Here is a 55,819-nt window from a genome sequence, read left to right on the forward strand (position 1 = left end):
CATCACCGGCAGCACAGGCCCGAATATCTCCTCCTGCATAATCGGCATCTCCTGTCGAACCCCGGTCAGCAGCGTGGGCTGGAAGAAAAAGCCTTTCTCGCCGGCGCGCCGGCCGCCCAGCACCACGCTGGCACCTGCGGCGACCGCCTCAGCCACCTTCTGCTCAACGCGATCGCGTGCCGCAGCGCTAATCAGCGGCCCCATATCAATATCGCTCTGTTCGGCGGGGTCACCCAGGGTCACCTGCTGAAAAGCCGCCGTGAGCGCGTTGATAAAGCGGTCATAAATCGCCTCCTGCACATAGAGCCGTTCGACGCAGTTACAGACCTGGCCGCTGTTTATCATTCGCGAAGCGACGATGGCGCGCACGGCCAGCTCCAGGTCAGCATCCGCCATGACAATCGCCGGGGCCTTACCGCCCAGCTCCAGGGAGACGCTGGTGACGTTCTGTGCTGCGGCCTGCATTGTGGCGATGCCGGCACCGACGCTACCCGTCAGGCTGACCAGGCCGACTTTCGGGTTTGCCGCCAGCTCCTGGCCCACGTCCTGCCCGAAACCATAGACGATATTGATCACCCCAGCGGGCAGGCCTGTCTGCTGCAGAATATCGGCGAAGATCGCCGCATTGTTTGGCGTCAGCTCACTGGGTTTAATGACGATGGTGTTGCCGGTGATCAGGGCAGGTGCGGCTTTACGGGCGATCAGGAAGAAGGGGAAATTCCACGGCAGTATCCCGGTTGTCACCCCAATCGCCTTTCTGAACAGGAAGATATGCTCACCGGGTCGGTCGCTGTTGATGATTTCGCCTTCATAACGCCGCGCCCACTCCGCCATGTAATCGAGATAGTCGGCGGTAAACAGCACTTCGGTCTTCGCCAGTCCCTGCGTTTTTCCGCCTTCGGCCACAATCGTGGCCGTCAGCTCCGGTTCGCGCTCACGGATGGCCGAGGCGATTTTATGCAGCCAGTGACCACGCTCTACCGCAGGCAGCGCCTCCCAGTCCGGCTGAGCGGCTTCTGCCGCGCGGATGGCAAGACGGGCGTCCTCACGACTTCCCTGCGGGATGCGTGACAGCAACGCCTCGGTGGCCGGGTTGATCACCTCAATCCACTGGTCACCCTGTGAACCGACAAACTGGCCATTAATGTAATGTTGATGATGTGTTGTCATTTACTTAACTCTCCGCTATCGACACGTTGCAGTAATGTGATTGCAGGGTGAAGCAGATGCGGGCGGGTGACCTTATGCTGAGTGCCAGTGTCGGCGTCTGGCTGGCAGCCAGTGACAGATAGTGCGCTGCTCTGCGGCAAAAACGTCAATATGTTGTAGATTTATAGAAGCAACGTAATGAAAAAAGGGGGTGTATCATGGCTAACGGATGGGCGTCAGAAGGCGCAGTACAGGAGCAGATTGACAGCACCGTCAATGATGGCATCGAGCGGGTGAGGCAGTCGCTGGGTCATGGCGAAAGCGCGACCGAATGTGAACTCTGTGGCGAGCCGATTCCTGAAGCCCGCCGCCAGGCGCTGAAAGGGGTACGCTACTGCGTAGCCTGTCAGGAAAAAATCGATAAACAGCAGCAGACCAGCAGTTTGTATAACCGTCGGGGCAGTAAAGACAGTCAGCTGCGCTAGCCTTGACCCGCAGTCGGCCACGCCGGGGGACGGGCAGCGCGCGTCACGCTGCTGCCTTAGCCGTTACGAGCCTGGCATGGCCAGACCGCTGCCGATAAACCACGCCAGAAAGCCGACGCCTGCCACAATGATGGCGATCGGAAACAGGATTCCAATTCTCATATTCTACCTGCTGCAAACAGCACTATGGAGGCGCAATCTTATCATGAGATCTGCAGCACTGCGCGATGGGTTTTCAGCAGCGTAAAGAGCTGAAACTGCGTGGCCTCCGTCTCCTCCCTTAACACCTCTCCCTTCTTATACAGAATATGCTCGATATGCCCCAGCTGACGCCAGACCACAATCGCGGAGGCGATCAGCGCGCAGTGCTGCTCCGCCTGTATACATTCGATGGTGGCGTAGTGGGCTTCATCCATGCCATTCACAAACACCTTTAGCGCCTCAGCAGGCACTATCGCGCGGATGTCATCCAGCATCACCCGGCTGACTGCCTGCGAAAGAAACAGTGTTAACCACTTAGTCGTCATCCTGAACCCTGAACCGATCAATTTTCCCCAGTGTATACGACCTTGCAGGTGGGAATGAAAGGCTTCTTTGCGCCTCTGCCACGCGGATGGCGTGCATGGCAGTGAAGCGGGAATTGTGCTGCGCCACACAGCAGAAAGGGGAAAAACAGTGAATTATAAGTCACTTACCCGTTCAGGCAGCCCGGCCTCTGACGACTGAAGAATTGTGATCCCTGACAGCAGCATCGGGTCAATATTGCCACTCCGCGCGGGCTTCCGGCATTCATCCAAAGGCTGAGGAATCGATGCAAACCGTAGACTGCCTGCTGAGCGGAAGCTGAGCGCTTTCCGACAGACCTCAACCAAACCGGGGAATAACAATGAACAGTGCCATTATTGCGGGAATTTTCTGGCATTTTGTCGGCGCTGCCAGCGCCGCGTGTTTCTACGCGCCGTTTAAGCAGGTAAAAAGATGGTCCTGGGAAACCATGTGGTCGGTGGGGGGCCTGATCTCCTGGCTGATCCTGCCGTGGGCGGTCAGTGCCATTCTGCTGCCCGACTTCCGGGCTTATTACAGCAGCTTCACGCTGTCGCAGCTGACACCCGTGTTTCTCTTCGGCGCGATGTGGGGCATCGGTAATATCAACTACGGGCTGACTATGCGCTATCTCGGCATGTCGATGGGCATCGGCATCGCGATTGGTATTACGCTGGTGGTCGGCACGCTGATGACGCCGCTGCTGCAGGGGCGCTTTGGCGAGTTATTTGCCTCTGCGGGAGGGCGGCTGACCTTACTGGGCGTGCTGGTGGCCCTGGCTGGCGTCGGGATTGTGTCGCGTGCCGGATTGCTGAAGGAGCGGGCGCTGGGGATCAACGCCGAAGAGTTTAATCTCAGGAAGGGTCTGCTGCTGGCGGTAATGTGCGGCATCTTCTCGGCGGGGATGTCCTTTGCGATGGATGCCGCCAAGCCAATGCATCAGGCCGCCGCGAATCTGGGGATCGACCCGCTCTATGTGGCGTTACCCAGCTATGTGATCATCATGGGCGGTGGGGCGCTGGTGAACCTGGGCTTCTGCTTCTGGCGGCTGGCTACCCGACCCGATCTGTCAGTTCGCAGGGACTTTTCCGTCGCCAGGCCGCTGCTTATTGCCAATACCGCGTTCGCCGTGCTTGGCGGCACCATGTGGTATCTGCAGTTTTTCTTTTACGCCTGGGGCCACGCCCGAATCCCGCCGCAGTATGACTATGTCAGCTGGATGCTGCACATGAGCCTGTATGTGCTGTGCGGGGGACTGGTAGGCCTGCTGTTGAAAGAGTGGAAGTCAGCGGGACGCCGCCCGGTCAGTGTGTTATCGATTGGCTGCGTGGTCATTATCATCGCGGCAAACATCGTTGGGCTGGGTATGGCAGCGTAAGCCGCAGGCTTCCTGCGGCGCGGAGGAGAACGGGCCTGTCTGACAGGCCCAATCACCAGGTTTCCATCTGAACGGGCGGATCAGGCCGCGATGCAAAATTCAGGGTACAGGGAACAGGGTCAGAGGAGGAAAGCGTCCCGCGCCAGGGACGGCGCGGGCCGAGCGGCCATGGATGGCTTAAGCGACTTTCCGATCTGACCCTGTTCCCTGTACTGGCTCCCCCTCACAGCGATACGGAACAGATCTTTACGAGCCCGCTCTGCAGAGCCGTGTTATTCCGGTTCGGCGCTTTTCAGCGCTGGCCCGGAGGGGAGAAATCGCTGACGCCAGGCACTGGGTGTCAGGCCGGTTTCACGCGTGAAAACCACGGAAAAATAGTTACTGTCATCGAAGCCGCAGCGGGCCGCCACTTCGCTGATCAGGCACGCCTGCGTTCGCAGCAGATATTTTGCCTGACAGAGCTGTAACTGACGCAGGTAATGGCCGATGGTCATCCCGGTCTGCTGACGGAAAAGCTGTTTCAGCGCCCGTTCGCTCAGCTGGTTTTGCTGGCAGAACGCAGCCAGATCAAACGGCCGGGAAATCGCCCCCTGCAACGCTGACATCAGCAGATCGAGCTGTTCCCCCTCCGGCAGAACCCAGGGGCGATCGGCGGCGTAGCCGTGACGCCGCAGAATCAGCACCAGCTGCAGAAACAGGGCTTCAGAGAGCTGAACCGACAGGGGATCGCTCTTGCGACTTTCACGCTCCAGCTGGCTGATCACACCGCGCGCCAGCCCCATACCGCGCGTGGTCAGACGCCAGCAGCCAGGGGCTTCGGGGCCCTGTGGCGGCAGCAGGCTATCCCAGTCAAGCGCCAGACCAAAGCGGTCGCGGCAGTAGAGGATGTTATCCAGCACCAGGTCGTTAACGCTGTCGTAACTATGGCAGTCGCTGTCGCGGATAAAAAAGAGGTCGCCGCAGGTGATGAGCCAGGGGCGATCGTTGAGGACGTGCAGGCCATTACCGCGCCAGACGATGACGATTTCGCTGAACTCGTGTCGGTGCGGCGGAAAAGAGGGCTGTGGCATCCTTTCGGCAACCGCCACCGGTAAACTGGGGGCGGGAAAATAGTCATCACGACTGAGTATCAACGCCATAGTCGGCTCCTTTACCTCATCTGCTGGCGCTCCGCTCGCGGGGCGCAGCCAAATTCGCGCCTGAACAGGGTAGAGAAATGGTTGCTGTCTCCAAATCCACACTGGAAGGCGATGTCGGTAATACGCAGATCGCTGTGACGCAGCAGGTGACGCGCCTGTAACAGGCGCAGACGGTTAAGATAACGCTGCGGCGTACTGCCGGTCTGCTGCTTCATCTGTCGGTGCAGCGTTCGCAGCGACAGAGAGAAACGATCGGCCAGTTCATCCCAGACAATCTCGTCACTGTAATGATCCGCCAGCCAGTCCAGCAGGCGATGCAGACGCGCCTCCTGATCCTGACGACCGCCATCACGACAGGCTTCACGTAACAGCACCAGCAGCTGTAAAAAGAGCTGCTCCTGCCGCGCCTGCCTGTCCAGTGACCAGGCCTCGTGCTGCTGCATCTGCGCTGCCACACTCAGGGCCTGCGCCATCACCTTCTGATTGATGCGCCAGTGAGAAGGATAATCCCCATCCCGTTCGCACGGCAGCAGCGCCTGCAATCCGGAGAGAAAACGGAACGCGCCGGGGCTGCGATAGAGCACATTGGTCAGGCAGAGGTTATCGGTCTGTTCATAAAGATGACGATCGTGATCGCGGATAAAGCAGACACAGCCGGCGCAGAGCGCTTGTGGCTGACCATTGAACACATGAATCCCGGCACCGTGCTCAACCAGAACGATTTCATGAAAATCATGATGATGCTCCGGAAAGGGGGCCTGGGGGATGCGGGGTTCAATCGCAATCGCGTAATTGCCGTCAGGAAAAAAATCCGCACTGTGCAACAGAGTCATGATCGTCCCTCACTGATTAACAAAACTGCAACGCAGTCTAATCAGGACGCTGTTACCTTACCTTGAATTTTCAGCACGTCTCAGCAGGAATCCTGCTGATTTTTCAAGAAATCCCCGGTAGTTAACAGATTTGCGGCAGGGGTCACATCGTGCTCACTGCTGCCTCTGTGATCTCTCTCACGACATTCTTTGCAGGTCTGCCAGAGCACCCCAGGCGCTGGCACTGCCGGGAAGGTGTTCAGGCGACCCGATTTTTACTCTGTGACCACTTAATCACAGGGAAAAGCCACCATGACCAGGCGAAATATCATTGCTATCGATCTCGGCGCATCCAGCGGCCGGGTCATGCTCGCCCGGTGGGATGACGCGCAGCGCCAGCTGGATCTGCGTGAAATCCGCCGTTTTGAAAACCGGCGTCTGCGTCGTGCCGGCTATGACTGCTGGGATCTGGCGATGCTGGAGCAGGCGATCCGTGCCGGGCTGGAGCAGGCTGTTGAGGAGGGGCTCGTGCCGGACAGTATCGGCATCGACACCTGGGGCGTGGATATGGTGCTGCTGGATGCGCAGGGTGAGCCGGTGGGTGAAGCGGTCAGCTATCGTGATGCACGCACCCACGGCCTGATGGCGCAGGCGCAGCAGGAGCTGGGTCACAGCGCCATCTATGCAAAAACCGGCATTCAGTTTCTGCCTTTCAATACGCTCTATCAGATGCGCGCTCTGCATCAGCAGCAGCCTGACTGGCAGGCGCGTGTGGCACATGCGCTGATGATCCCGGATTACCTGCACTTCCGCCTGACCGGCAACCTCAACTGGGAGTACACCAACGCCACCACCACCCAGATGCTCAATATTCACAGCGGCGAGTGGGATCGCGATTTAATTGGCTGGGCGGGGATTGAGGCAGGCTGGTTCGGTCAGCCGCAGGCGCCGGGCAACACAGTGGGACACTGGCGGAGTCAGCGGGGCGAAGCGGTGCCGGTTATTGCGGTGGCCACCCACGACACCGCCAGCGCAGTGCTGGCTACGCCGCTGCTGCAGGAAGATGCCGCCTATCTCAGCTCCGGCACCTGGTCGCTGATGGGCTTTGAAAGCCTGCAACCCTATGCGAGCGAGGCGGCACTGCGCGCCAATATTACCAACGAAGGCGGCGCAGAAGGTTATCGCGTCCTGAAAAACATCATGGGTTTATGGCTGCTGCAGCGTCTCTGTGCTGAACGGCAGATTGACGACCTCTGTGCGCTGATTGCTGAGACCGCCTGTCAGCCCGCCTGTCTTTCGCTGATTAACCCCAACGATCCGCGCTTTATCAATCCTGACAACATGGTCAGCGAGATTCAGAAAGCCTGCGCAGAGCAGGGCATGCCCGTGCCGCAATCCGCCGCTGCGCTGGCCCGCTGCATTTTTGACAGCCTGGCACTGCTCTACCGTCAGGTCATCAGCGAACTCGCCGCGCTGCGCGGGAAGCCCTTCACCCGGCTGCATGTGGTCGGCGGTGGCAGCCAGAATCGTTTTCTGAATCAGCTCTGTGCGGATGCCTGTGAGATTCCGGTGCTGGCCGGGCCGGTTGAGGCCTCCACGCTGGGTAACGTCGGCTGCCAGCTGATTGCCCTCGGCGAACTGACGGATGTCGCCGATTTCCGCAACTGCATGATGAACACCTTCCCCCTCGAAACATTCGAACCACACATTTCAGACGTCTTCGCGGCCAGTCAGGCCCGCTTCGCGACGCTGAGTCAACCCGCAGAGGAACCCGCTTATGACTAAGCAGACAGAACAGGCCTTTGAACTGGCTAAACAACGCTATGCCGATATTGGGGTTGATGCTGAACAGGCTATTCGCCAGCTCGACACGATCCCGGTTTCCATGCACTGCTGGCAGGGCGACGATGTGCGGGGATTTGAAAACCCGCAGGCCGCACTCACCGGCGGTATTCAGGCGACCGGCAACTATCCGGGACGTGCACGCAACGCCAGCGAATTGCGCGGTGATATCGATAAGGCGATGTCGCTGATCCCCGGCCTCAAGCGTCTGAACCTGCATGCACTCTATCTGGAGAGCGACAGGCCGGTTGAACGGGACGCTATTGAGCCGGCGCATTTCGCGCGCTGGGTCGAATGGGCCAGGGAGCGGGGCGTGGGGCTCGATTTTAACCCCAGCTGCTTTTCACATCCGCTCAGTGCTGACGGGTTTACGCTGTCACACAGCGATCAAACCGTGCGTCAGTTCTGGATCGACCACTGCAAAGCCAGTCGCCGCATCTCGGCCCACTTTGGTGAGCAGCTGGGCACGCCTTCAGTCATGAACATCTGGGTACCGGACGGCATGAAGGATATCACCGTCGATCGGCTGGCGCCGCGTCAGCGTCTGATCAGCGCCCTGGATGAGGTCATTGCGGAAAAACTCAACCCGCAGCACCACATCGATGCGGTAGAGAGCAAGCTGTTCGGTATCGGCGCAGAGAGCTACACCGTGGGATCAAATGAGTTTTATCTCGGCTACGCCGCCAGCCGTCAGACGGCACTGACCCTGGATGCGGGCCATTTCCATCCTACCGAGGTGATCTCCGACAAGATCTCCGCCGCCATGCTCTATGTGCCGCGCCTGCTGCTGCACGTCAGCCGTCCGGTGCGCTGGGACAGCGATCATGTGGTGCTGCTGGATGATGAAACGCAGGCTATTGCCAGTGAGATCGTCCGTCACCGGCTGTTCGACAAAGTGCATATCGGCCTCGATTTCTTTGACGCGTCGATCAACCGGATTGCGGCCTGGGTTATCGGCACCCGCAACACGCATAAGGCGCTGCTGCGCGCCCTGCTGGAGCCGACCGATCGTCTGCGTCAGGCTGAGAATGGCGGAGATTACACCGCGCGGCTGGTCTGGCTGGAAGAGCAGAAATCACTGCCGTGGCAGGCGGTGTGGGAAGCCTGGTGCCTGCGTCATGACGTTCCGGCTGACGCCAGCTGGTTAAGTGATGTGCGCCATTATGAGCAGCAGATTTTGAGCCAACGTTAAGGGATTTCATTATGCAAAGCATTCTTGCTTCAGAGTTTGTAAAGGGAATGGTTAAGGCAACCAGCGACATGTGGCTGAAGGGATGGGATGAACGCAATGGTGGCAACGTCAGCCTGCGGCTGAGTGAGGAGGAGGTGAGCCCCTTCAGGGCTGATTTCTGCCATGAGCCTCGTTGTTTCGAGCTGAGTCAGCCCGCCCCGGCGCTGGCAAACGACTGGTTTCTGGTGACCGGGTCGGGAAAATTTATGCGCAACGTTCAGCTGGACCCCGCGGACTGCCTGGCACTGCTGCAGGTCGACAGCCAGGGGCTCTCCTGCAAAATTCACTGGGGGCTGGTCAATGGCGGGCTGCCGACCTCCGAGCTGGCGTCACATTTTCAGTCGCATGCGGTGCGCAAGGCAGTCAGCGGCGGCAGAGATCGGGTGATTATGCACTGTCATGCCACCCACTTTATGGCCCTGAGTTATGTAGTTGAGATGGAGTCGGCGCGCTTTACCCGCCTGCTGTGGGAGGGGAGCACCGAGTGTCTGGTGGTCTTCCCGGATGGCGTGGGCGTGTTGCCCTGGATGGTGCCCGGCACCGATGAGATCGGCGCCGCGACGGCGGCGCAGATGCAGTCGCACACGCTGGTGATGTGGCCGTTCCACGGCGTCTTTGGCACCGGCCCGACGCTCGATGAGACGTTTGGGCTGATTGACACCGCCGAGAAATCATCTGAAGTGATGGTTAAGGTGCTGTCGATGGGCGGGATACGTCAGAGCATCACCACAGAACAGCTGGTCGCGCTGGGTAAACGTTTTGGTGTCACGCCCTGGCAACCGGCACTGGATGCGGGGCCTGCCCATGTTGCGTAAAGCCTTTGTGATGCAGGTCAATCCGGATTGTCATGCGGAGTATGAGCGTCGTCACTCACCTATCTGGCCCGAACTGGCTGAAACGCTGAAAGCACATGGTGCCCGTAATTATGCCATCTGGCTGGATGAGGAGCGGCATCTGCTCTTTGCCAGCGTGGAGATTGAATCGGAAGCGCGCTGGAACGCGGTGGCGCAAACGGCGGTCTGTCAGCGCTGGTGGGCCTCCATGAAGGATCTGATGCCCTCTCATGCGGACAACAGTCCCGTCAGTCAGCCGCTCCGGCCGGTCTTCTTTCTCAGCTGAACGTGCAACAGGGCGGGAATCCCGCCCTGAATCTTACCGCTGAGCCTGACAGAGTCCTGTCAGGGTAGGCCACATCGCCATCAGCGTATCGATAATACTCTCCAGGTCTGCGCGCTCCGCACCTTCCCGCGCCCGCACCGACATGCCCTGAAGCAGACAGCTCAGATAGCGCGACAGCGCAGCAATGTCCACTGATTCTCCCAGTTCACCACGCTGCTGACGCGAGCAGAGGAAATCCTTTAAAACCTGCTCCTGTGACTGATGCTGCTCTTGCAGCATGGCCGCAATATCCGCGGAAGCCGCCGACAGGGCGCTTGAGGTGCAGATAAAGAAGCAGCCGCCGGGCGAGTCGCGTTCGGTAAAGCAGGCCGCGGTAGCGCGGAAATAGGCCTCAACCGCCTCAGAGACCGCCAGCTTATCATCGCCCAGTGCCGCGTCACGCCAGGCGCTGAATTTCTCAACATAGCGCTCCATCGCGGCGCGGAACAATCCCTCTTTATTGACGAACTCCGCATAGAGCGTCGGCGCTTTAGCACCGGTTGCGGCCACCAGATCGGCGAGCGAGGTGCCTTCGTACCCGTGGGTCCAGAACAGGGTCAGTGCCTTATCGAGCGCAGCTTCACGATCGAACACTTTGGGACGGCCACGGCATTTCCGGGTATCGCAATCCTGAACCTGACTCATACATCCTCTCTGACGGGGAAACACTCTATTAAATTACCGATCATTATAAAAATGTGCAAGTGCGGAGAGGCAGGCCGTCCTCCGGGGTTGCCATTTTGTGCGCCAGCGCGGTTTTATCGCCCCTATGGTTAAGTCAGAAAAGGGGCTGAAGCCCATAATCACGCCACTTCGCGATTAAAATAACGCTCATTAAATAAATATTGACGGCCAGCCTGATCGGGGTCTATCATTTATTTAACGGTCGTTAATTAAATAGCGACAACCGATTTCAGACCCACTGAACACGATCACTGAGAAGAGAGAAGATTATGAAAACCATCAAAACTACCCTGGCTGTTCTGGCACTCACCACACTGACTTTTGGCGCGTCTGCCGCTGACCTGGTTACCAGCGAACCGGCTAATCAGCAGCCTGTTGGCACCATCTCTGTGCTGGGCGGCACCAACCTGAGTTCAGTCGAAGCGCAGCTCAACGCCAAAGCAGATGAAGCCGGTGCGAAATCGTTCCGCATCACCTCAACCAGCGGTCAGAACAAACTGCACGGCACGGCGGTGATTTATCAGTAACCGGGCATCCGGCAGATATGAAGAAGGGGTTCGTTATGAAACGTATCAGCATGATAGTGGCCGCGGCCCTGCTCAGTGGCCTCTCATTCGCCAGCGTGGCGGCGCAGCAGGTAAGCAGCACGCCACTGGATCAGCAACGCGTGGGCGTCATCAGCGCGACGGGCAGCAGCAATCTGACCTCGCTTGAGCAGCAACTGTCAGAAAAGGCCAGCGATGCCGGTGCAAAGTCTTTCCGCATCACTTCGACCTCTGGCAGCAACAACCTGCATGGCACCGCCATTCTCTATAAATAAGAGAAACAGGCTTCAGATAACCAGCTTATCTGAAGCCTTTTTTTATCCTCTCTGCGCCGGTCTTAGCCATTACTGCGAAGCTGAGGATAACGGCGGAAAATATAGACACACCACAGTAACGCCACCAGACCGATCATCCCCCCGACGTTGCCGACTTCCGACATATTCAGATAGAGACTGACCTGGCTTCCCAGCAGCGCGCCTGCGCCTATGCCGATATTGTAGATGCCGGACATGAGTGACATTGCCACATCCGTTGCATCCGGCGCCAGAGACAGCACCCGCACCTGCATACCCAGTCCAATCATCATCATCGCCATGCCCCAGACGATGCACAGGATAGCGATCGCCGTCGGACGAACCGCAGCAAAGATCAGCAGTCCCATGCAGAGGGTGATCAGCGCAATCGCGGCAATCAGCAGCGCGGAAGGGAATTTATTGCCCAGGGTGCTGAACAGCACGCTGCCCAGAATACCCGCAGAGCCAAACAGCAGCAGCAGCAGGGTGGTGAAATTGCCGCTGGATTGCGCCACGCTCTGCATAAAGGGCTCGATGTAGCTGTAGGCCGTGTAGTGCGCGGTCACCACAATGGTCACCAGCAGATACATGCTGACCAGCGCCGGACGACGAAACAGCATCGGCACGCTGCTCAGCGAGCCGGTGTGTTCACTGGGCAGACGCGGCAGTATCCGTACCAGCATGATCATCAGCACCAGTGCCGACAGGCCAATCGCGCCGAAGGTGGTTCGCCAGCCAAGATACTGACCCACCACGCGGCCAATCGGCACCCCCAGCACCATGGCCAGTGCGGTTCCGGTCGCCAGCATACTCAGCGCCTGCGTTTTCTTTCCGGCCGGGGCCACGCGAATAGCCAGTGAAGCCGTGATCGACCAGAACACCGCGTGAGAGAGGGCGATGCCGACGCGTGAGACCATCAGCGACCGAAAGTCCCAGGCGAAAGTCGACAGGACGTGACTGACGATAAAGATCGTAAACAGCACCCCCAGCAGCAGTCGCCGCTCCACGTTGCGCGTCAGCAGCATCAGCGGCAGTGACAGCAGCGCGACTACCCAGGCGTAGATCGTCAGCATGATCCCGACATCCGCCGTCTGCATGGAAAAGTCAGCCGCGATGTCCGAAAGGAGACCCACCGGTACAAATTCGGTGGTATTAAATACAAAAGCCGCGATGGCCAGCAAGACCACGCGTAGCCAGGCAGTTTTACGTGAAACAGTTGTTGGTTGCATGAGGTGTCAAATCTGTCAGTACAGCGAATTCGGATGTGGCAGACATCCAGCGAAAGTGACCTGCGTCACAAATTACAGACCATTGTAGTGAATAAAGCGGGAAGCGAAACCTGATAACCGGCTTTTGAGGCGGAAATTTTTTTATCGCCCCGTTCAGGGGCGACGGGATGAGATTACTGACCGCGACGAGGCGGCATCATGCGCAGCAGGGTATTGTCTTTAAGCAGATAGTGATGAAACAGCGCCGCCGCCGCATGCAGCCCGATCAGCCAGTATCCCAGCGGTGCCAGAGTTTCATGCCAGTCGATCAGCGTATCCGCCAGGTCAAAATTGGGCTCCGGTGCAACCGGCATGCTGATGCCAAACAGCCACCACTCCCGCCCCTTGAGGTAGCGCGACGACAGGCCGAGGATCGGCAGGGTGATAAACAGGGCATAGATCAGGGTGTGCGTCAGATGAGCCACCCCGGTCTGCCAGCGCGGCGCGGCTGGCGTAATGGGTGGCGTGCGATGACGGGTACGCAGAAACAGGCGGGCGATCATCAGCACCAGAACGGTCGCACCTGCGCTGAAGTGGGTGATGATCATGGCGTACCCCTGCCAGGAGCCGCGCTGCACAAAGCCGCGCAGCTCAATGGTGGCGTAGGCTGTCACGACCAGTAAAAAGGTCAGCCAGTGAAGGGCGATCTGAGAACGCGCAAACTTATCCCGCATCGTGCTTTCCATCAAAAAGAGTCAGGAAGAGTAACATAACGGAAAACGGCGCTGATGCTTAACAAATTAGCGCAGCGGTAAGTAAATTTCACGCCGACACCCTCCGACAGCTTAGCGTGACCCCGGCGTATGTTTCTGGGCGACGCTGAGCGGCGTCTCCGGCAGGTGGCTGGCATTAATCGGGCAGCAGTTCTCACAGCCGATAGCCCCCACGTAATATTTTTTTGCCTGAAGAATGGCGGCATTGACGTGATAAAAACTGCCCAGAAACAGTCGGTTTTCCATGTCGGGAAGATGCGGGCAGCCAGCGGCATGCACCACATGATTATCGTTATATCCCGATTGTTTATTGACGTAGTAGTAGAGAGCCACAGGCGTTCCTTGTTGCCGTGTTAAGAGGCAAAGCAGATGAAATGATTCAATAAAACCGATTATAGCGGGAATTGTGGGGTTTTTTCGCGGGGGATTTTCAGGGAAGAGGATGAGCGACAGTCAGCGTGTGGTGCTGCCAGGCCTGGTGAGGCCATCCGGGCCTGGCAGAAGAGGGAAATCAGAGCTTTTTGTGGTGCAGATGCCAGGCCACCAGCAACGCCAGCAGCAGCAGGGTGCTGATAAACAGCGTGATGCCGTGCCAGCCAAAGTTATGCCAGAACAGACCGCCCAGCGTCCCGGCGACGCTGGAACCCACGTAGTAGCTGAACAGATAAAGCGATGAGGCCTGGCCCCGCGCCCGGCGTGCGCGCGGGCCAATCCAGCCACTGGCAACCGCATGGGCGGCAAAGAAACCGGCGGTGAACAGCATCATCCCCGGCAGGATCAGCCAGAGCGAGTTGAACGCCGTGATCAGCAGTCCCAGCAGCATAATGGCGGTCGCACCCAGCATCACCGGTCCCCGTCCCAGCCGGCTGGTCAGCGCACCCGCTTTCGGCGAACTCCACGAGCCGGTGAGATAGACCACCGACAACAACCCGACCACGGCCTGACTCAGATGCCAGGGGGCATCCAGCAGCCGGTAGCCGATGTAGTTAAACAGCGTGACAAAGGCACCCATCAGCAGGAACCCTTCGGCAAATAGCCAGGGCAGGCCGGGATCGCGCCAGTGCAGCCGGAAGTTAATCAGCAGGTTGCGCGGACGCAGCGTGATGGGACGAAAATGACGTGAAGCGGGAAGGATCTTCCAGAACATCAGCGCCGAAGCCAGCGAAAACAGGCCAATCACCGCTACGGCGATCCGCCATGAGAAAAGGTCGGTCAGCACACCGCTCAGCAGACGCCCGCTCATGCCGCCGATAGAGTTTCCGCTGATATAGAGCCCCATAGAGAAGGCGACGACCCGCGCATCCATCTCCTCGCTGAGGTAGGTCATGCCCACCGCCGCCACCCCGCTGAGCGACAGCCCCATCAGCGCCCGCATGATCAGAATGCCGTGCCAGCTGCTCATGGTGGCTGAGATCAGCGTGCAGATGGCGGCCAGCATCAGGGCTGTCACCATCACCGATTTACGGCCGACAGCATCCGAAAGCGGCCCGGTCACCAGCAGGCCCAGCGCCATCAGGCCGGTTGAGATAGAGAGTGACAGGCTGCTGGTCGCCGGTGAGATGCCAAACTGATGCGAGAGCACCGGCAGGATCGGCTGGACACAATAGAGCAGGGCAAAGGTCGCCAGACCGGCGGAGAAGAGCGCCAGCGTCACGCGCATAAACTGCCGCGAACCCCGACGGATATAACCTGACGCAGCCACCGGTTCTGAAGACACACGACCCGCCTCTTCATTTACCGCGGCGGCCTCTGTTGAGTGACTCACACACTTTCCTTTAAGAGTAAAAAAACCTGTCGTCAGCTTAGGCAGGCATCATTATGATGTCTAATATATTAATAATCTTAAATGAGACGTTTCAGATATGAATATTGAGTTGCGTCACCTGCGCTACTTTATTGCGGTGGCCGAGGAGCTCCATTTCGGGCGCGCGGCCCGGCGGCTGAACATCTCCCAGCCGCCACTCAGTCAGCAGATACTGCAACTGGAGGCAGAAACCAGCGCCCGACTCTTTAACCGGACCAACCGCAGCGTTCAGCTGACCGCTGCCGGACAGCAATTGCTGAACGATGCCCGCGCCATCCTGCTGCAGGTTGAGCAGGCGGCCGACCGGGCAGCCCGGCTGCATCGGGGAGAAGAGGGCGGGCTGCGAATCGGGTTCACCTCCTCGGCGCCTTTTACCGCGGTGGTCTCCGACGCGCTGTTTCGCTTTCGCCAGCGCTGGCCGCAGGTGCATATTCAGATGCAGGAAATTAATACTCGCCAGCAGCTGGCCCCGCTGCATGAGGGGCGGCTCGATCTTGGCGTGATGCGCAACACGCCGCTGCCCGCCGATCTCGCGCATCAGCTGCTGATGAGCGAGCCGCTGTGTGCGGTGGTGCACAAAGCGCATCCGCTGGCGGATGCCGGCGCGATCTCCGTCACCGCGCTGGCCGCCGAACCCTTCGTCTTCTTTGATGCGCAGGGCGGAACCGCGCTCTACAGCGATATCCTGGCGCTGCTGCATCGCTATCAGATCCAGCCCTATATCACGCAGGAAGTGGGGGAAGCGATGACCATTCTGGGGCTGGTGGCAACCGGTCTTGGCGTCTCCATTCTGCCCGCCTCCTTCCGCCGGGCGCAGCTGGCCGATCTGGTCTGGCTGCCGCTGACGGAAGAGGATGCCATTTCAGAGCTGTGGCTGGTCTGGTCAGCCAGCCGCGAAATCACCGCACCGATGGCGAATATGATGGCGTTACTGCGGGAAAACCGGCCCGGAAGCGCACCCTGACAGACGCCAATATGTGCGATAAATCACATTTCTAATCAAATATTTGACGCTGTTGCCTGATCTGCCTCACCATGGCGCATGTTTATTTAGAAGCGCGAAAATAACCGGGAGCAGGGTTGTGAATCCGGACAGTCAACCTGGCCATATTGACCAGATCAAGCAGACCAATGCAGGTGTCGTATATCAGCTGATTGACCGTTATGGTCCCATTTCGCGTATCGAACTTTCCCGCCGTGCCCAGCTTGCGCCAGCCAGCATCACAAAAATTGTGCGTGAAATGCTGGACGCGCATCTGGTGCAGGAGACGGAGTTTCAGGAACCCGGCAGTCGGGGCCGTCCGGCCATCGGCCTGATTCTGGACACGGAGGCCTGGCACTATCTGGCCATTCGTCTGCATCGCGGTGCCATGACCTTTACGCTGCGCGATCTCAGCAGTCAGGCGCTGGCCGAAGATAGCCTGCCGCTGCCCGATGAATCCGCTCAGCCGCTGCTGACCGCTCTGATTGAACAGGTGGATGCCTTCTTTATCCGTCATCAGAAAAAGCTGGAGCGTCTGACGGCCATCGCCATCACGCTGCCGGGGCTGATTAACGCCGCGTCAGGTGTGGTGCATCGGCTGCCGGGCTATCAGGTGCGTGATATGCCGCTGGGCGATGCGCTGGAGGCGCACACGGGATTACCGGTGTTTGTGCAGCACGATATCTCCGCCTGGACGCTGGCGGAGTCGCTGTTCGGCGCTTCGCGCGGCGCGCAGGATGTGATTCAGATTGTGATCGATGAAACGGTCGGCGCCGGGGTGATCAGCGGCGGCCAGCTGCTGCATAAGCGGGGGCGGGCGCTGGTCGAGATCGGCCATACGCAAATCGATCCTTATGGTCAGCAGTGCTACTGCGGCAATCACGGCTGTCTGGAGACGGTCGCCAGTACCGGCAGTCTGCTGGCGCTGGCGGCGCAGCGTCTGGCGGCCCAGCCCGACAGCCTGCTTAATCGTCAGGAGCTGACGCTGTCATCGTTGTGTGAGGCCGCCCTGTCGGGCGATCGCCTGGCGCGCGACACCATCGCCAGCGTCGGTCATCACGCAGGCCGGATTCTGGCGATGATGGTTAATATTTTTAATCCACAACATATTCTTATCGGTTCTCCGCTGAATGCGGCGGCAGAGGTGCTGTTTCCGGCGGTGAGCAACACGATTCTGCAGCAGTCCCTGCCTGCCTACAGTGCAGGCATTCAGCTGGCCCCCACTGAATTCAGCGAACCGGGCACACTCGGTGCCGCCGCGCTGATCAAAGACGCTCTCTATAACGGACACCTGTTAGTGAAACTGTTGCAAGGTTAAGCGGGCCTGAACTTGCGCTAACGCAATCTGTTCTCATTCTGGATTCCTTAAAATGCCGTTTCGCAGCAGGGCTAATCACCGATTAGCCGCAACGCTTTGAGAGGAGAAGTGGAGTGAACAGACTATTTGTTACCGGCACCGATACAGCTACAGGCAAAACGGTGGTGTCCCGCGCCCTTTTGCAATGTTTTATTCAGAGCAACGTCAGTGCCGTCGGCTATAAGCCTGTCGCGCGCTGTGCGGTCAAAACCGCTGATGGCCTGCGTAACAAAGATGCACAGGTTCTGCAAAGCGCTTCATCCATCGACCTGCCTTATGAGGCGATTAATCCGCTGGTGTTTGAGGAGGAGGAGATCTGCACCCATCCCAGCCAGATGATTGACTATTCCCGGCTGACTCAGGGTCTGACACATCTGACGCAGCAGGCCGATCGGGTGGTGGTGGAGGGCACCGGCGGCTGGCGCAGTCTGATGAACGACGGACGTCCGCTCTCGCGCTGGGTCGCAGAACAGCAGCTGCCGGTTGTGCTGGTGGTGGGTATCCAGTCGGGCTGCATCAGTCATGCGCTGCTGACCGCGGAAGCCATCGCGCACGATGGCCTGCCGCTGGTGGGCTGGGTGGCTAACCGCGTCAATCCGGGGCTGGCGCACTACAGTGACATCATTGAGGTGCTGCGTGAAAAGATTGCGGCACCGCTGCTGGGTGAACTTCCTTACCTGCCCCGTCCTGAACAGCGCGATCTGACCTCCTGGATCGATATTTCTCTGCTGGAGCAGCCCGATCTGCACGCTGTGAGTGCAAAGATCGCCTGATACTGAAACAAAACAAGTCATCTGAGCGGGTCGTGAGCCTAAAGTTTCAGGCTCGCGACCCGTTTTCTGTAACTATTTCCGCTTATATTTGAATGACCTGGATTGTTAACCGCGAATCCCCGACGTGATGGCGCAGAAAATGCATTAACTCCGCTAACCACACAGAGCTGGAGCACCACCATGTCGCACTCGCACGAGAAAGGTTTGTTATATGGGCTTGAAGCCCGCATTGGTCCCGTACCGGCATTCTTTGCCGCACTGCAGCATCTGCTTGCCAGCGTCGTCGGCATTATCACTCCGCCGCTGATTATCGGTTCGGTGCTGGGACTGCAGGCCTATATTCCTTATCTGATCAGCATGTCCCTGTTTGTTTCCGGTCTGGGCACCTTTATGCAGGCCCGGCGCTTTTATGGCGTCGGTGCCGGGATGATCTGTCTGCAGGGCACCAGCTTTGCGTTTCTGGGTGTGATTCTGTCGGGTGGATTGATGATCAAGGGGCGTGGCGGTTCGCCTGAAGAGATTCTGGCGATGCTGTTTGGCTGTAACCTGGTAGCGGCACTGATCCCGGTGGTCATCAGCCGCTGCGTCGGCGCGCTGCGCAAGGTGCTGACGCCGGTCGTCACCGGCAGCGTGATTACGCTGATTGGTATCAGCCTGATCAAAGTGAGCATCACCGACTGGGCGGGCGGCCACAATGCCACTGACTTTGGCGCGCCGGGAAATCTGGCGCTGGGTGCGCTGACGCTGCTGGTGATTGTGGCGCTGAACCGCTCGCGTAACCGCTGGGCGCGGCTGGTTGCCGTAGTCGCGGGTATCGCCGTGGGGTGTGTGGCGGCGGCGTTAACCGGCCATCTGCAGCTGAAGGCTGCGCCGGAGAGCAGCTGGCTGGTGCTGCCGGCCTTTTTCCGCTTTGGTTTCGCCTTCGACTGGACCATCTTTCTGCCTATCGCGCTGGTATCTGTCATTGCGGTGATTGAAGCGGTGGGCGATCTGACGGCCAACTGTCTGATTTCACAGCAGCCGATCACTGGTAAGCCGTTCCAGCAGCGGCTGCAGGGCGGTATCGTCGCCGATGGCCTGAGCTGCGTGCTGGCCGCGGTTTTCTCGGCCTTTCCTAACACCACCTTCGCGCAGAATAACGGTGTCATCCAGATGACCGGCGTTGCCAGCCGCTACGTGGGGATGCTGCTGGGCATTATGCTGGCGCTGCTGGGGCTCTTTCCGGCGGTTGGCTCCCTGCTGCAGCAGATCCCACCGCCGGTACTGGGCGGCGCGACAGTGGTGATGTTTGGCAGCGTGGTTGCGGCCGGTATCCGGGTGATGACCCAGACACCGCTTGGTCGCCGCGAGATGCTGATCGTCGCGATCGCCTTCGGCATCGGGCTGGGTGTGGAAGCGGTGCCGGACGTGCTGAAGCAGTTCCCGCCGCTGATCGGCAGCCTGTTTGGTCATGCAGTCACTACCGGTGGCATCCTGGCCATTGTGCTGAATCTGGTGCTGCCGGATGAGGCGCGGACGGTGGAAGAGGTTGAGGCGGAGACGCTGACGGAGGGATGACCGGCTGAGAGGAGTCCGCCAGCGGGACGGGGTGCCAGCCTGTGGCCCGGCTTGCTGTAAGATCGCACCTGCGCAGGGAACAGGGTCAGATCGGAAAGACGCAAAAGATGTCATCCATGACAGGCTCGACCCGCGCCATCCCTGGCGCGGGACGCTTTCCTCTTCTGACCCTGTTCCCTTCGCCTTAAGCAACGTTATTGCGGTTTAATTCGGGCCTGTCCACGGTAACAAAAAAGGGCCATGTGGCCCTTTCATTAACAGAGGAATTTACGTATTCAGACGACGACGCGTGCGGCCTGAACTCAGGTAGTCGGCGATATAATCCTGTGAAATCTCACCGCTGTAGCGACCCTCCTCATCAACAATCGGCATCCAGACCGTGTTGTGTTCATAGAGCTTTGACAGCACTACGCGCAGGTTCTCTTCCGCTTTGCCGGTCACCTTAAAGGTGTGCAGGCGCTCTTCACAGCGGCCGCTGACGTTGCGTGCCTCGCGACGCTTCACGAAGCCCAGCGGTTTGCCATCCTCATCGACCACGGTAATCGAGCGCATATCGTTCTCATCCATGGTGCCAAAGGCTTCCTCCAGCGGCGTAGAACGACGCACGGTAATGGTGGGCTGCTGATCGGTGACGTCCCCCGCCTGCACCAGCAGCAGGCGCTTCAGCGTGCGGTCCTGGCCGACAAACGAGCCGACGAAATCGTTCGCCGGTGTGGCCAGCAGCTCATCCGGGCTGGCGCACTGCACGATCTTACCCTGACCAAACACCGCAATCCGGTCGCCGAGCTTCAGCGCCTCATCGATATCGTGACTCACAAGCATCACGGTTTTCTTCAGCTGACGCTGCATATCAAGAAACTCGTTCTGAATGACTTCACGGTTAATCGGGTCAACCGCCCCGAAAGGCTCATCCATCAGCAGCACCGGTGGATCCGCCGCCAGCGCACGAATCACCCCGATGCGCTGCTGCTGACCGCCGGACATCTCTCGCGGATAGCGATGCAGGAATTTAGTCGGGTCCAGCGCCACCATGCTCATCAGCTCGGTCGCGCGCTCGTGACACTGCTTCTTATCCCAGCCCAGCATGCGCGGCACCACGGTAATGTTCTCTTCGATGGTCATGTTCGGGAACAGTCCAATCTGCTGGATCACATAGCCGATGTTGCGACGCAGGGTGGTGGTGTCCTGCGTACTGGTATCTTCGCCATTGATCAGAATCCGGCCACTGGTGGCAGGGATAAGGCGGTTAATCATCTTCAGGGTAGTGGTTTTTCCGCAGCCCGATGGCCCCAGCAGGACGCACATCTCACCGGCTGGCACATGCAGGCTGACGTTATCGACGGCTTTGTTGGTGGTGCCGTTTTTCTGGGTAAAGGTTTTCGTCAGGTTTTCCAGCGTGATCATTATCGAATCCCCTTAGGAGTCAGCGCCTGCTGCAAACGGTGCAGCAGCCAGTCAAGAACAATAGCCAGCAGACAGATCATCAGTGCCCCGGCAATTAACATGCGAATATCACTGCCGCTGATGCCATCCAGCAGCAGCTGGCCCAGGCCGCCGGCTCCAATCACGGCGGCAATCGCCATGACGCCGACGTTCATCACCACGGCGGTGCGGATGCCGCCAAAAATGACCGGCAGCGCCATCGGGATCTCCACCCAGCGCAGACGCTGCCAGAAGGTCATGCCGATACCACGACCCGCCTCACGCAGACCGCCCGGCAGGTTCTCCAGTGCGGTGTGCGTGTTGCGCACAATCGGCAGCAGGGAGTAGAGGAACACAGCGGTGATGGCGGGCAGCGCACCGATGCCCTGACCGATCAGTGAAAAGAGCGGGATCATCAGACCAAACAGCGCAATGGTCGGGATGGTCAGCACCACGGTGGCGATGCCGAGGATCGGGGCCGCCAGCCACCGGACCCGGACAATCAGAATGCCAAGCGGCACGCCAATGACAATCGCCAGTCCGACCGCGACCAGCACCAGCCAGCTGTGCTGCCAGCTCAGGGTCAGCAGGGTATTCCAGTTATCCATGATGTAGTGAAGGGTATCCACAGTGCCTCCTTACAGCATGTTTTTGGATTTAAGGAAATCACGCGCCACTTTCTCCGGTGACTGATGATCGATGTCGACCCGCTTGTTCAGCTCGGTAATCGCCTCATCGGTGATCTGCGCCGAGAGCTGATTGAGCGCGGTGTCCAGACCCGGATGGCTTGCCAGCACATCCTGACGCACCACAGGCGTCACGTTGTAGCTGGGGAAGAAATGCTTATCATCTTCCAGCACTTTCAGGTCAAATCCTTTTACCCGGCCATCGGTGGTGTAGATCAGACCGGCATCGACAAAGCCGTCGCGAATGGCGTTATAGACCAGACCGGGGTCCATCTGCCGGATCTGCGGGCGATCCAGCGTCAGGTCGTAGGTTTTCTGCAGCGGCTTCATGCCGTCGCTACGCCCGGAAAACTCCAGGTCCAGCCCGAGTCGCCAGTTATGGTCCGGGTCGGTCTTCCGCACCTGCTCAATCTTTGCGACCAGCTGCGACATCGTGCTGATGCCCTCTTTTTCGGCCCGTTTCCGGGTCATGGCAAAGGCGTAGGTATTGTTCATCGGTGCCGGGTCAAGCCAGACCAGCCCCAGTTTTGCATCCAGTTTTTTCACCGTCTCATAGGCCTGCTGAGACGACATCGGCTGGCTGATGTGGTTGAAAATAATCAGTGAGGTCCCGGTGTACTCCCAGACCATGTCGATCTGCTTGTTCAGCAGCGCGTTACGGCCGATGGTGGTGGCAATATTCCGTTTGGGCACCACCTCAAAGCCTTTCTTCTTCAGCCACAGCACGGTCATGGCGGAGAGAATATGCTGCTCGGTAAAACTCTTGGTCGCCATCACCAGCGGGGCAGCTGCCTGTGCCGTCTGGCTTAGCAGCAGCGTCGCGGTAAGCGCCACCACGCTCTTCTTTATCCAGTGCGTTAGCATTGCAAAGCTCCTTGTGGTCAGACCGCCGCGTGCGGACTCAGTAAGCGGCCCAGTGCAGCCAGCAACATATCCAGCACCAGTGCCACCAGTGCGGTAGCAACAGCGCCCAAGATCAGCGTCGGAAAGTCATTCAGATAGATGCCGGGGAAGATCAGCTCGCCGAAGCTGCTGGCCCCGATCAGGAACGCCAGCGGAGCGGTTCCGACATTGATGGCCGTTGCGATGCGCACGCCGGAGAGGATCACCGGCAGGGCATTCGGCAACTCCACCCGGCGCAGACGCTGCAGTTTAGTCATACCGATGCCGTTGGCGGCTTCAATCAGTGACGGGGGAACGGCGCTCAGGCCGGAGAAGGTGTTGCGGACGATAGGCAGCAGCGAGGCCAGAAACAGGGCTATCAGCGCCGGACGGTCGCCAATCCCGATAATGACCATCGCCAGAGCCAGCACCGCCAGCGGCGGCAGGGTGTTACCGATGTTGAAAATCTGCATCACATACTCGGCCCAGCGGCGGGCAAACGGGCGACTGAGCAGGATGCCGCTGGGAATACCGACCAGCAGGGCGAACAGCATTGACCAGAACACTAAGAAGAGGTGTTGTTGCCCGAGATAAAGCAGGTCGACCTTACGGGCGACCAGCTGATCCCAGCCGAGGCCCCAGATCAGCACCGCAATCACTGCGACCACTGCAAGCAGTGCCAGACCGGCGCGTCGGGCCAGTGAAGCATTTTGCATAGGAGAATCTCCCTGATAACGATCTCAATTGTTATAACAGCGCTAAACAGTCCGACAGATGCAGCAAAAAAGGCCGCCGCACCCAAAACCGAAACTGCGATAAAATGTAGACAAAATGCGTATTTACCTACTCTTTTTCAGTGAACACTGAGAAAGATGCTTTACTGCTATAGCAGCCCTTTACCCGGCAAGCCAGCTTTTCAGCCTTTCTCAGGCGAGTGAGAAACTGGTTAAAATGGTGTTAAGGCCGCGTAGCCACTGGGCTGATGCGTCAATAAAAAAAATTCATCGACTTTTAGTGACACCGTCACAGATGGTGCAGGAAATGCGCACGTTCAGGAAACTGCACGGGCTGATTTTCAGCTAGCCTTGCTGATAAAAAAGGAACCCTATGACTGAAAGTGCACAACTCCGGACCGGACACCGCCACTGGATACTGATTGCCTGCATGCTGGCGATGTTTATGGCGGCTATCGAGGTCACCATCGTGGCCACCGCCATGCCCACCATCATTGCCGACCTTGGCGGTTTTTCGCAGTTTGGCTGGGTCTTCTCCATCTATCTGCTGACGCAGGCGGTCAGCGTGCCGCTCTATGGCCGGCTGGCGGATAAGGTGGGGCGTAAAACCATGTTTTTTACCGGCACCTCCCTTTTCCTGATCGGATCGGTGCTGTGTGGCTTCGCCCACTCCATGACCTGGCTGATCCTGTTCCGGGCGTTTCAGGGGCTGGGGGCGGGGGCCATTATGCCGATCAGCTCCACCATCGTGGCGGACATCTATTCGCCGCGCGAGCGCGCCAGCGTTCAGGGCTGGCTCTCCAGCGTCTGGGGCGTGGCGGCCATCGTCGGGCCGCTGACCGGTGCCTGGTTGGTGCAGCACTTCAGCTGGTCCGTGATTTTCTGGGTCAATCTGCCGATTGGCCTGATCAGTATGCTGATGCTGGCGCGCTGGTTACCGGCGCATCAGCAGGAGGAGAAATCGGCTCCCCTCAATCTCGCGGGCAGCGGCTGGTTGATGCTCTGCGTCTCCGCGCTGCTGGTGGCGCTGTTGCAGGCCGAGCTGCTCGGATACTGGCTGATCCCTTTTCTGCTCTGTTCACTGCTGGCAGGCTGGCAGCTGAAACGCCACGAGCAGCGGGCCGCGGCACCGCTGTTTCCGCTGGTGATCTGGCGCAGCCGGCTGATCATTGCCGGTAATGCGGGCAACCTGATTATCGGCGCGGCCATGATGGGGATCAGTGCGTTTCTGCCGACCTGGATTCAGGGGATCCGCGGCGGCACGCCGTTACAGGCGGGCAGCGCGCTGGCGATGATGTCGATTGGCTGGCCGCTGGCCAGCACCCTGAGCGGCAGGCTGATGCTGCTGACCTCCTATCGCTTTACCGCCCAGCTCGGCGCGCTGCTGCTGGTCAGCGGCAGCGCCTTACTGCTGCTGCTTCAGCCCGCGAGCTCACTCTATCAGGCGGGCTTTACCGCCTTCCTGATTGGCACCGGCATGGGGATGACCAGCACCACGTTTCTGGTCTCCGTGCAAAACGAGGCGGACTATCAGATTCGCGGAATCTGTACCGCCTCGGTGATGTTCAGCAGGATGATCGGTTCGGCGGTGGGCACGGCGATCATGGGGGCGGTGCTCAATCTCAATCTGCAGTGGCGGCTGCCGCAGGTGGCCGATCCGGTGCAGCAGATTATGTCTGAACCCAGCCGTCAGCAGCTGGCGCCACAGGCGCTGCAGCAGATGGTGCAGGCGATTGCAGCCTCACTGCACTGGGTGTTTGTGGTGGCGCTGGTGATTGCGCTGTTTGCGCTGGGTGTGGCGTGGATGATGCCGCGTCAGCGGCCGGAACAGGCGGAGTAAACGGCAGGGCGACAGACCGTCGCCCTGATTAACACAGGTTTATTGCTGCGCAGGCGCGTCCTGAGAACTGCCGGCACTGGCGGGCACGCTGGCCTCGTCATCCCGGCCGGTGCGCTTGTAGACAATCTTCTGGCTGTCGTTTTCACAATGCCCGACCACCTGACCGCCCGCCTGATCGACCTGATCGTTGGCGACGATGTCGAGAGTGAAGCCCGATTCAGGCACGCCGTTCTGAACAATTTTCTGACTGATGTCGGCTTTTACCGATTCGCAGGAAGCCTGCGCCATCAGCGGCAGCGAGAACAACGCTGCGGTGAACAAAACCCTCTGTAGCTTCATCACGTCTTCCTTATGTTAGTCGTCCGTCATTACTATAGCGCAAATTCAGGGAGTGACCGGGCGGCCTGAACGGCGGTCCAGACAGCGCAGGGTGTTGGGCTCCCAGTAGGCGTTCAGATTGAGGCTCTGCTCGCACTTGTCGCGGGTGTCGAACGCGCGGTCGGTTTTATCAAACTCTTTTTCTACGCGGCTGTTCACCTTGTTGCGCAGCATCCGCGTGTCATTCCATTGCTCTTTATTCTGGCGAGCCGCTTCGTTACTCAGCGCAGAACTGCCATCTTCGATGATCAGGCGGTTGGTGGTCGCACCCGCCGTGAAGGCGGTACCAGACAGCAGAACCAGAAGCAGAGCAGGGATCATTTTTTTCATCAGACTATCCTTTCGTTTTCGCCAACATCGCCATCCGGGACGGCTGTTGCAGCGGGTCCGGGTAGTATATCATCGCCGTTTCTTTGCTCACCAGTGGTGCGTGGTTTGTTTAAGTTCAGGAGAGGTATGGGTGCTGATTAAAACCGCCTTGCTGTTTTTTATCACCGCCCTGGCGGAGATCACGGGCTGCTTTCTGCCGTGGTTATGGCTGAAAAAAGGCGGCCCGGTCTGGCTGTTACTGCCGGCGGCGGCCAGCCTGGCGCTGTTTGTCTGGCTGCTGACCCTGCATCCTGCCGCCAGCGGCCGGGTCTATGCCGCGTATGGGGGCGTCTATGTGCTCACCGCGCTGCTCTGGCTGCGGGTGGTGGATGGCGTGAAGCTGAGCGTCTGGGACTGGAGTGGCGCACTGATCGCGTTCAGCGGCATGCTGATAATCGTTCTGGGCTGGGGACGTGGTTAGCGCCAGCCGGGAGAGCTGGCGCGCAGAGGATTAAGGCTTATGCACCTTCAGGCCCGCCAGCGTCTGGCTGACCGGCATCATCTCCAGCGTGTTGATGTTGACGTGCGCTGGCAGTGTGGCTACCCAGTAAACCGCTTCCGTGACATCTTCCGGGGTCAGGGCGGTGGCACCCTCATAGACCTGGCCGGCTTTGTCATCATCACCTTTAAAGCGGACGTTAGAGAACTCGGTGCCGCCCACCAGCCCCGGTTCGATATCGGTCACGCGCAGCGCGGTGCCGTGCAGATCGGTGCGCAGGTTCAGGCTGAACTGCCGCACAAACGCCTTTGTGGCCCCATAGACGTTGCCGCCGGCATAGGGCCAGCTACCGGCAATCGAGCCGATATTGATGATATGGCCCACGTTACGCTCGACCATCTGCGGCAGCAGGGCGCGGGTCATATAGACCAGGCCTTTCGTGTTGGTATCGATCATGTTTTCCCAGTCTTCCACACTGGCTTTGTGCGCGGGCTCTATGCCCAGCGCCAGACCGGCATTGTTCACCAGGATATCGATAGCGCGCCACGCCGCCGGTAACTGCGCCACAGCCTCTTCAATCGCGGCGCGGTTCCGCACGTCCAGCTGGACGGTGTAGAGATTCTCACCCAGCTCATCTTTCAGCGCTTTTAAGCGTTCGGCGCGGCGTCCGCTGGCGATCACTTTGTGCCCGTTTTTGATAAAGCGGCGGGTAATACTTTCACCAAAACCGGCCGTCGCACCGGTGACAAAAATAATCATCTCACTGTTCCTTATGCCATTTTCAACGTCGATGGCTTCACCATAGCATGCCATTTCGGCTTCTGCGCGCAGAAAAACGGGCAGGGGGGTAAACCCCTTTTTACGGGCAACGTCCTGCGCCTTTTCGGGGCGCGCTGCACCGTTAAGGGGCAGGGCAGCAGCCAGCCTGTGCGTCAGACACGCCGCCAGAATTGGCAATTGCGCTTCGCAACCGATTGCGACATGAAAGCAAACGGTTGCTATGCTTTTTACAGGCTTTTTTGTTGCGCAACAGGCGCGAGCTTATCTAAGCAATTGATATATATAGGTTATAAAGCAGGGTAAATCTGGCACGCAGGTTGCAAAGAGTTAAACAGAGAGTTAACTGCACCACTTCATCGCGCTTTCAGAAAGGAAACAGCATGCACCCAGCAACCGACACGGCGATACGCGCCAGCTTCTTTGACTTCACCGGCGTGGTGGATCATCCCGATGATCTGGCAACGCAGGCCCGTTATCTGGAGGATGGCGTGTTGCTGCTGCGTGACGGACGTGTGGCCGGGCTGGAGAGCTGTGAGACGGCTGAGGCGAAGCTGGCAGGTCTGCCGGTCACTGACCTGCGCGGCCGGCTGATCGTGCCGGGCTTTGTTGACACCCACATACACTATCCGCAGACGGAGATGATCGGCGCCTTTGGCGAACAGCTGCTGGAGTGGCTGAATTACTACACGTTCCCGGTGGAGGCGCAGTATCACTGCCCGGATCATGCCGCCCGGATGTCCGCCTTTTTCCTGCATCAGCTGCTCTCCAATGGCACCACCAGCGCGCTGGTCTTCGGCACCGTGCACCCGCAGTCGGTCGAGGCGCTGTTCAGCGCCGCCGAAGCGCTGAACATGCGGCTGATTGCCGGGAAAGTGATGATGGATCGCAATGCGCCCGACAACCTTACGGAAACCCCGGAACAGAGCTATCAGCAGACCCGGGCACTGATTGAACGCTGGCATCAGCGCGGCCGGCTGAGCTATGCGCTGACGCCGCGTTTTGCCCCGACCTCTTCGCCGCAGCTGCTGGAAAAAGTGCAGCAGCTGCGTCAGGAGTTTCCCGACACCTGGCTGCACACCCATCTCAGCGAAAACCCGCAGGAGGTGGCCTGGGTTAAAGCACTCTTTCCGGAACGCGACGGCTATCTGGATGTGTACCACCATCATCAGCTCACCGGCCGCCGCAGCGTGTTTGCCCACTGCCTGCATCTGGAAGAGAAGGAGTGGCAGTGTCTGCACGATACCGACTCCTCAATTGCCTTCTGTCCCACCTCTAACCTGTTCCTCGGCAGCGGCCTGTTTAATCTGAAACGCAGCTGGCAGCAGGGCGTAAAGGTGGGGGTGGGCACAGACGTCGGCGCGGGCACCACCTTTAACATGCTGCAGACCCTGGGCGAAGCCTACAAGGTGGGCCAGTTGCAGCACTACCGGCTCAGCGCCGCCGAAGCCTTTTATCACGCGACGCTGGGCGGGGCGCGGGCACTCGATCTCGACCACGCCATCGGGAATTTCAACACCGGCAAAGAGGCGGATTTTGTGGTGCTCGATCCGGCGGTTTCTGCCCTGCAGCAGCTGCGCATCGGCAACAGCAAAGATATCTGGGAAAAACTTTTTGTCTTAATGACGCTGGGCGACGACCGCAATATTGCCCAGACCTGGGTGGCCGGTCGCCCGGTCTGGCAGCGTGACGCACAGGAGCAAGCCGCATGATCCAGTTTCTGCTCAATAACCAGCTGGTCAGCGAAACCGCGCTCGACCCCAACCTCACTATCCTTAACTATCTGCGTACCCGCCAGCAGCGGCCCGGCACCAAAGAGGGCTGCGCCTCAGGTGACTGTGGCGCCTGCAGCGTCACCCTGTGCAAAGCGGTGGATGGCAGGATGCAGTATGAAACGGTCAACAGCTGCCTGACCCTGGTCTCCACGCTGCAGGGTAAACAGCTGATCACGGTTGAAGATTTACGTCACGGACGGGCGCTGCACCCGGCGCAGCAGGCGATGGTTGACTGCCACGGCTCGCAGTGCGGCTTCTGCACGCCGGGCTTTGTGATGTCGCTGTTCACGCTGCAAAAAAATGCCACGGGCTGGGATCGTCATCAGGCGGAAACCGCGCTGGCGGGCAATCTCTGCCGCTGCACCGGCTACCGGCCCATCATGGCGGCCGCCGAGCAGCTCTGTTCGCAGCCGGTGACGGATCAGTTTGATCACAGCGCCGCGGGTACCGTGCAGCGTCTTGAAGCGCTGGCGACCCCGGAGATGCAGGAGACGGGCGCAGCAGGGCGGCGCTGCTTCCTGCCTAAAACCCCGGCGCAGCTGGCGGAGATCTATCTGGCGCATCCCGAAGCGGTACTGATTGCCGGTGGCACCGATCTCAGCCTGCAGATCACCCAGCAGCATAAAAGGCTGCCGCTGCTCATCGCCCTGGAGCAGGTTGCCGCGCTCAAGGTCTGCAGTGAATTTGATGACCATTATCTGCTGGGTGCAGGCGCATCGCTGCAACAGGTCAGCGATTTTCTGGCCAGCCGCATCCCTGGCGTGAGTGAGATGCTGCAACGCTTTGCCTCCCTGCAAATCCGTCTGCAGGGCACGCTGGGCGGTAATATCGGCAACGCCTCTCCAATCGGAGACGCGTCGCCCATGCTGCTGGCGCTGAACGCCAGCCTGATACTGCAACGCGGCGAGCAGCAGCGCTGCCTGCCGCTGAACGGCTTTTTTACCGGCTACCGGCAGACCCGGCTGGAAAAAAGCGAGTTTATCCGCGCGATTCGTATCGATAAGGTGACGGTGTCACCTGGTTTTGTCGCCTGGAAAGTTTCCAAACGGCTGGATGACGATATCTCAGCGGTCTTTGCTGCCTTTAACCTTCACACCGAACAGGGCATCGTGACCGACGCCCGCGTCGCCTTTGGCGGCATGGCGGCCACGCCGCAGCGGGCGCACCACTGTGAACAGGCGTTGATTGGTCAGCCCCTCAATGCCGTGACGGTGTCACGTGCAGCGGCCGCATTGGCCGACGATTTCCAGCCGCTCTCCGATTTTCGTGCCAGCAGCGCCTATCGGCTGCAGGTGGCGCGTAACCTGCTGCGCCGCTTTCTTCATCGCTATAACGGCGAAATAACCTGTACCGAGGTGACCCGCTATGTCTCATAACCGTCCTGAACTCAACAAAGCGGTAATCAAGGCGCAGTATGCCGCCGATCTGCAGAGCGGCGTGGGCCGCAGTAACCGCCATGAAAGTGCGGAAAAACATGTCTCCGGGGAAGCGCGCTTCATCGACGACAAGCCGGAGCTGCCGGGTCTGCTGCATCTCTGTCCGCGCCTGAGCGAGCATGCGCATGCGCGGATTGTGCGCATTGACGTGCAGCCCTGCTACGCCGTGCCGGGCGTGGTCAGCGTGTTAACCTGGCAGGACGTTCCCGGTATCAATGATGTCGGGCCGCTGGAGCCGGGCGACCCGCTGCTGGCGCATGACAAAGTCGACTATCTGGGGCAGATCGTCCTCGCCGTCGCGGCGGAATCGCCGGAGGCGGCCCGCCTCGGTGCCGCCGCCGCAGTGATTGACTATGAGGTGCTGGAACCGCTGCTGGATGTTGAGCAGGCGCTGGCGCAGCGCAGCTTCGTTCAGGAACCGCACGTGCATCAGCGCGGTGATGTGGAAGCGGCGCTGGCACGCGCGCCGCATCGGGTCAGCGGCGCGTTTCACATCGGCGGACAGGAGCATTTTTACCTGGAAACCCAGACGGCGATGGTGATCCCCGGAGAAGATCACCAGCTGCAGGTCTTCTCCTCAACGCAGAACCCCACCGAAGTGCAGAAGCTGGTGGCAGAGGTGATGGGCATCAGCCTGAATCAGGTGACCATTGATATGCGGCGTATGGGCGGCGGCTTTGGCGGCAAAGAGACGCAGGCAGCCGGTGTGGCCTGCCTCTGCGCCATTGTCGCCCGTCAGACCGGGCGGGCGGCGAAGATGCGGCTCTCCCGCCGCGACGACATGCGTGTCACCGGCAAACGTCACCCCTTCTTTGTGCGTTATGAGGCGGGCGTGGAGGAGGATGGCCGGCTGTGCGGCATCAAAATCGATCTGGCGGGAAACTGCGGTTATTCACTGGATCTCAGCGGATCGATTGTCGATCGTGCCATGTTTCATGCCGATAACGCCTATTACCTTGGCGATGCGCGGATCACCGGCTATCGCTGCCGCACCAATACCGCCTCTAACACCGCCTATCGCGGGTTTGGCGGGCCGCAGGGAATGGTGGCCATCGAGCAGATTATGGATCACATCGCGCGGGAACGCGGGCTGGACCCGCTGGAACTGCGCAAGCGTAACTACTATGGCAAGCAGGAGCGCAACATCACTCATTACCACCAGCAGGTAGAGGATAATCTGCTGGATGAGATCACGGCGCAGCTGGAAGCCAGCAGCGACTATCAGGCGCGCCGGGCGGAGATCAGCGCCTTCAACGCCCGCAGCCCGCTGCTGAAGCGCGGACTGGCGCTGACGCCGGTGAAATTCGGCATCTCCTTTACCTCCAGCTTTCTCAATCAGGCAGGTGCCCTGATCCTGATTTACACCGACGGCACGGTGCAGCTAAACCACGGCGGCACCGAGATGGGCCAGGGACTGAACACCAAAGTGATCCAGATTGTCGCCGAGGTGCTGCAGATTGAGGTCGATAAGATCCAGATCACCGCCACCGACACTGGTAAAGTGCCTAACACCTCGCCAACCGCAGCCTCCAGCGGCGCGGATCTCAACGGCAAAGCGGCGCAGAATGCCGCTGAGATCCTGCGTGACAGAATGACGGAGATGCTCTGCAGGCTGCATGAGTGTGATGCCAGCGCGGTGAGTTTCCGCAACGGCGTGGTGCGCGCCGGCGAGAAGCATTACACCTTCGCCGAGGTGGCAAAGCTGGCGTGGCTGAATCAGGTGCCGCTCTCCGCCACCGGCTACTACCGCGTGCCGGGGATCCATTACGACCGGCTGGCGGGGCGCGGCAAGCCGTTCTACTACTTCGCCTACGGTGCCGCCTGCTGCGAGGTGGTGATCGACACCTTAACCGGCGAATCGCGCCTGCTGCGTGCCGACATCCTGCATGATGTCGGGGCCTCGCTGAATCCGGCCATCGATATCGGTCAGGTCGAAGGGGGATTTGTGCAGGGCGTGGGCTGGCTCACCTGTGAAGAGCTGGTCTGGAACGACAAAGGTCAGCTGCTGACCGATGGACCGGCGAGCTACAAAATTCCGGCCATCAGTGATGTGCCGGCCGATCTCAGGGTCACGCTGGTGGAGAACCGCAGGAATCCAAAGGATACGGTGTTTCACTCCAAAGCCGTGGGTGAGCCGCCGTTTATGCTGGGCATTGCCGCCTGGTGTGCGCTGCAGGATGCGGTCGCCAGCGTTGCCGACTACCGGCAGCATCCTCATCTGGATGCCCCTGCCACGCCGGAGCGGATCTTCTGGGGCGTGCAGCGTCTGGCAGGAGCAGAACATGATTTACCATGACTGGATAGGCGTCCTGCATCAGCTGCGGGAGAAGCGGCAGAGCTGCGTCCTGGTCACCGTGCTCAGCGAGCACGGTTCGGTGCCGCGTGACAGCGGCAGCAAAATGGTGGTGACGCAGCAGGAGAGCTTCCTCACCATTGGCGGCGGTCATCTGGAGTTTCAGTGCATCGCCCAGGCCAGAGCGATGCTGCAGAGCGGGGCAGGCGCGCCCCACACCGAGGAGTACAGCCTGGGCGCACGACTGGGCCAGTGCTGCGGCGGCAAAACCACCCTGCTGTTTGAGCCTCTGCTGCAGGCGCAGCCGGAAATCTATCTGTTCGGCGCCGGACATGTCGGCCAGGCGCTGGTGAACCTGCTCGCTACGTTACCCTGTCACATAAACTGGATCGACAGTCGTCCCGGTCAGTTCGGCCACGTGCCCGCCGGAGTGGTGACGCAGCAGCCGGAGGAGCCGATCGAGTGCGTGGCGGAGGCTCCCGCCGGGAGCTACTTCATTATCATGACCCACCACCATCCGCTCGATTTTGCGCTGTGCGAAGCGGTGCTGAAACGCAACGACTTTGCCTATGCCGGGGTGATCGGTTCAGAAACGAAAAACCAGCGTTTTCGCTACCGGCTCGCTGGCCGTGGCGTCGGCAGTGAACCGCTGGCGCGGCTGCGCTGTCCGATCGGTCTGCCTGACGTCAAAGGCAAGCTGCCCGCCGAAATCGCCGTGGCCATTGCAGGTGAAATAATCAGCGTCTATCAGCAGCGCATCGCCTGAGTTGTCGCCTCAGCCGCAACCTGTCAGGATAGGTCTTTGCGATGCCCATCAGGAGCGAACCATGAACGCCCGTCAGAATCCCTTCTTCAGCGTCAGCACACTGCCTTATCAGGCGCCCCCTTTTGATCAGATCCAAGAGCAGGACTTCCTGCCCGCACTTGAGGCGGGCATTGCGGAAAAGCGCCGGGAGATCGATGCGATTGCCCATAACAGCGAGGCTCCCGCCTTTTCCAACACCTATGAGGCCCTGGAGAAGAGTGGACAACTGCTCAACCGGGTCAATCTGGTGTTCAGCGCCATGACCTCCGCGCATACCAGCCCTTTGCTGCAGCAGGTGGATGAGGAGATTGCGCCGCAGCTCACCGCACTTAACGATGACATCATGCTCAACCGGCCGCTCTTTTCCCGGCTTGACGCTGTCTATCTGCAGCGCGCCAGCCTGGACAGCGAATCAAAGCGGCTGGTCGAGGTGGTCTGGCAGCGCTTTCAGCTGGCGGGAGCTAACCTGCCGGAGGCGCAGAAACTGCAGCTCAAAACGCTGAATCAGGAGGCGGCGCGTCTCAGCACCCGCTTCACCAATAAACTGCTGGCGGCGACGCAGGCGGGCGGTCTGGTGGTCCGGGATGCGCAGCAGCTGGCGGGGCTCTCCCCGGCCGACCTCGCGGTGGCGCAGGCGGAAGCGCGGGCGCGCGGGCTGGAAGACAGCTGGCTGCTGGTGCTGCAGAACACCACCCAGCAACCGGCGCTGCAGAGTCTTTCCGATCGGGCGACCCGTGAAGCGCTGTTTCAGGCGGGCGTGACGCGCACGGAAAAAGGGGATGACAACGATACCCGCGAGCTGGTGTTACGGCTGGCGCAGGTCAGGGCGGAGCAGGCCCGGCTGCTGGGCTTTACCAGCTATGCCGCCTGGAAGCTGCAGGATCAGATGGCAAAAACCCCTGAGGCGGCGCTGGCCTTTATGCGCAACATCGTGCCTGCCGCGCGCGCCCGTGCGGAACGGGAAGCCGCCGCGATACAGCAGACGATCGATCAGCAGCAGGGCGATTTTCTCCTGCAGGCCTGGGACTGGCGTTTTTATGCCGAACAGGTGCGGCGTGCCCGTTACGATCTGGATGAGAGCCAGATCAAACCCTATTTCGAGCTGAACGCGGTGCTGCACAATGGCGTCTTCGAGGCGGCAACGCGGCTCTATGGCATCCGTTTTACGCCGCGTCAGGATCTGCCGGTCTATCACCCGGATGTGCAGGTCTATGAGATTTTCGATGCTGATGAGACGCCGCTGGCGCTCTTCTACACCGATTTCTTCAAGCGCGACAGCAAAGGCGGCGGCGCCTGGATGAGTAATTTTGTAAATCAGTCGACGCTGCTCGACAGCAAACCGGTGATCTACAACGTCTGTAACTACACGAAACCGCCTGCCGGTGAGCCGGCGCTGCTGAGCTGGGATGACGTGATCACGATGTTCCACGAATTTGGTCATACGCTGCACGGCCTGTTTGCCACGCAGCGCTATCCGGGTCTCTCAGGCACCGAAACCCCGCGCGATTTCGTCGAATTCCCGTCGCAGATTAACGAGCACTGGGCCAGCGAGCCGTCACTGTTCCGTCACTACGCCCGCCACTATCAGACCGGGGAGGCGATGCCGGATGCGCTGCATGAGAAGATCGTCCGCGCCGCTCAGTTCAACAAAGGCTATGAGATGAGCGAGCTGCTGGCTGCCGCCCTGCTGGATCAGCACTGGCACGGCCTGACGCCGGACAGCGCACCGCAAAGCGTGGCGGGATTTGAGCAGCAGTCGCTGCAGAGCGACAACCTGGCGCTGGCGGCGGTGCCCCCGCGTTATCGCTCCAGCTATTTCCAGCACATCTGGGGCGGCGGCTATGCTGCCGGGTATTACGCCTATATCTGGACGCAGATGCTGGCGGACGATGGCTATCAGTGGTTTGTGGAGCATGGCGGGCTGACGCGGGAAAACGGCGAGATCTTCCGGCAGAAAATTCTGTCCCGGGGCAACAGCAGCGATCTGAAAACGCTGTATGAAAGCTGGCGGGGCGCCGCGCCTCAGCTGGAGCCGATGCTGAAAAATCGCGGTCTGGCGGAGGAGTAAGGTGACGGGCTGTCTCACTGACAGCCCGGTTCAGGATCTCAGCCCAGCGGGCCACCTTCGATGGTTTCACACATACCGGCCAGCACCCGCTCGCCGGTTTCGCTTTTCAGTGACTGATACCACGCCGCGGTGATCGCCGGGTCGTGCGCGTGGGTCACCTCGCAGCGTTTACGGGCTTTCAGCACCAGATCTTTGACCCGTTCCACCCGTCGCGCCTGATAGCGCAGCAGCGCATCTTCGATCCCCAGTGAGTGAGATGCCAGCGTCGCGGCCAGCACCACCGCATCTTCCATCGCCGCGCAGCCGCCCTGACCGATATCGGGGGTGGTGCTGTGCGCCGCATCGCCGAGCAGGGCGACGCGGCCCTTTACAAAACGGCTGAACGGCTCGATGTCATGGATCTCAACCCGGTTGGTGGTCTCAGGATTGATGGCCGCGATCAGCTGCTGAACCGGCTCAGCCCAGCCCTGGAAATAGCCGGTTAAATCAGCTTTCACCGTGCTGCGATCCTGCGGCAATCCTTTCGGCAGCGGCACATCAAAGAAGAAGTAGAACCGGTTGCCACTGACCGGCATCAGCGATACCCGCTTGCCGTCACCGACAAATGTCGTCCACTGATCGGCAGGCGCGATGCGTTCATCAATGGTCACCAGTCCGTTCCAGTTAACGTAACCGGCATAGCGGCGCTCCAGCTTCTGCTCCAGCACATACTCGCGCACCACCGAATGGGTACCGTCGGCGGCAATCAGAAAGTCGCCCCGCGCCTGACTGTTATCGGTGAAGGTGGCAATGACGCCCTCTGCGGTCTCTTCGACCTGGATGACCCGCTTGCCAAACTGCACCCGTTCACGGCCAAAGGTATCAATCAGCATCGCCTGCAGTTCAGCACGCGCCACCGGGCAGGGGTATTCGCCGACCTGCTGTACCAGCGGGGCCATACTGAAGCGGGTCAGGGGCGCGCCGGTTGCGCCGTCGTGATAGGCCATATAGGCCATGTTGCCGCCCAGTGCGCGCAGTTGCTCTTTCATGCCCAGCGCATTCAGGCACTTTACGCCATTAGGCCAGATAGAGATCGCTGCGCCGACCGGCTTCATCTCCTGCACGGCTTCAAACACCTCGACTTCTATTCCGGCTTTTTCCAGCGCAATGGCGCTGCTCATACCGCCAATCCCGCCACCAATCACGATTGCTTTCATAATGCTCTCCTGTCTGCTTAGAGAGGTTTTTGCAACTTTTGTACCAGACCGGCGCATTCAAAGTGCACGTTAATAATTTATCGTTAATTCATTGGGTTAGAGGGTGTAAAAGGCGTTTATGGCGCAGGGCCTGACACCTGAAACTGCACCATGATGTGGCAAAGCAGCGGGTCAGCGTGGTGCAGGCGCGCGTGCGCTGTATCATTTGTTTCATCGGCAGCGGGCTGACCACCTGGCGTAATCATCAGCGCGTGGGGAGAACCGTCCGTTTTCTGTTTCGTTTGTTTAAAAGTTTTAAACTATATGCGTCATTTCAGGCGATATTAATTTTCACAAATAATTAAACATTCACATAACAAATGGTCCGTTTATTGCCCGTATAAATAGCGGGATATTCAACAAGGGGTTAGCCTGACACAAAAAAACACAGGTGTTACGAAACTGGGAAAAGACCGCTGTTATGCCTGCTTTATCACCGTAAGCAATCATTAGCAAAAGCGGAGAGGCCGCGCCACGCGGGCCTTTTTAGGATATTGCTCAGACGAAACAGCCGCAGCTGCATGCTATAGATGATGCCGTATACAAGGACTCTGGAGAGCGTGCATGAAAATTGGAATTACGAATAATCAATATCCGGAGCAGCGTAACATTTTAGTGAATCCGGCAAATGAATATATCAATCTGAAAAAAGGCAATCTGTTCTATTTTATTAATCCCCTCCGGACCCGCCTGCTTAAGAAAAACAAAACCTTCGTCTTTCAGCCGGTGCCGTTTTCAGGCGCTTCACGGGCTGACATCCTCCATCTGTTCAATGAAGTTGCGATCACCCACCAGAAGTGGGTCGCCTCGTTTGAAACCGAGCTGCCGCGCGTGCTGCCGGTGCCCGGCGTCGCCAAGCGGGATAACCCGGAGCTGAAGCGCTTAATTCCTCATCTGTTAAAAGAGAACTGCCTCGGATTGATTGCCATCTCCGACGCGACGCTGAATATTCAGATGAAGCTGTTCAGCCCGGATGAGGCGCAGAAAATCCGGCGGAAAACGCTGGTGCTGCATCCGCCTCAGACGCTGTTTGTGCAGCATAAGGCGCCACGCCAGCCGGGTGTGCTGAAGCTGGTCTTTGCCGGTAATGAGTTTTATCGCAAAGGCGGAGCGGAAGTGGTGCTGGCGATCAGTGAGCTGATTGAAGAGCGCCGCCTGGAGGAGTCGCAGCTGGACGTGCAGCTGATCGGTGAACTCACCAAACGTCACAACGTCGCCCATCGCCAGTTTCAGGATGATGACGCCTTTTATCGCGGCATCGAGAGCCGCATCGCCCGTTACCGCTGTTTCACGCATCAGGCGCGGATGGATAACCGTGAACTGATGCAGCTGTTCCGCGAGAGCGACGTCGGCCTGTTGCCGACCTGGCAGGAGACCTATGGTTTTTCCGTGCTGGAGATGCAGGCTAACGGCTGTCCGGTGATCACCAGCAATGTGCGGGCCCTGCCGGAGATCAACCCTGCCAGCGCGGGCTGGGTCATCGCCAGTCCGCTGAACGCCGATCGCGAATACAGCATCACCACGCCGGAGCAGAAATCGCAGCTGCGCCGGTCGCTGGTGGAGGGGCTGAAAGCGACGCTGCTGGAGATCGTTGAGCAGCCGGAACGGCTGCAGGAGAAAGGCGAGGCGGCGATCCTGCGCATCAAAGAGCAGCATGATACCCAGCGTTACATCGCCAGACTGAACGATATCTACACCCGTGGCGTAATAAATGCCACCCAACACCCGCCTGTGGTCTCAATTTGATAAGATTTCCCTGACGCTGCCCGCCAGACTGGCCATACTAGGGGCAGCGTCCTACAGGAGAACTCTTATGAAACGCATCATCACGCTGCTGCTGTCCGGATTACTGGGCAGCAGCGCTTTCGCTCAGCCCGCTTCGCCTTTTCCGGCCCGCGCCCCCCTGGTTCAGCTGACCCCTGCGGCGGCCCGCTGCGATCTGGCGGCCTGTCAGTCCAACTGCTATGTCGAACGCTCCCACTGTAATACCCGCGACAGCGGTGCCTGCAGTACGCAGGCGCAGATCTGCGTGCAGGCATGTGCTGACCAGTGTAAATAATCTGACCCGGTGAACCCTCTTCGTTGCTAATGAAAAAGTCTCTGTTTTGTTTTGTTCTGCTTTCGCTTTCTGTCCGCTGTGTCGCCGCCGATCTCTCTTCACAGCAGGTCACTTCTCTGGTTAAAGCCGCGATTGAACCGCTGATGGAGCAGCAGGCGATCCCCGGTATGTCGGTGGCGGTGCTCTACAAAGGCCGGACGCAGTTTGTGAATGCGGGCGTGGCCGACACCGATTCCGGCCGCCGGGTCACAGAAAACACGCTGTTTGAGCTGGGCTCGGTGAGTAAAACCTTCACCGGCACCCTGGCGGGGATTCTGATCCGCAACGGTGAACTCCGCCTGAACGAGCCGGTGCAGAAGGTCTGGCCGCAGCTGACGGGGGCGCAGTGGCGTCCGGTCCGGATGCTGCATCTGGCGACCTACACGGCGGGCGGCCTGCCGCTGCAACTGCCGGAGGCGGTCACCGATCAGGCGTCGCTGCTTCGCTTCTGTCAGGAGTGGCAACCGCAGGCGTCACCCGGTACGGTTCGCCAGTACTCCAACGCCAGTATCGGTCTCTTCGGCGCGCTGATGGTGAAGGGGGACTTTGAGGCGGCGATGGTGAAATCGCTGTTTCAGCCGCTACGCCTGACACGCACCTTTATTACCGTGCCGCCGTCGATGATGATTAACTACGCCTGGGGTTACAAAAATGGCCAGCCGGTGCGTGTTTCCCCCGGCATGCTGGATGCCGAAGCCTATGGGGTTAAATCGACCGCTCGCGACATGCTCACCTTCATGCAGGCCAACAGCGATCCAAACGGCCTCTCTGCCGGCAATGCCGTGCTGCACAATGCCATCCGCACGGCGCAGTCGCGCTACTTCAGAACCGCCAGTTTCTATCAGGGGCTGGGCTGGGAGATCTATGACTGGCCCGTCAGTGCTGACACGCTGATCGCCGACAGTGAGAATGGCGTGGCGCTGAAGCCGCAACCGGTGACCCGCGTGGAACCGGTCGGGCCCTCCCGACGCGCCAGCTGGGTGCATAAAACCGGTTCGACCAACGGGTTTGGTGCCTATATCGCGTTTATCCCCGAGAAGAACACCGGCATTGTGATGCTGGCCAACAAGAGCTACCCCAATCCGCTGCGCATCAGGGCGGCGTGGCAGATTATGCAGGCGCTGGAGCAGGGCGCAGCAGAGTAACAACGGATACGCGCCGGACTTGCGGTGGTGCCTTCTGTTCATTTGCGCTAAAATAAAAATCAAATGAACAGGAGGGCTGCTATGTCCATCGCCATCTACACACCCGCTCAGCCTCGCCGCCACGCGTCGCTGCTGCATGCCCTTAACCTGCCGGAAACCCTGCCGGATGCGCATCAGCGTATCGCGACAGGATTCAGCAGCGGCGTGCTGAAACGCACCGCGTCGTTGTCCACCTTCGACGAGGGGTGGCTGTGCCGTCTGGCGGGCATCGATCGCACCACCTACAACCGCAAAGTGAAAGATCCGGCGCAGACCTTTTCGCCCGACCAGAGCGGACGCATCTACATGCTGATTCGCGTTCTTTCTGCCGCCAGCAACCTGTTCCGCGACGACAGGGCGCGTCTGGTGCAGTGGCTGGAAACGCCCGCCAAAGCGCTGGGCGGAAAAAAACCGGCGGAGATGACCACCACGGTGGCAGGGGCGGAGGCGGTGATAAACCTGATCGGCCAGCTCGAGCACGGTGTCATCACCTGATGGCGGTTCCCTTTTTTCGCCTGGTGAAGCGTGAATATGCGATGACCGCCTTTGATGGTTTTGGTGCCCGCACGTATGGCGGGCGCTGGAATTCGGTGGGATCGGTCTGTGTCTACCTGGGGTCGAGCCGGGCGCTCTGCGTGCTGGAGGCGCTGGTGCATCTCACCATTCAGGATCTGTCACGCGACTACAGCATGATCGCGATCAGCGTGCCGGAGTCCCTGATCACCGAACTGGCACTGACGGCGCTGCCGGATGAGTGGCAGGCCGATCCCGCGCCCGCTTCCACCCGGCAGATCGGCGATGAGTGGCTCGCCAGCCCGGAGAACGGCCTGATACTCAAAGTGCCCAGCACGCTGACCGGTGAGTGGAATGCGCTGTTCAATCCCCGTCATCCGGCAGCGGCGGGCATCATTGCGAAAGCGGTAGTGGAGCCGTTTTTCTTCGACCCGCGCTTCCGGCTGCAATAGTCGCCCCTATGCCTTTCTTAAACCTCTCCTTTTGATTCCGATATCGCCTGCGCCGCGCAGATCAGCGCCAGATGGCTCAGACCCTGTGGCATGTTGCCACGCCAGCTCTGACTGCGGACGTCATACATCTCATTAAAGATATCGACGTTACCCTGACCGTCCAGCGTCGCCAGAATCTCCTGCATCGCCTGTTCCGCCCGATCCCGGTCACCCATTTCCGCCCAGGCTTCCACCAGCCAGAAGGCGCAGGCGAGAAAGGTACTCTCCTCCTGCCTGACGCCGCTGTAGCGATAGAGCATGGCGCTGCCGTCGCCCAGCTTCTGCCGGATAGCGTGGTAGGTGGAGAGCATCCGCTGCGGATTAACCGCATTGCCATAGCTGTGAACCAGCGCCAGCGAGGCGTCCAGGCGTGCATCACTGCCGACGTAGAAGAGGTAAGCCTGCTGCGTTTCTGACCAGCAGTGCGACTCAATCCAGTCGCGGATACGATCACGTTCCCGCTGCCAGCGGCCCAGCCAGGTCGGTTCGATATGTTTACTTTCCGCCAGCGCCACCGCCCGATCCAGCGCTATCCAGCAGGCCATTTTGGAGTGGGTATAGTGCTGCAGCTCCGGCAGCTCCCAGATGCCGCAATCTTTCTGTCGCCAGTTGTCGGCGCAGCAGTTCGCCAGGTCGCCCAGCAGGCGTGAGGTGGTGATATCCAGCACGTGGCCCGCTTCAATAAAGCGCTGCGCGGTCATGAGCATATCGCCATACATACTGAGCTGCAGCTGATCGCGGGCATTGTTGCCGATGCGCACCGGCTGAGAATGCTGATAGCCGCTCAGGGGCGGATAACGCTCGGCGGGCACCTCATCGCCATTCAGGGTATAGCAGGCGCGCAGCCTGACGCCGTGACGGATGATGGTCTGCGACAGCCAGGAGAAGGCCGCCTTACAATCTTCCAGCGCGCCGAGATAGACAAAGGCTTTGATAATCAGGCAGGCGTCCCGCACCCATGCGTAGCGGTAATCATAGTTTTTCTCGCCGCCGATGCCCTCCGGCAGCGACGTGGTGGCCGCGGCGGCCAGCGCGCCGGTCGGGGAGTACCAGAGAAACTTCAGCGACAGGGCAGAGCGCCTGACCAGCGCCGGGTAGCTGCCATCATAACTCAGGCTCTCCACCCAGCTGGTCCAGCCGGTGTGGCTGGTTTCAATCCGCTGGTCGATAGCCTCCAGCGGCGGTACGGCCAGCGGCTCCTTTTCGGTGATCAGCAGGGCGCAGAGCGAGCGGGAACCGGCGGTGGTGCGCAGCGTGGCGCAGACCTGTTCATCATCCAGTTCGGTAATGGTGATGTCGTCGCTGGTTCGGAACATCGCCATCGTTTCGGCGATGTGAAACACCTTGCCTTTCTCATTGTCGGCCACCCAGGGGGAACGGGTTTCAGCGGCGGTGCCGAAGCGCAGCGTGATCTGCAACTCCACCTCGCCCTTAACGCCTTCGATGCGGCGGGCCAGCTCACACCAGGGCAGACGGCCCGCCAGCGTGCTGTTGATCGATTCGGTAAGCAGGACGGCACCGCTGTCAGTGTCAAAGCGGGTCTCCAGCACGTTGCTGTTGTCACGATAGCGTCGCGTAACCTGATAGCTGCCGCGCGGGACGACCTGAAAGTAGCCGCCCAGCCCGGCGTCCAGCAGGCGATCAAACAGCGGTTTCGCATCGAGATTGGGGGCACACCACCAGTCAATGGAGCCATCCGGCGCAATCAGCGCCACCGAACGGCCTTCACCAATGGCGGCATAGTCGCCCAGCCCCGCAAAACCTTCTTTTCTGACCGGCGAATGAAAAACCGGGTTTTCCATGTTCTTTTTCCTTATACCAGGCACAACGATTCGGAGGGGGAGAGAGGCAGGACAAAAAAATGGCCGCTTTACGCGGCCACCAGAAGGGGATTACAGGGTGCCGGTGCCGCCATCAGAGCACCAGACCTGACCGGAGGAGTAGCTGCTCTCGGTCGAGGCCAGGGTGACGTAGAGCGGGGCGATCTCAACCGGCTGGCCCGGACGGCCCATCGGGGAGTCGGCACCAAACTGCTTCACTTTCTCCATCGGCTGCCCGCCGCTGGATTGCAGTGCGGTCCAGTATGGACCCGGCGCTACCGCGTTGACGCGGATGCCGTCGCCGCCCAGCTGTTTCGCCAGGGATTTGGTAAAGGCCACAATCGCCGCTTTGGTCTGCGCATAGTCCAGCAGGATATCGCTGGGTTTAAACGCCTGCACTGACGAGGTGTTAATAATGGATGCGCCGCGTGGCAGATATTCCAGCGCCGCTTTGGTGATCCAGAACATTGCATAAACGTTGGTTTTAAACGTCGCGTCAAAATCTTCTGTACTCAGGGTACGGATGGACTCATTAAATTGCTGACGACCGGCGTTATTAACCAGAATATCCAGACCACCTAATTTGTCGGCCGCCTCTTTGACCAGCTGCTGACAGAATTCTTCTGAACGAATGTCACCGGGAATAGCGAAAACTTTACGGCCTTCCGCTTCGATTAATTTAACCACTTCATCGGCATCCGGCTGTTCTTCCGGCAGGTAGTTAATCACCACATCGGCGCCTTCACGGGCATAAGCAATCGCAACGGCACGACCAATCCCGGAGTCGCCGCCGGTGATCAGCGCTTTACGTCCGGTCAGACGACCGGTGCCACGGTAGCTGGTTTCACCGTGATCGGGAACCGGCACCATTTTGCTGGCAAGGCCTGGCGCCTGCTGGGGCTGATCCTCAAAAGGAGGCTTAGGAAAGTGATCCAGATCGAGCGTCTTGTTAGTGGGTGTGGCCATTGTATGCTCCTTGAACAGTGTTATCTGAGACTGTAAGCCTGGCACAAATGTGATGTTTGTCACATCTGACTGCTGATTCATTGAGCAGATAAAACCAGAGTAAATTAATAATGCAGATAAAGCGTAGACAGGAAATCGCGATTGCGGGGCGAAGCGGCCGAATATTTTTCCGGGCAGGAGAGCGCTATTTAAAGCGAAGCGTAAAACCGGTACTCAATTATTTCGCTGAGAAATAACGTACCGGCTGAAAATAAAGAATGGCGCTCATCCGCCGCGCACCGATCCCCGCCAGACCACATCGACCGGATATATTTTCCGTGCCTGCGGCTGTTCTGTTCGAGGCAGGAGAGTTTCCGGTTGCGCCTCCGCCGCCACCAGCCAGTCAATCGCATCGCGGGCGAACTGCTCTACCGGCTGCGCAAAGGTGGTGAGGTCGTAGGCGCTCCAGCCCGACTGCGCGATGTTGTCGTGTCCGATGATGCAGAGATCCTCCGGGATATGCAGCGCAAAACGGTGACGCGCCTCATCCATAAAGCCGCAGGCGAGCAGGTCGGTGGCGCAACAGACCGCATCCGGGCGGACGCTGCGCGTCAGCAGACGCTGCGCCAGAATCTGTCCGCTCTCATAGGAGGTGCTGCCGAACCGTTCCACCTGCACGGCAATGCCGGCCTGCTGCGCCGCAGTCAGAAAATCGGCTTCCCGTTTCAGCAGGCTCGGCGTTCCCGCCAGCGAATTCACAAAGGCGATGCGGCTGCAGCCCGCGCGCAGAAAGGCGTTAACCGCCATCTCCGCCGCCGGACGGGAGTCGAGGTTAAGGCTGAGCGTGCCGGGCAGGGCGTCGTCGCGGTTAATCAGCACCAGCTGCTGACCGTGCCGGTAGCAGAGCCGGGTAATGCCACTGTCAGGCATGCCGGAGAGAATGATCGAGGCGTCGGCGCGGAAATGGATCGCCTGCTGCAGCGCGGCGGAAACCCGCTCATCCGACCGGTCGGTGTTAATCAGCATCGCAACCTTGCCCGCTTCCTGCAGATACTGGGTCATCCAGCGCACCAGGCTGGCACGGTAGGGCGTATCCACCTCTGAGGCGATCAGGCAGACAATGCCGCTGCGGTTTCGTACCAGGCCGCGCGCCAGATGATTGACGTGATAGCCCAGCTCTTCCGCCGCTTTTATTACCCGCTGCCGGGTGGCGTCCGACACGCTGGCCCCCGGTGTAAAGGTGCGGGAGACCGCCGAGCGCGAGACGCCCGCCCGATCTGCCACATCCTGTGCACTCACCACTGCCCTGGGCTGCTGCATCTTCTCTCCTCGTCCTGCCGTTAACCGCACTGAGTCTGCCTGAAAATGCAAGGGTGTGCAAAAGATAACAGGGCAGCGAATGTTTCAAATTTGTGACAGCGACTGACAATTGCTCAACAAGTGAATTGACAGCATGACAGGGTCGCCGTACTACTTTGCACGCATGTGCAAAAGCTGGCGCACGCCCTCATCATCCGGCCTCAAGGAGAATCCCATGCGTTATTCCTCTCTGCTCGCTGCTGTTATCGTCAGTTGCCCGGTGTTGCCGTTTGCGGCCACGGCGGCGGGCAGCCTTAATATGATCTGCTCCGCCGATGTGGTGGTGTGTGAACAGATGACCACGCTGTTCAGCCAGTCTCATCCCGATATCCGGCTCAGCATGGTGCGGCTCTCAGCCGGTGAAGCCTACGCCCGAATCCGCAGCGAGGCGCGCAATCCCCGCACCGATATCTGGTGGGCGGGCACCGGCGATCCGCACATGCAGGCCGCAGAAGAGGGGCTGAGCCAGCCCTACAAGTCCCCTTTACTTGACCAGCAGCAGCCCTGGTCACAAAAGGTGGCGGAGATTTCCGGTTACCGGACCGTTGGCGTTTATGCCGGTGCGCTGGGCTGGGGCTACAACACCCGCCTGCTGGCGGAAAAAAAGCTGAAGGTGCCTGCCTGCTGGGCGGATCTGCTCGATCCCGGTTTTAAGGGCGAGATTCAGATCGCCAACCCCAACTCCTCCGGCACGGCGTACAACACGCTGGCGACGCTGGTGCAGATCATGGGGGAAGATGACGCCTTTGCCTACCTGAAGAAGCTCAACGCCAACATCTCGCAATACACCAAGTCCGGCTCGGCACCGGTAAAAGCGGCTGCGCGCGGTGAAACCACCGTCGGGATTGTCTTTATGCACGACGCGGTCGCGATGGAAGTCGAAGGCTTCCCGATCAAACCTGTCGCCCCCTGTGAAGGCACCGGCTATGAGATTGGCTCCATGTCGATTATCAAAGGGGCGCGCAACCTGGCGAATGCCCGGGCCTGGTATGACTGGGCGCTGAGTGCGGATGCGCAGTCCCATATGAAAGAGGCGAAATCGTTCCAGTTGCCCTCCAACCGTCAGGCGGAAATCTCAGAGTATGCGCCGCGTTTCGAGAATATCCGCCTGATCGATTATGACTTCAAAACCTATGGCGACTCGGCGAAACGCAGGGCGCTGCTGGGGCGCTGGGACAGAGAGATTGGTGCCAGCGCGCACTGAAGCGTGGCACTGCCCGGCCGTCAGACGCCGGGCACGGGCCGAACCGCGGTGGCATCAGCCAGTTGTCCGCTTCTCCAATCGAGGTGATGTATGAATGCGCACAATCGCCGTTTAACCGGCGCGCTGCTGGCGGGGGCCGTAGCCCTGACGCTGCTGCCCTGGTACAGCCTGGAGCAGGGATTCTTTGCGGGTGACTGGCTCTTTCGTTCTGCGGAGGAGAACAGTGCACCGGCCCTGTGGCAGCTCGCTCAGCAGCCCTGGCTTCTGGTCGCCGTGGCGCTGTGGGGAGGCGTTACCGCCTGCGCCTTTCTGCCTCCCGGCCGGACCCGCAGCACGCTGCTGCTGCTGTTCAGCGTCTCCGGCATCCTGTTTCTGCTGCTGGAGGGGCATGCCATTGGTTTCAGCGGCTGGAACTGGCTGTGGCTCGAGCACCTTACCGGGCCGCTGGCTCAGGGACAGCCCGCCATGGGCGCGGGGGCCTTACTGCTGCTGACCGTTTTTCTGCTGATCTTTGCCTTTGCGCTGGCAGAGCGCGGCGTCCTGAAAGGCGATGCCTTTGTGGTGGCGGCGATTGTGCTGCTGGTGGCGCTGGTCACCACCTTCGTGCTCTATCCGGTGCTCAGCCTGTTTGTCGCCGCGGTGCAGGACAGTGATGGCAGCTTTAAACCCGATGGGCTGATCGCCAGCCTGCAGGACCCGGCCATCTGGAGCCTCGGCTGTTTTACCGGCGGCAACTGCGGGACGGCCTGGCGAACGCTGGGACTGGCGCTGATGACGGCCAGCGGCTCGACGCTGCTGGGGCTGGCGTTTGCGCTGGCGGCGACGCGCACGGCACTGCCGTGTAAGAAAGCGCTGCGGATGCTCACCGTCCTGCCGATTATCACGCCACCGTTTGTCATTGGTCTGGCGCTGATTTTGCTGTTTGGCCGCTCTGGCGTGGTTACCGAATCGCTGGCGTCGCTGTTCGGCATTGCGCCGGGACGCTGGCTCTACGGGCTGACCGGGATCTGGATTGCGCAGGTGCTCTCGTTTACGCCGGTGGCCTTCCTGGTGCTGATCGGGGTGGTCGAGGGCGTCAGTCCCTCACTGGAGGAGGCGTCGCAGACGCTGCGAGCCAGCCGCTGGCGCACCTTCTCCCGCGTGTCGCTGCCGCTGATGGCTCCGGGGCTGGCCAACGCCTTTCTGATCAGCTTTATCGAAAGCATGGCGGACTTCGGCAATCCGATGGTGCTGGGCGGCAGTCACGGCGTGCTCTCTACGGAGATCTTCTTTTCAGTGGTCGGCGCGCAAAACGACCCGAGCCGCGCGGCGGTGCTGGCGATGATCCTGCTGGCCTTCACGCTGGCGGCCTTTCTGCTGCAGCGTCTCTGGCTTGCCGGGAAAAGTTTTACCACCGTCACCGGGAAAGGTGACGGCGGCCGTCATGCCATGCTGCCGCGCCCGGTCAGATTTGGCGTATACGGGATGGTGATCCCATGGGGGCTCTTTACTCTGGTGATCTACGGCATGATCCTCATTGGTGGCTTTGTCCACTCCTGGGGGCTCGACAACAGCCTGACGCTGGATCACTACATCCGCGCCTTCCGTGTCACCCTCACTCAGGGGGAGCTGGTGTGGCAGGGCGTGGCGTGGAACTCCTTCTGGACGACGCTGGAGATTGCCCTGATTGCGGCCCCCCTCACGGCGATTGTCGGGCTGCTGACCGCCTGGCTGATCGTGCGTCAGCGCTTTGCCGGACGGCAGACCTTTGAGTTCATGCTGATGCTGAGCTTTGCCATTCCCGGTACGGTTATCGGCGTGAGCTATGTCATGGCCTATAACCTGCCGCCGCTGGAGATAACCGGCACCGCGATGATCCTGATTGCCTGTTTTGTCTTCCGTAACATGCCCGTCGGGGTGCGTGGCGGCATTGCGGCGATGAGCCAGCTGGATAAAAGCCTGGATGAAGCGTCACTCACGCTGGGCGCAACCAGTTTCCGTACCCTGCGCAAGGTGGTGCTGCCGCTGCTGAAACCGGCCATCAGCGCGGCGCTGGTGTACGCCTTTGTGCGCGCCATTACCTCCATCAGCGCGGTGATCTTCCTGGTCAGCGCGCAGTACAACATGGCGACCTCGTACATTGTCGGGCTGGTGGAGAACGGTGAATATGGCGTCGCCATTGCCTACTCCTCGGTCCTGATCCTGGTGATGCTGCTGATTATTGGTCTCTTCCAGCTGCTGGTGGGCGAACGCCGCCTGCGCCGTGTCACCCGACCGGCGGCCCTCGCCGCCACTCCCTCTGCATCCACCCTGACTCAGGAGAGCACCGTATGACGACACATCAGGCCGGATCGGTGGTTTTTGACCATGTCTCAAAACGTTTTGCCGGCTTCAGTGCGGTGCCGGATCTGTCACTCACCGTGGAGCCCGGCACGCTGGTGACGCTGCTCGGGCCCTCTGGCTGCGGCAAGACCACCACGCTGCGGCTGCTGGCCGGGCTGGAACATCCTGACGCGGGCCGCATCCTGATAGGCGGTAAGGATGTTACCCATCTGCCCGCCAACGCGCGGGACGTGGCGATGGTGTTTCAATCCTACGCGCTGTTTCCGCACATGAACGCCCTCGACAACATTCTCTATGGGCTGAGCGCCGCGGGCATGAACCGGCGCGAGGCGCAGGATCGGGCGCGTGAGGGGCTGAAGCTGGTGGGGCTGGAGAGTCAGGGGCAGCGGCTGCCCTCGGAGCTTTCCGGCGGGCAGCAGCAGCGCATTGCGGTGGCGCGCGCGCTGGTGCTGGAGCCGCAGGTGCTGCTGCTCGATGAACCGCTGTCGAATCTGGATGAGCGTCTGCGGCGTCAGGTGCGCACCGATATCCGCGATCTGCAGCAGCGGCTCGGCTTTACTGCGGTCTATGTCACCCATGACCAGGAGGAGGCGCTGGCGGTCTCCGATAAGATTATTGTCATGAAAGAGGGGGATATTGCTCAGGAGGGGACGCCGGAGACGCTTTACCATTCCCCCCGTTCGGTCTTTATCGCGGACTTTATGGGGGAAGCGAACATTCTGCCCTGTGAGGTAGAGCAGGCCGGCGCGGAAGAGGCGCTGGTCCGTCTCGGCACGCAGCGCTTCCGGCTGCCCGGTGCGGGAGTGCGGACCGGCCCGGCTCAGCTGGCGGTGCGGCCCCGCTTCATGACCCTCTCCGGCGACGGACAGGGGGCACTGCAGGGGGAGATCACCCACAGCACCTGGCTGGGTGACCATATCGAATATGAAGTGGCCACTGAACTGGGCGCGCTGTTCATTATCGATCCGCTGATGGAGCAGCGTCTCCCGCTCGCCACCAGGGTTGGCGTTAACTTCAGGGCGCAGGGGCTGGCCCTGATCGCGCACGAATCTGATTAAAACTGAGGAGCTGGCATGGCATCACATGATCAAATAATGGCGCGTCTGGCTGTCGCTGAGGCCGTTGCCCGTGAAGGCGGCGCGACCGCGCTTTCCTACTTTAACCGTCGCGAGACGCTGGTGGTGGAAACCAAATATGATCTGCAGGATGTGGTCTCGATTGCTGACCGCGACGTGGAGCAGCAGATCGCGGCCCATCTCCGCGCCGCCTTTCCCGATGATGGATTTCTGGGTGAGGAGAGCGGTCTGCAGCCGGGAGCATCGGACTACACCTGGGTAGTCGATCCTATCGATGGCACCAGCCCGTTTCTGAACGGGATGCCAAACTGGTGTGTTTCGGTGGCCGTGCTGCGCGGCGACCTGCCGGTCATCGGGGTGATCTTTGCCCCCCTCTATGATGAATGCTACGTTGCGGCGCTGGGGCAGGGCGCGACGCTCAATGGTCGCCGTCTGGCCGTCGATCCGGCGCGCACGCTGCAAAACCACGTCACCGGATTCGGGGCGAACAGTCACGTGACCCCGCAGCAGGTTGGCGAGATCGTGGCCGCATTGCTGACGGCAGGCGGTAACTTTATCCGACTGGGTTCCGGCGCGCTGATGCTGGCATGGGTGGCCGCCGGACGGGTGGTGGGTTACTACGAGCCCTATATGCACGCCTGGGATTGTCTGGCGGGCTACTGCCTGGTGAAAGAGGCGGGCGGCTGGTATCACCCGTTTAATACTGAAGGCGACCGCCTTACCCGCGGTGCGCAGGTCCTTGCCGTGGCACCCGGTGCCGAAGCAGACCTGCGCCGCATCGCCGGTCTGTGACCCTGTCACGCCAGCGCGATACGTATTTGTGTAATTATGCCGGCCGGAGTTTCTTCGTCAGATAGTGACGCTGCATGCCGGTCTGCGGAAAGTCGGGCAGGGACATCTGCTGCTGATATCCCTGCTTCTGATAGAACGGCAGCGCCTGAAAGCTGAACGTATCCACCAGCGCACAGAGACATCCGTCCGTTACCGCCGCCTGTTCCGCCGCGCTGAGCAGTTCACTGCCCAGACCGCTGCCCCGCAGCGTCTCGTCCACCCACAGAAAATCGATACAGAGCCAGTTTCCCTTGCGGGACGCGATTAATCCGCCCCGTAATGTCCCCTGTGTGTCGCGATGCATGACCGACAGCGGCCCCCAGTTCTCAGTCTGGATAAACTGCCGGTTGTACCCGCCGAGTCCCGCCAGTAGTGCTTCGCGGTCCTGCTCGCTGATCTGATGAGTGATGCTGAATCTGCTCATTCTCTTCCTCTTTCTCCGTGGATTCTGCGTCCTGAGTTATCCCCCGCAAGGGATAAAACTTTAATTATCCCTCTAAGGGTATAAAATATAATTTATCCGTTAAAGAGGATAAAAGCACATTTATACCCTTTCGGGGATAATACGGCTGCGCTATGCTTACCCTCTGTGATCCAGAAGGAGTCACCCATGATATATAGTCCGATTCAGCTGGCAAACCGGCTGAAACTTATCCGGCAGCGCAACGGCTGGACCCAGAGTGAGCTGGCAAAAAAAGTGGGCCTGAAGCAGGCGACGATCTCTCACTTTGAAAATGCACCTGACAGCACCTCACTGGCTACGCTGTTTAAGCTGCTGCAGTCGCTGGAGCTGAGCCTGGAGGTTCAGGAAAAAGCGGCACCGGCGCCGGCGCCACTCAATGACGAGGATGACTGGTGATGCAGAAGCTGATGGCCTGGATGAACGGCGAGCGGGTGGGGGTGCTGACCCGGCAGCGAAACGGCGCACATGAGTTTGAGTATGATGCAGGCTGGCTGCGCAGTCCGCTGGCGCGTCCCCTTTCCCTCTCTATGCCGCTGCAGGTCAGGCCGATCAACTCCGCCGCCGTGATTAACTTTTTCGATAACCTGCTGCCCGACAGCCCGGCGATCCGTGACCGCATTGTGGCGCGCTATCAGATAAAATCCCGCCAGCCGTTTGATCTGCTGCAGGAGGTGGGACGAGACAGCGTCGGCGCGACCATGCTGCTGCCGCCGGAGATGCCGCTGCCGCCGCTGCAGGCACGCTATGAGGTGCTGGATGAGGCGCGGCTGGAGAAGGTGTTGTCGGCCTATCAGTCCGATATTCCGCTGGGGATGCTGCGTGAAGAGACCGATTTTCGCATCTCGGTGGCGGGCGCGCAGGAGAAAACGGCCCTGCTGCTGACCGATGAGGGCTGGAGCATTCCGGCCGGGGCGACGCCAACCTCCCACATCATCAAGCTGCCCATCGGGGAGATTAAGCAGCCTGCCGCCACCCTGGATATGCGCGAAAGCGTGGAGAATGAGTATCTCTGTCTGGCGCTGGCCCGGGCGCTGGGAATGGCGGTGCCGCAGGCGACCATTATCCGCGCCGGGGCGATGCGGGCGCTGGCGGTGGAGCGGTTTGACCGGCGCTGGTCCCGCGATAAGACCCGGCTGATCCGGCTGCCGCAGGAGGATATCTGCCAGGCGCTGGGGCTGCCATCCTCAACCAAATATGAGTCAGACGGCGGGCCGGGCATAGAGACGATCATGCAGCTGTTGATGGGCTCCAGCCAGGCGATAGCGGATCGCTACCGCTTTATGCAGTTTCAGGTTTTCCAGTGGCTGATCGGCGCAACCGATGGCCATGCAAAAAACTTCTCCCTGTTTATTGAGCGCGGCGGCAGTTACCGGCTGACGCCATTTTATGACGTCATCTCAGCCTACCCGGTACTGGGTGGCACCGGCCTCAACAAGCGGGCGCTGAAGCTGGCGATGGGGCTGTGCGCCACCAAGGGTAAAAAGATGGCGATCGACAAAATCTATCCGCGCCATTTTATCGCCACGGCAAAGCGCGTCAGTTTTGATCCGGCCAGTATGGAGGAGATTTTTGACTTCTTTATCCGGGCCTTTCCCCAGGCGGTGATCTCGGTGCGGGAGGCGCTGCCCGCCGATTTTCCGCAGCACATCGCCGACGCCATTTTCAGTCACTCACTGATCATGCTGGAGCGGTTACGGCACAGAACGTGATGGAGAGCGCGCACACCGGTAAGAGGATGATGGCATTTGGAAAAGGGCCTCCGGGCTGATAAGTTAACGAAAGGTTAAATCTTATTGCTGTCAGGAGGCTTCATGCTGGATATCGTTCATTTTCCGCTGTTTCTGGCGTCGGTGGTGCTGCTCTGCATTACGCCGGGCCCCGATCTCGCTTATGTTGTCGGACAAAGTGTGGCTCGGGGGCGACAGGCCGGGGTTCTCTCGGCGTCGGGCGTGGCGCTGGGAAGCTGTACGCATGCGGTTGCCAGTGCATTGGGCTTAACAGCGCTGATTGCAGCCTCGCCGCTGCTGTTCACCGTCATTAAATATACGGGCGCAGCCTACCTGATCTATCTGGGGACGAAGATGATCGTGGCGACGTTCCGCGTCCGTCACGTCGTCAGGCCGGAGGGCGCGGAGGCGGTTGCACAGACCGAAACCCGACAGCTGCTGCTGCGCGGCTTTATTACCTCGATAACCAATCCGAAAGTGCTGCTGTTCTTCATTGCCTTCTTTCCTCAGTTTGTGACGGTGGAGGGCGATCATCATGCCGTCTCCTTTCTGCTGCTGGGTCTGGCCTATGCGCTGACGGGCCTGATAACGGATGTGCTGTTTGCCCTGCTGGCAGGCGGTGCCGCCGGCGCCGTTGCGAAGAATCAGACCCTGCAGAAGGCGCTCGATCGGGTGGTGGGTGCCACCTTTCTCGGGCTGGGCATCCGGCTGGCGCTGACGCGTCGCTAACCGCTTTTCATCCCGCCCGAAACAGACCTGTCTCCCCTGAAACCGGCCCCGTCAGGCCGGTAATAATTTGTATAAGTTAACTGAGAGTAAAACGCAGGCGCATCTGTCAGGATACGCGCCTCAGAAAGCTCCTGGTTGCTCTCATTCGATGAAATGGTTTACCAAAAACGCGGTTTTGTTTGCCTGCAAAACTTCTCTTGCCGCGTTTATTGCACTCTCTGTGGCGCTGCTTCTTAACTTTGAAAAACCTGCCTGGGCGCTCACGACCGTTTTTGTGACTTCACAACTCTATGCGGCCTCAACCGTGTCGAAATCCCTGTTTCGTCTGCTGGGTACGCTGCTGGGGGGCCTCTTTATTCTGCTGATCTACCCTGAAACGGTGCAGTCGCCGGTTCTGTTCAGCCTCTGTGTGTCACTGTGGGTAACGGTCTGCCTCTATCTCTCGCTGCATGACCGCACGCCCAAGAGCTACATCTTTATGCTGGGCGGGTATAGCGCCGCCATTATGGGCTTTCCCGACGTGGATACGCCGTCAGCCATTATCAATACGGTCATTTCACGTATTGAGGAGATCACGCTCGGCATTCTCTGCAGCACCCTGGTTCACCGGCTGGTGTTTCCGGTGTCGATGCATCATCTGCTCGGCCAGAGCGTGAATCTCTGGTTTCAGAATGCGCGCAGGCTATGCGATGAGCTGATCAGCGGAATGGCAAAGAACAAATCGCTGGAGCGGGAAGATATCCTGATTCAGATGGCCGGTTATCCGCTGAACGTTGAAACGCTGCTGACCCACTGTGTCTATGAGGGGGAGGCGGCGCGTAACGTCATCCGTCTGGTCAGCGTGCAGTATCAGCATCTGACCTATCTGCTGCCGACGCTCACCGCGATTGAGTCACGGCTGGGCGTACTGGCGGAGCTGAACATTCGTTTTCCAGCGTGCGTGACCGATGTGTTTCAGCAGTTTCTGTTGTGGCTGCATCACGATCGCGTCAATGACATTAACGGGCTGCGTGAGGCGATCAATGCCGGGCAGGCGAACCTTGAGCAGTCGTGGCGGGCAGGGGAACTGGCGACCGAGGAGAGCCTGCTGCTGATCGGTCTGCTGGAGCGGCTGGCAAACTTTGTGCGCATTGCCGATGCCTATGAGAATGTCAGCGCCCGCGCCGGGGATCTCTACAGTCATGGCGACGGGGCGGCTATCCGTAATATCCGTGAGCATCGCCATATCGACAAAGGGCTGTTGAGGCTGTCGGCGCTGACGGCTTTTCTGGCGACCTTTCTCTCCAGTCTGTTCTGGATTGGCAGCGGCTGGGCCGACGGGGCGAATGCACCGCTGATGGCGGCGATTATCAGTTCGTTTTTTGCCGGTGTCGATTCGCCGGTGACGCCGATGAAGCTGTTTGTCAAAGGGGTGATGATTGCGCTGGTCGTGAGCCTGTTTTACATCGCTTTTCTCATCCCGCAGGCGAACACCTTACAGGCGCTGATGATCTGTCTGCTGCCCGGTCTGATGCTGCTGAGCCTGGTGATTGCGAATCCGGCCACCAACCTGATCGGGCTGAGCGTGGCGATTCAGATCCCCGGCTTTATCGGACTGAGTCACCACTTCGTGCCCAATCTTATCGTTACCCTGAATGCGGCGATCTCTTCGATGGTGGGGATTATGTTTGCCGTTGTGCTGACGGCGCTGATCCGCAACAAACGGCCTTCATGGATAGCGCGAAGAGCGGTACAGCGCGGCCTGCGCGATCTGTTAGGGTTTATCAAAATGGTGGAGCGTAACGCCGCCACGCTGCTGTCACGGCAGCAGTTTATTGCACGCATGCTCGACAGGGTGAATATCATTCTGCCGCGGAAACGGCTCGACCCGGTGCCGGATATCGTGGTGGGGGGCTATCTGATTACGGAAACCTGGCTGGGGGCGAACTGCTATGACTTTTATGCGCGCTATCGCGAGGTGCTGGAACGGCATGGAATCGATAGCGCGCAGATGTTTCATGAGCTGGCGCTCTATCTGAAGCGCAAGATGAAGTCGCTGCAGTTAACACCGCATCAGGATTTGCTGGAGGAGCTTGATCTGCTGCTCCTGCGTCTGGAGCCCCTGGCCCGGCAGGATAGTAAGGCAGTCGCGCCCCTGATCCACCTGTTTAACATCCGGGTCTCGCTGTTTCCGCATCAGCGCTGGCCGGAATGAAAGGGCAGAAA

The 55,819-nt window shown here is 59.7% G+C and carries 54 protein-coding genes; 32 read left to right on the plus strand and 22 right to left on the minus strand.

Annotated features, from left to right (window positions below):
- Positions 1 to 1,170, minus strand: a 1,170-nt coding sequence (aldA, locus tag CKF42_RS13390) for an aldehyde dehydrogenase (RefSeq protein ID WP_111208389.1), incomplete at its 3' end; no start/stop codon positions are given.
- Positions 1,171 to 1,367: 197 nt separating this feature from the next.
- Here aldA and CKF42_RS13395 point away from each other — a divergent pair.
- Positions 1,368 to 1,634, plus strand: a complete 267-nt coding sequence (locus CKF42_RS13395) for a DksA/TraR family C4-type zinc finger protein (protein ID WP_009090111.1) — start codon at positions 1,368 to 1,370, stop codon at positions 1,632 to 1,634.
- Positions 1,635 to 1,697: 63 nt separating this feature from the next.
- On the opposite strand, the gene CKF42_RS21080 is transcribed toward CKF42_RS13395, so the two are convergent.
- Positions 1,698 to 1,796: a YoaK family small membrane protein gene (locus CKF42_RS21080; protein ID WP_008925225.1), complete on the minus strand. Its 99-nt coding sequence runs from the start codon at positions 1,794 to 1,796 to the stop codon at positions 1,698 to 1,700.
- 41 nt (positions 1,797 to 1,837) lie between these two features.
- The gene (locus CKF42_RS13400) at positions 1,838 to 2,161 is read right to left on the minus strand and encodes a hypothetical protein (protein WP_058957917.1); all 324 of its coding nucleotides are present in this window, start codon (positions 2,159 to 2,161) and stop codon (positions 1,838 to 1,840) included.
- A gap of 359 nt (positions 2,162 to 2,520) precedes the next feature.
- Between CKF42_RS13400 and rhaT the strand changes: the two genes are divergently transcribed.
- Entirely contained in the window at positions 2,521 to 3,555 is a 1,035-nt protein-coding gene (gene rhaT / locus CKF42_RS13405; RefSeq protein ID WP_009090114.1) for an L-rhamnose/proton symporter RhaT, read from the plus strand.
- Positions 3,556 to 3,827: 272 nt separating this feature from the next.
- Here rhaT and rhaR read toward each other — a convergent pair whose 3' ends face one another.
- Together rhaR and rhaS are read right to left on the minus strand one after the other, a co-directional pair.
- On the minus strand, positions 3,828 to 4,694 hold the full coding sequence (rhaR, locus tag CKF42_RS13410; RefSeq protein WP_046101868.1) for an HTH-type transcriptional activator RhaR: 867 nt from the start codon (positions 4,692 to 4,694) through the stop codon (positions 3,828 to 3,830).
- 11 nt (positions 4,695 to 4,705) lie between these two features.
- Positions 4,706 to 5,527 (minus strand): HTH-type transcriptional activator RhaS, encoded by an 822-nt coding sequence (gene rhaS, locus CKF42_RS13415; protein WP_111208390.1) that lies wholly within the window; start codon positions 5,525 to 5,527, stop codon positions 4,706 to 4,708.
- A gap of 291 nt (positions 5,528 to 5,818) precedes the next feature.
- Here rhaS and rhaB point away from each other — a divergent pair, with 291 nt between their 5' ends.
- The 4 genes from rhaB to rhaM are packed head-to-tail and all read left to right on the plus strand — an operon-like array spanning position 5,819 to position 9,698.
- A complete protein-coding gene (rhaB, locus tag CKF42_RS13420) occupies positions 5,819 to 7,291 on the plus strand; it encodes a rhamnulokinase (protein ID WP_111208391.1) in 1,473 nt (490 codons plus the stop codon).
- Positions 7,284 to 8,540, plus strand: coding sequence for an L-rhamnose isomerase (locus CKF42_RS13425; RefSeq protein ID WP_111208392.1), 1,257 nt, complete (start codon positions 7,284 to 7,286; stop codon positions 8,538 to 8,540). Before rhaB ends, CKF42_RS13425 begins: the two co-directional genes overlap by 8 nt.
- Positions 8,541 to 8,551: 11 nt before the next feature.
- Positions 8,552 to 9,394 (plus strand): rhamnulose-1-phosphate aldolase, encoded by an 843-nt coding sequence (rhaD, locus tag CKF42_RS13430; protein WP_111208393.1) that lies wholly within the window; start codon positions 8,552 to 8,554, stop codon positions 9,392 to 9,394.
- Positions 9,384 to 9,698, plus strand: coding sequence for an L-rhamnose mutarotase (gene rhaM / locus CKF42_RS13435; protein ID WP_058957921.1), 315 nt, complete (start codon positions 9,384 to 9,386; stop codon positions 9,696 to 9,698). Before rhaD ends, rhaM begins: the two co-directional genes overlap by 11 nt.
- A 33-nt stretch (positions 9,699 to 9,731) precedes the next feature.
- Here the strand turns inward: rhaM and CKF42_RS13440 are convergent, their stop codons facing one another.
- A complete protein-coding gene (locus CKF42_RS13440) occupies positions 9,732 to 10,382 on the minus strand; it encodes a TetR/AcrR family transcriptional regulator (protein ID WP_009090124.1) in 651 nt (216 codons plus the stop codon).
- Positions 10,383 to 10,690: 308 nt separating this feature from the next.
- Here CKF42_RS13440 and CKF42_RS13445 point away from each other — a divergent pair, with 308 nt between their 5' ends.
- Together CKF42_RS13445 and CKF42_RS13450 are read left to right on the plus strand one after the other, a co-directional pair.
- Positions 10,691 to 10,948, plus strand: a complete 258-nt coding sequence (locus tag CKF42_RS13445; protein WP_009090125.1) for a DUF1471 domain-containing protein — start codon at positions 10,691 to 10,693, stop codon at positions 10,946 to 10,948.
- Between the two features lie 35 nt (positions 10,949 to 10,983).
- Positions 10,984 to 11,241 carry a YdgH/BhsA/McbA-like domain containing protein gene (locus tag CKF42_RS13450; protein ID WP_009090126.1) on the plus strand — a complete coding sequence of 86 codons (258 nt, stop codon included), beginning with the start codon at positions 10,984 to 10,986 and terminating at the stop codon, positions 11,239 to 11,241.
- Between the two features lie 62 nt (positions 11,242 to 11,303).
- Here CKF42_RS13450 and CKF42_RS13455 read toward each other — a convergent pair whose 3' ends face one another.
- The 4 genes from CKF42_RS13455 to CKF42_RS13470 form a co-directional block, all read right to left on the minus strand.
- Positions 11,304 to 12,488, minus strand: a complete 1,185-nt coding sequence (locus CKF42_RS13455) for a sugar transporter (RefSeq protein WP_009090127.1) — start codon at positions 12,486 to 12,488, stop codon at positions 11,304 to 11,306.
- A 173-nt stretch (positions 12,489 to 12,661) separates the two neighbouring features.
- A complete protein-coding gene (cybB, locus tag CKF42_RS13460; protein WP_046101860.1) occupies positions 12,662 to 13,201 on the minus strand; it encodes a cytochrome b561 in 540 nt (179 codons plus the stop codon).
- Positions 13,202 to 13,312: 111 nt separating this feature from the next.
- A complete protein-coding gene (locus CKF42_RS13465; RefSeq protein ID WP_009090129.1) occupies positions 13,313 to 13,573 on the minus strand; it encodes a hypothetical protein in 261 nt (86 codons plus the stop codon).
- A 178-nt stretch (positions 13,574 to 13,751) separates the two neighbouring features.
- A complete protein-coding gene (locus CKF42_RS13470; protein WP_111208394.1) occupies positions 13,752 to 15,005 on the minus strand; it encodes an MFS transporter in 1,254 nt (417 codons plus the stop codon).
- Between the two features lie 97 nt (positions 15,006 to 15,102).
- Here CKF42_RS13470 and CKF42_RS13475 point away from each other — a divergent pair, with 97 nt between their 5' ends.
- The 4 genes from CKF42_RS13475 to CKF42_RS13490 all read left to right on the plus strand — a co-directional run bounded on the left by CKF42_RS13475 (position 15,103) and on the right by CKF42_RS13490 (position 19,713).
- The gene (locus CKF42_RS13475; protein WP_111208395.1) at positions 15,103 to 16,008 is read left to right on the plus strand and encodes a LysR family transcriptional regulator; all 906 of its coding nucleotides are present in this window, start codon (positions 15,103 to 15,105) and stop codon (positions 16,006 to 16,008) included.
- A gap of 118 nt (positions 16,009 to 16,126) precedes the next feature.
- A complete protein-coding gene (locus CKF42_RS13480) occupies positions 16,127 to 17,344 on the plus strand; it encodes an ROK family protein (protein WP_111208396.1) in 1,218 nt (405 codons plus the stop codon).
- Between the two features lie 113 nt (positions 17,345 to 17,457).
- On the plus strand, positions 17,458 to 18,156 hold the full coding sequence (gene bioD / locus CKF42_RS13485; protein WP_009090134.1) for a dethiobiotin synthase: 699 nt from the start codon (positions 17,458 to 17,460) through the stop codon (positions 18,154 to 18,156).
- A gap of 180 nt (positions 18,157 to 18,336) precedes the next feature.
- Positions 18,337 to 19,713 carry a uracil-xanthine permease family protein gene (locus tag CKF42_RS13490; RefSeq protein ID WP_046101858.1) on the plus strand — a complete coding sequence of 459 codons (1,377 nt, stop codon included), beginning with the start codon at positions 18,337 to 18,339 and terminating at the stop codon, positions 19,711 to 19,713.
- A 267-nt stretch (positions 19,714 to 19,980) separates the two neighbouring features.
- Here the strand turns inward: CKF42_RS13490 and osmV are convergent, their stop codons facing one another.
- The 4 genes from osmV to CKF42_RS13510 are packed head-to-tail and all read right to left on the minus strand — an operon-like array spanning position 19,981 to position 23,419.
- Positions 19,981 to 21,117 carry an osmoprotectant ABC transporter ATP-binding protein OsmV gene (osmV, locus tag CKF42_RS13495; protein ID WP_009090137.1) on the minus strand — a complete coding sequence of 379 codons (1,137 nt, stop codon included), beginning with the start codon at positions 21,115 to 21,117 and terminating at the stop codon, positions 19,981 to 19,983.
- Positions 21,117 to 21,764 (minus strand): osmoprotectant ABC transporter permease OsmW, encoded by a 648-nt coding sequence (osmW, locus tag CKF42_RS13500; RefSeq protein WP_009090139.1) that lies wholly within the window; start codon positions 21,762 to 21,764, stop codon positions 21,117 to 21,119. Before osmW ends, osmV begins: the two co-directional genes overlap by 1 nt.
- Before the next feature lie 9 nt (positions 21,765 to 21,773).
- The gene (locus tag CKF42_RS13505; protein WP_111208397.1) at positions 21,774 to 22,685 is read right to left on the minus strand and encodes a glycine betaine ABC transporter substrate-binding protein; all 912 of its coding nucleotides are present in this window, start codon (positions 22,683 to 22,685) and stop codon (positions 21,774 to 21,776) included.
- Positions 22,686 to 22,702: 17 nt separating this feature from the next.
- Entirely contained in the window at positions 22,703 to 23,419 is a 717-nt protein-coding gene (locus CKF42_RS13510; protein ID WP_009090143.1) for an ABC transporter permease, read from the minus strand.
- 391 nt (positions 23,420 to 23,810) lie between these two features.
- On the opposite strand from CKF42_RS13510, the gene CKF42_RS13515 reads away from it, so the two are divergent.
- Positions 23,811 to 25,277 (plus strand): MDR family MFS transporter, encoded by a 1,467-nt coding sequence (locus CKF42_RS13515; protein WP_111208398.1) that lies wholly within the window; start codon positions 23,811 to 23,813, stop codon positions 25,275 to 25,277.
- A 39-nt stretch (positions 25,278 to 25,316) separates the two neighbouring features.
- Here the strand turns inward: CKF42_RS13515 and CKF42_RS13520 are convergent, their stop codons facing one another.
- Both CKF42_RS13520 and CKF42_RS13525 read right to left on the minus strand, forming a co-directional pair.
- The gene (locus CKF42_RS13520; protein ID WP_009090146.1) at positions 25,317 to 25,616 is read right to left on the minus strand and encodes a DUF1161 domain-containing protein; all 300 of its coding nucleotides are present in this window, start codon (positions 25,614 to 25,616) and stop codon (positions 25,317 to 25,319) included.
- Positions 25,617 to 25,661: 45 nt separating this feature from the next.
- A complete protein-coding gene (locus CKF42_RS13525) occupies positions 25,662 to 25,985 on the minus strand; it encodes a DUF1283 family protein (RefSeq protein WP_046101855.1) in 324 nt (107 codons plus the stop codon).
- Positions 25,986 to 26,118: 133 nt separating this feature from the next.
- Between CKF42_RS13525 and CKF42_RS13530 the strand changes: the two genes are divergently transcribed.
- Positions 26,119 to 26,445, plus strand: coding sequence for a YnfA family protein (locus CKF42_RS13530; RefSeq protein ID WP_033736535.1), 327 nt, complete (start codon positions 26,119 to 26,121; stop codon positions 26,443 to 26,445).
- Between the two features lie 30 nt (positions 26,446 to 26,475).
- Here CKF42_RS13530 and ydfG read toward each other — a convergent pair whose 3' ends face one another.
- The gene (gene ydfG, locus CKF42_RS13535; RefSeq protein ID WP_009090152.1) at positions 26,476 to 27,222 is read right to left on the minus strand and encodes a bifunctional NADP-dependent 3-hydroxy acid dehydrogenase/3-hydroxypropionate dehydrogenase YdfG; all 747 of its coding nucleotides are present in this window, start codon (positions 27,220 to 27,222) and stop codon (positions 26,476 to 26,478) included.
- A gap of 401 nt (positions 27,223 to 27,623) precedes the next feature.
- Here ydfG and guaD point away from each other — a divergent pair, with 401 nt between their 5' ends.
- From guaD to dcp, 5 genes are all read left to right on the plus strand, one after another.
- A complete protein-coding gene (gene guaD, locus CKF42_RS13540) occupies positions 27,624 to 28,952 on the plus strand; it encodes a guanine deaminase (protein WP_111208399.1) in 1,329 nt (442 codons plus the stop codon).
- On the plus strand, positions 28,949 to 30,391 hold the full coding sequence (xdhA, locus tag CKF42_RS13545) for a xanthine dehydrogenase small subunit (RefSeq protein WP_111208400.1): 1,443 nt from the start codon (positions 28,949 to 28,951) through the stop codon (positions 30,389 to 30,391). Before guaD ends, xdhA begins: the two co-directional genes overlap by 4 nt.
- Positions 30,381 to 32,747, plus strand: a complete 2,367-nt coding sequence (gene xdhB, locus CKF42_RS13550; RefSeq protein ID WP_111208401.1) for a xanthine dehydrogenase molybdopterin binding subunit — start codon at positions 30,381 to 30,383, stop codon at positions 32,745 to 32,747. Before xdhA ends, xdhB begins: the two co-directional genes overlap by 11 nt.
- Positions 32,734 to 33,510 carry a xanthine dehydrogenase accessory protein XdhC gene (gene xdhC, locus CKF42_RS13555; RefSeq protein WP_111208402.1) on the plus strand — a complete coding sequence of 259 codons (777 nt, stop codon included), beginning with the start codon at positions 32,734 to 32,736 and terminating at the stop codon, positions 33,508 to 33,510. Before xdhB ends, xdhC begins: the two co-directional genes overlap by 14 nt.
- A gap of 61 nt (positions 33,511 to 33,571) precedes the next feature.
- Positions 33,572 to 35,617: a peptidyl-dipeptidase Dcp gene (gene dcp, locus CKF42_RS13560; RefSeq protein ID WP_111208403.1), complete on the plus strand. Its 2,046-nt coding sequence runs from the start codon at positions 33,572 to 33,574 to the stop codon at positions 35,615 to 35,617.
- A gap of 38 nt (positions 35,618 to 35,655) precedes the next feature.
- On the opposite strand, the gene hpxO is transcribed toward dcp, so the two are convergent.
- Positions 35,656 to 36,813: an FAD-dependent urate hydroxylase HpxO gene (gene hpxO, locus CKF42_RS13565; protein ID WP_058957933.1), complete on the minus strand. Its 1,158-nt coding sequence runs from the start codon at positions 36,811 to 36,813 to the stop codon at positions 35,656 to 35,658.
- 603 nt (positions 36,814 to 37,416) lie between these two features.
- On the opposite strand from hpxO, the gene CKF42_RS13575 reads away from it, so the two are divergent.
- The 5 genes from CKF42_RS13575 (at position 37,417) to CKF42_RS13595 (ending at position 41,099) form a co-directional block, all read left to right on the plus strand.
- Complete coding sequence (locus CKF42_RS13575; protein WP_009090167.1) at positions 37,417 to 38,598, plus strand: glycosyltransferase family 4 protein; 1,182 nt, start codon at positions 37,417 to 37,419, stop codon at positions 38,596 to 38,598.
- A 67-nt stretch (positions 38,599 to 38,665) separates the two neighbouring features.
- Positions 38,666 to 38,911 carry a hypothetical protein gene (locus CKF42_RS13580; protein WP_009090169.1) on the plus strand — a complete coding sequence of 82 codons (246 nt, stop codon included), beginning with the start codon at positions 38,666 to 38,668 and terminating at the stop codon, positions 38,909 to 38,911.
- 29 nt (positions 38,912 to 38,940) lie between these two features.
- The gene (gene ampC / locus CKF42_RS13585; protein WP_111208405.1) at positions 38,941 to 40,095 is read left to right on the plus strand and encodes a class C beta-lactamase; all 1,155 of its coding nucleotides are present in this window, start codon (positions 38,941 to 38,943) and stop codon (positions 40,093 to 40,095) included.
- 81 nt (positions 40,096 to 40,176) lie between these two features.
- Positions 40,177 to 40,629 (plus strand): antitoxin Xre/MbcA/ParS toxin-binding domain-containing protein, encoded by a 453-nt coding sequence (locus CKF42_RS13590; RefSeq protein WP_009090172.1) that lies wholly within the window; start codon positions 40,177 to 40,179, stop codon positions 40,627 to 40,629.
- Complete coding sequence (locus CKF42_RS13595; protein WP_046101846.1) at positions 40,629 to 41,099, plus strand: RES family NAD+ phosphorylase; 471 nt, start codon at positions 40,629 to 40,631, stop codon at positions 41,097 to 41,099. The genes CKF42_RS13590 and CKF42_RS13595 overlap by 1 nt, the downstream gene beginning before the upstream one ends.
- A 17-nt stretch (positions 41,100 to 41,116) precedes the next feature.
- Here CKF42_RS13595 and CKF42_RS13600 read toward each other — a convergent pair whose 3' ends face one another.
- From CKF42_RS13600 to CKF42_RS13610, 3 genes are all read right to left on the minus strand, one after another.
- Complete coding sequence (locus CKF42_RS13600; protein WP_111208406.1) at positions 41,117 to 42,940, minus strand: glycoside hydrolase family 15 protein; 1,824 nt, start codon at positions 42,938 to 42,940, stop codon at positions 41,117 to 41,119.
- Positions 42,941 to 43,030: 90 nt separating this feature from the next.
- Positions 43,031 to 43,924: an SDR family oxidoreductase gene (locus CKF42_RS13605; protein WP_009090177.1), complete on the minus strand. Its 894-nt coding sequence runs from the start codon at positions 43,922 to 43,924 to the stop codon at positions 43,031 to 43,033.
- 264 nt (positions 43,925 to 44,188) lie between these two features.
- Positions 44,189 to 45,223: a LacI family DNA-binding transcriptional regulator gene (locus CKF42_RS13610; RefSeq protein WP_111208407.1), complete on the minus strand. Its 1,035-nt coding sequence runs from the start codon at positions 45,221 to 45,223 to the stop codon at positions 44,189 to 44,191.
- A gap of 214 nt (positions 45,224 to 45,437) precedes the next feature.
- On the opposite strand from CKF42_RS13610, the gene CKF42_RS13615 reads away from it, so the two are divergent.
- The 4 genes from CKF42_RS13615 (at position 45,438) to CKF42_RS13630 (ending at position 50,656) form a co-directional block, all read left to right on the plus strand.
- A complete protein-coding gene (locus CKF42_RS13615; protein WP_111208408.1) occupies positions 45,438 to 46,466 on the plus strand; it encodes an ABC transporter substrate-binding protein in 1,029 nt (342 codons plus the stop codon).
- Between the two features lie 90 nt (positions 46,467 to 46,556).
- Entirely contained in the window at positions 46,557 to 48,779 is a 2,223-nt protein-coding gene (locus CKF42_RS13620; protein WP_009090181.1) for an iron ABC transporter permease, read from the plus strand.
- A complete protein-coding gene (locus CKF42_RS13625; protein WP_111208409.1) occupies positions 48,776 to 49,846 on the plus strand; it encodes an ABC transporter ATP-binding protein in 1,071 nt (356 codons plus the stop codon). The genes CKF42_RS13620 and CKF42_RS13625 overlap by 4 nt, the downstream gene beginning before the upstream one ends.
- A gap of 15 nt (positions 49,847 to 49,861) precedes the next feature.
- On the plus strand, positions 49,862 to 50,656 hold the full coding sequence (locus CKF42_RS13630) for an inositol monophosphatase family protein (protein WP_046101840.1): 795 nt from the start codon (positions 49,862 to 49,864) through the stop codon (positions 50,654 to 50,656).
- Positions 50,657 to 50,690: 34 nt separating this feature from the next.
- On the opposite strand, the gene CKF42_RS13635 is transcribed toward CKF42_RS13630, so the two are convergent.
- Entirely contained in the window at positions 50,691 to 51,119 is a 429-nt protein-coding gene (locus CKF42_RS13635; protein ID WP_111208410.1) for an N-acetyltransferase, read from the minus strand.
- Positions 51,120 to 51,305: 186 nt separating this feature from the next.
- Here CKF42_RS13635 and hipB point away from each other — a divergent pair, with 186 nt between their 5' ends.
- From hipB to CKF42_RS13655, 4 genes are all read left to right on the plus strand, one after another.
- The gene (gene hipB / locus CKF42_RS13640; RefSeq protein ID WP_009090189.1) at positions 51,306 to 51,554 is read left to right on the plus strand and encodes a type II toxin-antitoxin system antitoxin HipB; all 249 of its coding nucleotides are present in this window, start codon (positions 51,306 to 51,308) and stop codon (positions 51,552 to 51,554) included.
- A complete protein-coding gene (locus CKF42_RS13645) occupies positions 51,554 to 52,867 on the plus strand; it encodes a type II toxin-antitoxin system HipA family toxin (protein ID WP_111208411.1) in 1,314 nt (437 codons plus the stop codon). The genes hipB and CKF42_RS13645 overlap by 1 nt, the downstream gene beginning before the upstream one ends.
- Before the next feature lie 102 nt (positions 52,868 to 52,969).
- A complete protein-coding gene (locus CKF42_RS13650; protein WP_111208412.1) occupies positions 52,970 to 53,614 on the plus strand; it encodes a LysE family translocator in 645 nt (214 codons plus the stop codon).
- A gap of 148 nt (positions 53,615 to 53,762) precedes the next feature.
- Positions 53,763 to 55,808 carry an FUSC family protein gene (locus CKF42_RS13655; RefSeq protein WP_111208413.1) on the plus strand — a complete coding sequence of 682 codons (2,046 nt, stop codon included), beginning with the start codon at positions 53,763 to 53,765 and terminating at the stop codon, positions 55,806 to 55,808.
- Positions 55,809 to 55,819 lie beyond the last annotated feature (11 nt).

The organism is Pantoea sp. ARC270 (genome assembly GCF_003236725.1).
GTDB lineage: Bacteria > Pseudomonadota > Gammaproteobacteria > Enterobacterales > Enterobacteriaceae > Pantoea > Pantoea anthophila.

What these genes read in the sequence shown, in the direction of transcription:
- CKF42_RS13440 (WP_009090124.1), bottom strand. Translation starts at nt 10,382, where the DNA reads ATGAGTCAGGTTCAGGATTGCGATACCCGGAAATGCCGTGGCCGTCCC.
- CKF42_RS13620 (WP_009090181.1), top strand. Translation starts at nt 46,557, where the DNA reads ATGAATGCGCACAATCGCCGTTTAACCGGCGCGCTGCTGGCGGGGGCC.
- CKF42_RS13490 (WP_046101858.1), top strand. Translation starts at nt 18,337, where the DNA reads ATGTCGCACTCGCACGAGAAAGGTTTGTTATATGGGCTTGAAGCCCGC.
- CKF42_RS13395 (WP_009090111.1), top strand. Translation starts at nt 1,368, where the DNA reads ATGGCTAACGGATGGGCGTCAGAAGGCGCAGTACAGGAGCAGATTGAC.
- rhaD (WP_111208393.1), top strand. Translation starts at nt 8,552, where the DNA reads ATGCAAAGCATTCTTGCTTCAGAGTTTGTAAAGGGAATGGTTAAGGCA.
- CKF42_RS13595 (WP_046101846.1), top strand. Translation starts at nt 40,629, where the DNA reads ATGGCGGTTCCCTTTTTTCGCCTGGTGAAGCGTGAATATGCGATGACC.
- rhaT (WP_009090114.1), top strand. Translation starts at nt 2,521, where the DNA reads ATGAACAGTGCCATTATTGCGGGAATTTTCTGGCATTTTGTCGGCGCT.
- CKF42_RS13615 (WP_111208408.1), top strand. Translation starts at nt 45,438, where the DNA reads ATGCGTTATTCCTCTCTGCTCGCTGCTGTTATCGTCAGTTGCCCGGTG.
- CKF42_RS13425 (WP_111208392.1), top strand. Translation starts at nt 7,284, where the DNA reads ATGACTAAGCAGACAGAACAGGCCTTTGAACTGGCTAAACAACGCTAT.
- CKF42_RS13455 (WP_009090127.1), bottom strand. Translation starts at nt 12,488, where the DNA reads ATGCAACCAACAACTGTTTCACGTAAAACTGCCTGGCTACGCGTGGTC.
- CKF42_RS13635 (WP_111208410.1), bottom strand. Translation starts at nt 51,119, where the DNA reads ATGAGCAGATTCAGCATCACTCATCAGATCAGCGAGCAGGACCGCGAA.
- hipB (WP_009090189.1), top strand. Translation starts at nt 51,306, where the DNA reads ATGATATATAGTCCGATTCAGCTGGCAAACCGGCTGAAACTTATCCGG.
- CKF42_RS21080 (WP_008925225.1), bottom strand. Translation starts at nt 1,796, where the DNA reads ATGAGAATTGGAATCCTGTTTCCGATCGCCATCATTGTGGCAGGCGTC.
- cybB (WP_046101860.1), bottom strand. Translation starts at nt 13,201, where the DNA reads ATGCGGGATAAGTTTGCGCGTTCTCAGATCGCCCTTCACTGGCTGACC.
- osmV (WP_009090137.1), bottom strand. Translation starts at nt 21,117, where the DNA reads ATGATCACGCTGGAAAACCTGACGAAAACCTTTACCCAGAAAAACGGC.
- rhaB (WP_111208391.1), top strand. Translation starts at nt 5,819, where the DNA reads ATGACCAGGCGAAATATCATTGCTATCGATCTCGGCGCATCCAGCGGC.
- CKF42_RS13475 (WP_111208395.1), top strand. Translation starts at nt 15,103, where the DNA reads ATGAATATTGAGTTGCGTCACCTGCGCTACTTTATTGCGGTGGCCGAG.
- rhaM (WP_058957921.1), top strand. Translation starts at nt 9,384, where the DNA reads ATGTTGCGTAAAGCCTTTGTGATGCAGGTCAATCCGGATTGTCATGCG.
- CKF42_RS13575 (WP_009090167.1), top strand. Translation starts at nt 37,417, where the DNA reads ATGAAAATTGGAATTACGAATAATCAATATCCGGAGCAGCGTAACATT.
- CKF42_RS13610 (WP_111208407.1), bottom strand. Translation starts at nt 45,223, where the DNA reads ATGCAGCAGCCCAGGGCAGTGGTGAGTGCACAGGATGTGGCAGATCGG.
- CKF42_RS13450 (WP_009090126.1), top strand. Translation starts at nt 10,984, where the DNA reads ATGAAACGTATCAGCATGATAGTGGCCGCGGCCCTGCTCAGTGGCCTC.
- hpxO (WP_058957933.1), bottom strand. Translation starts at nt 36,813, where the DNA reads ATGAAAGCAATCGTGATTGGTGGCGGGATTGGCGGTATGAGCAGCGCC.
- CKF42_RS13400 (WP_058957917.1), bottom strand. Translation starts at nt 2,161, where the DNA reads ATGACGACTAAGTGGTTAACACTGTTTCTTTCGCAGGCAGTCAGCCGG.
- ampC (WP_111208405.1), top strand. Translation starts at nt 38,941, where the DNA reads ATGAAAAAGTCTCTGTTTTGTTTTGTTCTGCTTTCGCTTTCTGTCCGC.
- xdhC (WP_111208402.1), top strand. Translation starts at nt 32,734, where the DNA reads ATGATTTACCATGACTGGATAGGCGTCCTGCATCAGCTGCGGGAGAAG.
- CKF42_RS13655 (WP_111208413.1), top strand. Translation starts at nt 53,763, where the DNA reads ATGAAATGGTTTACCAAAAACGCGGTTTTGTTTGCCTGCAAAACTTCT.
- dcp (WP_111208403.1), top strand. Translation starts at nt 33,572, where the DNA reads ATGAACGCCCGTCAGAATCCCTTCTTCAGCGTCAGCACACTGCCTTAT.
- CKF42_RS13600 (WP_111208406.1), bottom strand. Translation starts at nt 42,940, where the DNA reads ATGGAAAACCCGGTTTTTCATTCGCCGGTCAGAAAAGAAGGTTTTGCG.
- CKF42_RS13650 (WP_111208412.1), top strand. Translation starts at nt 52,970, where the DNA reads ATGCTGGATATCGTTCATTTTCCGCTGTTTCTGGCGTCGGTGGTGCTG.
- CKF42_RS13510 (WP_009090143.1), bottom strand. Translation starts at nt 23,419, where the DNA reads ATGCAAAATGCTTCACTGGCCCGACGCGCCGGTCTGGCACTGCTTGCA.
- xdhA (WP_111208400.1), top strand. Translation starts at nt 28,949, where the DNA reads ATGATCCAGTTTCTGCTCAATAACCAGCTGGTCAGCGAAACCGCGCTC.
- CKF42_RS13605 (WP_009090177.1), bottom strand. Translation starts at nt 43,924, where the DNA reads ATGGCCACACCCACTAACAAGACGCTCGATCTGGATCACTTTCCTAAG.
- CKF42_RS13445 (WP_009090125.1), top strand. Translation starts at nt 10,691, where the DNA reads ATGAAAACCATCAAAACTACCCTGGCTGTTCTGGCACTCACCACACTG.
- CKF42_RS13525 (WP_046101855.1), bottom strand. Translation starts at nt 25,985, where the DNA reads ATGAAAAAAATGATCCCTGCTCTGCTTCTGGTTCTGCTGTCTGGTACC.
- rhaS (WP_111208390.1), bottom strand. Translation starts at nt 5,527, where the DNA reads ATGACTCTGTTGCACAGTGCGGATTTTTTTCCTGACGGCAATTACGCG.
- CKF42_RS13625 (WP_111208409.1), top strand. Translation starts at nt 48,776, where the DNA reads ATGACGACACATCAGGCCGGATCGGTGGTTTTTGACCATGTCTCAAAA.
- CKF42_RS13505 (WP_111208397.1), bottom strand. Translation starts at nt 22,685, where the DNA reads ATGCTAACGCACTGGATAAAGAAGAGCGTGGTGGCGCTTACCGCGACG.
- CKF42_RS13515 (WP_111208398.1), top strand. Translation starts at nt 23,811, where the DNA reads ATGACTGAAAGTGCACAACTCCGGACCGGACACCGCCACTGGATACTG.
- CKF42_RS13520 (WP_009090146.1), bottom strand. Translation starts at nt 25,616, where the DNA reads ATGAAGCTACAGAGGGTTTTGTTCACCGCAGCGTTGTTCTCGCTGCCG.
- xdhB (WP_111208401.1), top strand. Translation starts at nt 30,381, where the DNA reads ATGTCTCATAACCGTCCTGAACTCAACAAAGCGGTAATCAAGGCGCAG.
- guaD (WP_111208399.1), top strand. Translation starts at nt 27,624, where the DNA reads ATGCACCCAGCAACCGACACGGCGATACGCGCCAGCTTCTTTGACTTC.
- rhaR (WP_046101868.1), bottom strand. Translation starts at nt 4,694, where the DNA reads ATGGCGTTGATACTCAGTCGTGATGACTATTTTCCCGCCCCCAGTTTA.
- CKF42_RS13630 (WP_046101840.1), top strand. Translation starts at nt 49,862, where the DNA reads ATGGCATCACATGATCAAATAATGGCGCGTCTGGCTGTCGCTGAGGCC.
- CKF42_RS13645 (WP_111208411.1), top strand. Translation starts at nt 51,554, where the DNA reads ATGCAGAAGCTGATGGCCTGGATGAACGGCGAGCGGGTGGGGGTGCTG.
- CKF42_RS13580 (WP_009090169.1), top strand. Translation starts at nt 38,666, where the DNA reads ATGAAACGCATCATCACGCTGCTGCTGTCCGGATTACTGGGCAGCAGC.
- CKF42_RS13590 (WP_009090172.1), top strand. Translation starts at nt 40,177, where the DNA reads ATGTCCATCGCCATCTACACACCCGCTCAGCCTCGCCGCCACGCGTCG.
- ydfG (WP_009090152.1), bottom strand. Translation starts at nt 27,222, where the DNA reads ATGATTATTTTTGTCACCGGTGCGACGGCCGGTTTTGGTGAAAGTATT.